The organism is Candidatus Methanomethylophilus sp. 1R26 (assembly GCF_001481295.1).
Lineage (GTDB): Archaea > Thermoplasmatota > Thermoplasmata > Methanomassiliicoccales > Methanomethylophilaceae > Methanomethylophilus.
Map to the genome: position 1 here is coordinate 1 of NZ_LOPS01000006.1, position 57,198 is coordinate 57,198.

The window sequence follows — 57,198 nt, forward strand, 5'->3', positions numbered from 1 at the left end:
AAAAAAATCTGTCGCAGTAGATTTATAATCAAAATCCATCTGCATTTTCATGGAAAAAACAGTGAGAAGAGCAGGCTATCTGGAAAGGCTGCATGAATCCCAAGGGGCCACAGGGGTGGTTAAAGTCATCACAGGGATGCGCAGGTGCGGGAAATCTACCCTTATGGAGCAGTTCATCGATGACCTGAGATCTGAGGGGGTGGATGACAGCCACATATTCCATGTGAACTTCGAGACGTTTGAAGGTTATGACCTCATATCATCCGATGTATTGCGCAGAAAACTGAGGGAACTGCCTAAGGACGGCATTGTCTACATCTTATTGGATGAGATTCAGGATGTGAAAGGCTGGGAGCTGATAGTATCATCGCTGGAAGAAGTGAAGAACTACGACGTGTACATAACCGGCTCGAATTCCGATATGCTTTCGACCGATCTCTCCACGCACCTGTCGGGGAGGTACCTGGAGATCGGGATGCTGCCCCTTTCCTTCAAAGAGTATCTGGAACTTCATCCCGGGAACATCGAGGAGAGGTTCGACCAGTACCTCAGATACGGCGGTCTTCCCGATGCCGATCCGGATAGGGGCGAGAGGCATTGCATGGGATATCTGGAAGGCGTGTTCAGCACCGTTCTGATCAAGGATGTTCTTTCCAGGCTCAAAACCGATGATGTGAACAAGATAAGGTCGATAGCGAGATTCCTGTACTCCAACATCGGGAACATCACTAATATCGCCGGCATAGCCAAGGGAACGGGGCTGAACGCCACAACAGTGAGCAGATACATTGCCGGAATGGAATCCGCAATGCTGTTCTATCACGCGGAGAAGTACGACATCGCCGGGAAGAAACTGCTGTCGACCAACGGCAAGTTCTACGCTTCAGACCTAGGCATGAGATACATGGCCCTGAAAGGTTCCGGTACCGATGATATGAGCAGAGCGCTGGAGAATGCCGTGTTTCTGGAACTGTTACGCAGAGACTATACTGTCAGGGTCGGTTCTTATCGCGACAGGGAGATAGATTTTACTGCGATCAAAGGCAGCGAGGTGGAATATTATCAGGTGGCATTGACTATGCTGTCCGACGGTACAAGGGAAAGGGAGTTCCGTTCGCTGGAATCAGTAAGGGACAACTTCCCCAAGACGGTCCTGACAGCGGATAGATTCAATCTCGGAACATACAACGGGATAAAGGTCGTGAACGTCACAGACTGGATGCTGGGAGAATCCAAGCGAAGGAGTCGGAGCAGAGGGCCGTCGGTTCTTTCCGAGCTTTTTCCTCAGCAGCTCTTCGAACTCGCATGCTTTGCAGCGGGATCCGTTGCAGGGTTCCCCGCAGGCGCAGGTCCCCATCCCGGAACGGGGGTACTTCTCCGTGAGCATCGGGCGCAGCTTGTCATATGACGAGAGGATGCTGAACTTCGCCCCCGGAGTGCGGTCTTCGAGGCCGTCGACGATGTCCCGGTACTCGTTCCGGAGCGCCGCCTGCCAATAGGGGCATTCGCCGTCCCAGTGCGGGACCCCCTTCACTACCGAGTATAGCAATGATTCTTTCTCGGTGACCATCCTGAGAGGATATATGCGCGGGACCATGCCCTCCGGCGGGTCCTTATGCGGCCCCAGGCGCGCCAGGCGTTCGATGTCCCCGCGGGCGAAGTTCATCATGATCGACTGCGCCATGTCATCTAGGTTGTGGCCGGTGGCCAGGCAGGTGCATCCGCATTTCCGCGCCTCGTCGTTCATGAGCTTCCTCCTGAACACCCCGCAGTAGGTGCAGGGGCTGGCGTTCTCCGAGATCGGGGCCACCTCGTCCATGCTCAGGCCCATCTCGGAGAAGGACCTCTGACGGTATTCTATGCCCTTCTTCGCGCAGAAATCCTTCACGATCTCCAGGCTGGGCGGGCGGTATCCCGCTATGCCCTCGTCCAGGGAGATGCACACGAGGCGGATCCCGTTCCTCTCTCCGAACAGCTCCGAGAGGATGCTGAGCGTGACCATGCTGTCCTTCCCGCCGGACACGGCGACGCCGACGGTGTCCCCGCGCTCCAGCGAGGCCTCCCGGCGCACTTCCCGGCGGATCCTCCGTTCCACGTACGCGCAGAAATGCTCGGCGCACAGATGGGCGCCGTTGTAGCGCACGAACGTGACCGCCGGCTCCCCGCAGAGGTCGCATCTCATTCGGAGCGGCCCCCCTCATCGTTCAGCTGGTCGGTCTCGATGAGGTACTCTATCTTCTTGGCGAGCTCCTTCGGGGGGATGCTGTCGATCGAGATGTACATCGCGCGGCCTCCCTCCTCCTCGCGCCTGATCTCGGTGCGGACGAGCCCTTCCTTGGCCAGGTCGGAGATGTAGGATGCGAACTGGGTATGTTTGCGGGCCGGCACCTCGTACTCCTCGCAGACGATTTTGTATGTCTTCTCGGCGGCCGTGGCGCTGACGCTCGGCAGGCCCTTCATGCACCGCGATATGGCCAGCAGGGTGATCTTGTGGTTCATATCGAGGGTCTCGAGCTTGTTCTCGGAGACCTCGCTGTGCACGCCCGCCCCCGCCGTCCTCACGCAGTCCGGGGTGACCGTGCCCTCCCCTTCCTCCTCGGCGATCACCGAGGACCTCTCGAGCAGCTCTATCGCGAACCTGGCATCCCCGTACTCGGACGCCAGCGAGGCTATCATCGCGGCGCACTCGTCCGGCAGCGCCCCCGGCACGAGGGCCTCCTCCGCCCTCGCGCGGACGATCTCCAGCAGCTCGTCCTCCGAGTAGCGGTTGAAGGAAATCACGTTGGCCCTGCCGAACGCGGACATGGTGGCCCTGTCCAGGCTCTCGGAAATCGACGACTGGGATATCAGCATGAGGGAGATCGGGACGCGCCCGCGCATCTCCTCGGAGTACCGGGAGAGCTGGTAGATCAGGTTCGACCCGCCGTTCTTCAGCAGGACGTCCGCCTCGTCCAGGACGAAGAGGGTGGGGCAGCCGTCCTTCTCGATGTGCTTCCTCACCGAGGTGAGCATCTGGTCGACCGAGAACCCCCTGTCCGGGAAGTTGCGGTCGTAGGATTTCACGATCTCCAGCACCGCCGAGTACTCGCTGTTCCTGATCCGGCAGTTCACATAGACCCAGTTCAGCCTGCCGCCCTTGGACGCCATATAAGCGGCCGTGTCCATGCAGAACCTCTTCGCGGTCGCCGTCTTGCCGGCGCCGACCGCCCCGTGCAGGAAGGCCGTCGCCGGGATGCGGCTGTTTACCATTTTGGCGAAGCAGGTTTCGAGGCCCTTCATCTGGGCCTCCCTGCGGACCAATGCCCCGGGGACGTAGTCGAAAGCGAGTTTCGACCCGTCCTTTATGACGGACGAGCGGCGCTCGAACATCTCACAGCCTGCTGGTGCGGAAGAACCCGGAGATCCCCTGCACCTCGATGCCGTGCTTCTGCCACACGTCGCAGATCAGGTTGATCCCCAGGGAATCCGAGGCCATGTGCCCCGATATGATCATGTTCATGTGGCATTTCCTGCATGCCTCGACGGCCGCCGTCGGGAAGTGCATCCCCACGATGGTGCCGACGCCCGCTTTGGCCAGTTCCTCGTAGATGCCGTTCGGCCCGGAGGTGCCGCCGGTCATCTTCGCGATTATGCCGCCGCAGCGGGAGTTTTTGTCGCCGAGGACGATCTTCGGCGGGTCGTTGAGCTTGGCGAAATGCCTGAACTCCGGCTCGGTCAGCAGGAGATCGATGATGTCGCCCAGCCTCTCGGGGCCGGCATCATGGATCTTCTTCTCCAGGTACTCCTGCACCATGTTGTCCGCCGCCGAATGGACGTTGAACAGCGGGAAGTCCAGCAGTTCCGCCGTGTCGGCGGAGCGGTTGAAGTTGTCCCCTCCGACGTTGTAGAGGACCTCGTCCATGCGGGGCTTCATCAGGCCCTCGGCGACGTTGATGGGGACGCCGCAGTCGTGGTAGATGTCGGTCTGCATCCACATGACCTTCGGGAAGGGGTTCCTGGACCTGCCCAGGGGATGGTGGGCGACGACGGCGTCGATCCTCTGCCCTTTCTCCCTCAGCCTGTCCGCCAGGAGGATCTCCGAGGGCGTGATGTCGATCCCCCAGAGGAAGCACTCGGCGTCCTTCTCCTTGGCCTCGTCCTCCAGGCAGCCGAAGCGGCAGTCGTAGTAGGGGTTCCAGAGGCTCTCGGTGTCGAAGAGCTCCTTCTTATCGCCTTCGAGGGAGTCGAACTCCTTCTTCGCATCAGACAGGACCCTGTCCACCTCCGATCTGGGGCGGGGGTCGTGCTGCATGCCGGTCTCGATGGCAAGGCGGTATGCGTCGTAGATCTTCATATGAAGGGGGCGAGAGCGGGCGCGCTTATAACTGATTCGAAGGCACGTTCAGTGCGTCCCGTTCGCAGGGTACTTCTTCCGGATGTAGTCGGCGAGGGGATCCTTGGGCTTCTCGGGATGCGTCTTGGAGAGGTTCAGCTCCAGCTCCCCGAAGTCGTAGTTCCGGCAGAGCTCCATGAACATCGGCGTGTGCTTCGGGTCCGATGATATCAGGGCATCCTTCATCAGGAAGGCCGATAGCCGGTGGTCGGAGGCTCCCCAGTAGGTGGCCATGACGCAGAACTCGGTGATCATCCCGCACAGGAGGACGGTATCGCAGCCCATCGAGCGGACGGCGTCCTCCAGGCAGGTGTTGAGGAAGGAGTTCATGTGGTATTTGTGGACGTATATGTCGTCAGGGCGGGCATCGATGCCGCTGACTATCGCATCGCCCTCGGCGGTGTTGCCGTCCATGTAGTGGGTGACCCCGTCGTAGAGGACGAAGATGACCTGCCTGCCGGCGGCATGGAACATGTCGACCGCCTTCGCGATGCCCTGAAGGTGCCTGGTGCGCTCCTCCGTGAGGGCGGCGTCCGCTCCGGCGAAGAATTTGTTCTGCATGTCAACGACCACCAGGGCGAGGTCCCGTTCATCTTTCTCTGGCACAGCCCAATCAGACATGCGGATGGATGTTTCTGCCAATTGATAAGGATTGATACGCACGGCACCGTACCGGCACGTCGCAATCGGGTCATCCTTTAATCTGAGAATCCCATAGGCCCCGGCATGAACGAGATGTGGACAGAGAAGTACCGTCCGAAGACCCTGGACGAGGTCGTCGGCCAGAAGGACGTCACGACCAGGCTGAAAGGGTACGTGCAGTCGGGGAACATGTCGCATCTCATGTTCGCGGGCACTCCGGGCACCGGGAAGACCACCTGCGCCCTGGCCCTCGCCAGGGAGCTCTTCGGCGACAACTGGAAAGGCAACTTCCTCGAGCTGACGCCTCCGACGACCGCGGCATCGAGGTCGTCCGCGGCAAGATAAAGGATTTCGCGAGGGTGGCCCCCCTCGAGGGCGCCTCGTTCAAGATCATCTTCCTCGACGAATCCGATTCTCTCACCACCGATGCCCAGGGGGCCCTCAGGCGCACCATGGAGAAGTACTCCCGCACCTGCCGCTTCATCCTCTCCTGCAACTACGCTTCCAAGATCATCGCCCCCATACAGTCGAGGTGCGCGCTCTTCGTGTTCCGCCCCCTGCAGGACGCCGACGTCAGGGAGTTCCTGGAGAAGATCGTGAAGGAGGAGGGGCTGGAGGTCGACAGCGACGCCATGGACACCCTCGTCTACATCTCGCGCGGCGATATGCGCCGGGCGGTCAACACCCTGCAGACCGCCGCCTCCATGGGCAGCAGGATCGATGCCGAGATCATCTCGAAGGTGTCCGGCTCTGCCAATGAGGCCGATATCACCGAGATCGTCACCTCCGCGCTCGACGGGAAGTTCGTCGATGCGAGGAACAAGATGGACACGGTGATGATCGAGTACGGCCTCTCCGGGCAGGAGATCATCAAGCAGATCCACGGGTCCGTCCTCAAGCTGCCGCTCGAGATGAGGGACAAGGTCCGCCTGATCGACAGGATCGGGGAGATAGAGTTCAGGCTCATTGAGGGGTCCAACGAGCGCATACAGCTCGAGGCCCTCCTGGCCTACCTAGTCATGGCCGGCGGGAAGGCATGAGGCGGCCCTGCGAGCATCCATCTACAGCATTACTCTTGCCTGGCACATATGTCTGAGTTCAATCTCGACGGATTCGGCCCCGACGGCCCCGACAGGATCCTGGTGCTCGATACCGAGACCACCGGCCTGGACGGAGGCCCCGACGGCCCCGGCGATTCCGCCCACCGCGACCTTGTGGTAGATATCGGGATCTGCGAGGCATGCCTGTCGACGGGCGAGGTTAGGGAGGTCTACTCATCGATCGTCGGTTACGACACTGACGAATGGCCTGACTCCCTGAGGAACTCATGGATCTTCCAGAACACCGACCTCACCGTGGAGGCCGTCCGCGACGCGGAGCCGTTCGGAGCGGTCAGGAAGCAGGTGGCCGCCAAAATCCGCGGGAGGTGGCTGACTACCTACACGTCCGCTTCGACCTCGACAAGTTCCTCTACCGGGACCCATGGGACTTCAGGGGGATGTTCAACGAGTGCAGGGACATCATGTTCTCGGCGGCGGACGCCTTCAAGCTCCCCCTGCCCGATGCCCGGCTCGAGACGGAGTTCCAGAAGTACGCATATCCGAAACTGGACTATGCGTATGCGAAGCTCTTCCCGGATTCCGACCCTGCCGGCATCATGGGGATCCAGGACCACCGCGCCCTGTCGGACGCCAAGGTGGCGTCGTACGTGATGCTCAAGCTGCATTCCGAGGGGCTCTACAGCCCCATGGACATGCGCGGACGCTACTGCTGATCCGGTTTTCACTCGTCCTCGACATCCTCGGAGGAGAGCTTCTCGGCCTCCTTCCTGAAGTTCCGGTCGAGGATGACCCTTATCCACCCGTCGAACGCATCGGTTATCCTGTCCAGCTTCTTCCCCCTGAGGATAAGGAACGTCACGATGAACCATACTATCGCGGCGGCGATGATTATCAGCCACTGTTCGAGCGGGAACATGAAGAGCGAGGTCACCCTGATGCAGATCATCGGCACGAAGCAGAGCGCGGCGAGCAGGAGGAGCATGAGGACGGCCAGAATCTGGGGCTTCCTGTCGGTCGTGGGCTCCCCGTCGACAGAGAGCTTCCTGCACACGGGGAAGAGGAGGAACGTCTGCATTATGCCGGCGACTATGAGGAAATAGACCATGGCGCTGGAGGACACCGCGTGCTCCCAGCTGCTGTCGTCCTGCTTTATCTCCAGCTTGTCAAGGAGGGCATCCCTGCTGAGGTCCACTGAGTCCATCATGCCGGTGACGGCGTTCTCGAACCCGGAGCTGCCGACGAACCCGCACCATCCGAAGTACCAGTAGATGAACAGCGCGAAGACCGTCGTCGTCACGGCCGTCGGCAGGACATAGCGTATGACCTTGGGCAGGACCAGGTCCCGGTTGTCGGACGGCTTGGCCCAGATGGTCATGAAGAAGGCCATGATCGAGACGGTCAGCAGGGCGTAGAGGGTGTTCTGTATCGGCAGCATCGGCGTCCTGTTGAGGCAGATCAGCAGCACCAGGACGATGAAGGCCAGCGTGAAGTTCCTCATCAGGTAGAGCCTGAGGATGTCCCTCATGCCGGTGACCACCCTCTTCCCCTCGACGATGGCCTGGGGGAGGGCCCTGAAGTTGTCGTTCATCAGCACCATGTCGGCGACGCTGCGGGCCGCCCCGCTCCCGCTCTGGACGGCGACCCCGACCTGGGCCTTCTTGATGGAGCGGACGTCGTTGATCCCGTCCCCGACCATGGCCACGTACCTGCCCTGGCGCCTCAGGGAGTCAACCACCTGCTCCTTCTGCTCAGGGCGCATGCGCCCGAAGATGTTGGTCTCGAGAGCCGTTTTATCGAAATCCTCGGGGGACATGGCGGCGAGCTTCTCGCCGGAGATTATCTTCCTCTCGCCGGGGATCTCCGCGATCTTGAAGATGGCGTCCACGGTCTCCGGGTCGTCGCCCGAGATGACCTTGATGTCGATGCCGGCCTCGGTGAACGATTGTATGATCTCCTTGCAGTCCGGGCGGACCTCGTCGGAGATGGAGACCACGGCGATGACCTCGAGGGAATCCGGCAGCGATATGTCATCGCCCTCATGCAGCTTCCCGCCGTGCCCGGAGAAGAACACCACGGACCTGAGCCCCCTGCCGGCGAGCGCGGACAGCCTCTCCTCGATGCCCTCGGGGTTGGAGGCGCGGTCCCTGAGGAACGGCCAGGCACCGACGACGACGGTGTCGTAAGAATCCCCGTTCCTCACCCTCACGGCGCTGAACTTCCTGTCCGAGGAGAACTGGACCTCATCGTCGAGCTGGCATTCCGTCTTCCCGAACTTCTCCTCCACGGCGATGACCGTTTTGTTCCTGCTCCCGGTGGAGGAGACGAACTCCCGGATGAGGCGGTCGGTGCCCTCGCGGTCGGGCGATATGTACTCTATGCCGTCGAAAACGAGGCGGTTGGTGGTTATGGTCCCGGTCTTGTCCATGCAGACGGTGTCCACATGGCTCATGCTCTCGACGGAACTGGAGTTCTGAAGCAGGACGCCGGTGTCCGCCATCCGCACGGACGCGATCATGTAGTTCAGCGTGATGAGCAGGAAAAGGGCTATGGGCACGATGTCCAGGATGATGACGGCGACCTGAGGGAGTCGACCACGTCGTTGTCCCTGAAGAAGGACAGGATGAGCTCCACGAAGAGCAGGATGAACGCCAGCGCCATGAGGAACTCGGTGACGGTATTGGTCTCGATCTGCAGCGGGGTCTTCTTCTTCTCGAACTTCTTGGCCGCGCGGGTCATCTTGGACGAGAAGGTCCCGGCGCCCACCTTGGTGACCTCGTACCAGCATTCGCCGGTGACGCAGTAGGAGCCCGAGAGCACCTCGTCGCCGACATGCTTCCTGCGGGTGCTGGACTCCCCGGTGAGCAGGGACTCGTCCATCTCCATCATGCGCTCTTCTGCGACGGTCCCGTCGACCTGCGCCTGGTCTCCGGGCCCCATGTGGACGATGTCGCCGATGACGATCTCGGAACGGTCGACGGTCTTCTCGGCGCCGTCCCTGAGGACGGTGACCGTCGGGCGCATCAGGACCGCGATCTTGTCCAGGCGGTGCTTGGCGCGCATCTCCTGGACGGTGGAGACCAGGACGTTGAAGGCGATGATGCCGACGGCCGCCACGGAATTGATGTAGTCGGGCTTCTCCGGCAGGACGATCAGGAGGGCGCCCAGGACGAACAGGATGATGTTGAAGGGGGTGATGAGGTTCTGGAGGAAGATGGAGAGGTAACTCCTGCTCCCTTTCTCCTTCTCGTTGTTGCCCTGTCCCGCCTTCCTTCTTTTGGCTGCCTCCTCAGAGGTCAGACCGCTCGGCCGCATGCGTCGATGAAGTCACGAAAGGTTCTTAATATGTTCGCATGCGGGCGCGTTTATTAGAGGAAGGGGGCAGGCCCCCTCAGCGGAGCATCTCGCGCGCCCGCTCCGCGATCGCCTCCATCGAGAGCGGGTCGAACTCCTCGGTCCGCCCCTGTGCCAGCCACTGTATGAAGCACTTCACGCGGTGGCCGGGGTACACGCTCTCGGCGACATGCGCGTAGACGCTCACCTGCATCCTGTACTCCCCGGCGCTGCCTGCGCCTGCGTCGCTCTTCCAGTCGTGGACCTCCACCGTCTGCCCGTCGAAGGCTATGAGGTCCATGGTGCCCATGAGGGTCGCCCGCATACCCTGGGAGTCCAGGGGGAGGGAGCAGTCGATCTCCGCCTGGATCTCCATGCCCCTGCTCTTTATGCCGTCGATTATCTTCCTGGCGGCCGCCGTCTCCGGGTACTTCTCGAAGACGTCCTGCCCGACCTCCAGCCCGTCGGCCATCATCTCGATGTACTTGTGGACGGCCGTCCCGTAGGCCATCCCGCCTCCGGACTTCTTCGCGCCGTCCGCTCCGTCGGATGCCGGGACGTCCGTCCCGGCGACGGTCCTGAGTATGTCGTGCACGGGGACGATGAGGCGCCTCTGCCTCATCTCCGGGACGGCCGGCATCTCCGCCGGGACGGGAGGCCCGCGCACGGGGGCCGGGACGGAACCTTCCTTCACGGACCGGGCCGCCGTGGCGGTCCCGGACCCGATCATGCCTTCCAGGAACTTCGAGTTGGAGCCTATGACCGTGACGTACTGCATCGCACGGGAGACCGCGACGAAGAACAGCCTGCGCTCCTCGCCGTAATCCTTGGTCTGGCACTTCTTCATCAGGAAGGTCTTCCACGAGTCTTCGATGAGCATCGAGCCGTTGGATTCCTCGATGCATCTGCCGCACCTGATGCCGAGCAGCGGGCTGTACGTGAACATCGAATCGTCCCCGCGGGTGCTGGGGAAGGTGCCCCTGTTCACGTACGGGATGATCACGATGGGATATTCCAGGCCCTTGGACTTGTGCATGGTCTGGATCGTCACCGCGTCCTCGCCCTGGACCCCGTCGACAGGATATGTGGTCCCGTTCTTGATGCCGTCCTCGATGAGCCCGATGACGTCGGAGATGGTCATGAGCGAGCCCTCGTGGCTTCTGGATATGACGGTTGTCAGCGCCTGGGTCATATCGTTGTTCAGGCCGTAGAAGGAGAAGACCGCTGAGATGAGGTCGGTTATGCGCCTCCTCTTCCCGAGGAGCATCCTCCTCTTGTCGCGGTATCCCGCCATGGCCTCTGCGGCCTCGGGGCTCCTCGTCTCGCCTTCCCCGAGGCGCCCGATCATGGAGGTTATGTCGCGGGCGGAGTAGCCGTCGAAGGTAAGCACCGCCCCGATCCCCCATCTGTCCTCCGGATCGTTGATGTACCTGAGCCAGGCGAGGAGGATCTTCCCCTCTTCCGTGGACATGATCTCCATCTCCCCCTGTAGGAACGCCGGGATCCCGCGCTCCCTGCACATCCTGTAGACTTCGCGGCATCCGGAGGATGTCCTGCAGAGGACGGCGATGTCCCGGTAGCTCGCGGGGCGCAGGATGCGGGTCTTCCCCTGCCTGACGCGGACCATGGTGCTCCCGTTCGTGTACCCGATGATGCGTTCGACGGTCTCCTTCCCGCTGTCGCCGCTCACGGCGTATTCCACGCGGGAATATTTCCTGGATTCATCATCATCCCAATCCGGCCTTATCTTCGTGATCCCATCCGTATCGGGCCTGTCCTCTTTGCTGGCGGCCAGGCCCAGGGTCGCGAACGCCGCGTCGATGACCGCGGCCGAGCTGCGGTAGCTGACCAGCAGGGGGCGGGTCCTGACCTCCCCTATATCGAGGCCACCCTTCCGTGCTTCCCGTCATCGAGGAACTTCCTGTATTTCCTCAGGCGCTCCCCGAACTTCCTTATGTTCTCGATGCTGACGTACCTGAACCCGTAGATCCCCTGCTTCCAGTCGCCGACGGCGCAGAGGTTGGGCTCTTTCAGGGACATCATGGAGATCATCAGCTGGTTCCCGTTGGTGTCCTGGAACTCGTCCACGATGAGGTACCTGCAGCGCATCCTCTCCCGGGTCTCGGAGTCGCTGTACAGGACGGCGAAGGCGAAGACGGAGGCGAGCCCGAAGGTCAGGCGGTCCTCCGCGCACGACCTGCGGATGAACTCGAAGTAAACGTCGTGCACGGCGCGGATGAGCTCGGACCTGTCGTCGGCGGCCGCCAGCGGGATGAGCGTGGCGATATCGAAGCCGCTCCCTCCGGGGGCAGCGGACGGCATGCGCCTGAAGCGCTCCCTGTCCTTGGATTCTATGCTGCCTGGATCCAGCTTCGATGCCTTCTCCACGTCGCCGACCAGGTCCCTGTCCCCCGTCCGCGCTGAACCACCTGCCGATGCCGTCCGGTTCGGCCCGGGCGGGGGAGAGCGGCATCGTGCCGCGCGCCATCAGCTTGCAGATGAGCCTGTACACCCCCTCGGGATCGGCGGCCATCAGCGGCGCGGTGCGCGGATAGGAGGCGCCGTTCTCGTCCAGGAACCTGTCCAGGATGCGGCCGAAGAACCTGGCGTTCAGGGCATCGTTCTCGGTTATCGAAGCGTTGGACGTCAGGCGCTCCCCGCAGCGGAAGAATTTCCCGACGGCGGAAGGGGCGGCCTTGACCACGGCCAGGCAGTAGGAGTCGAAGGTCTGTATGCGCATGCCGTTGGCCAGCGTCTTCAGCCGGGTGTGTTCCGCGGCGCCGATCTCCTTCCCGGCGAACATGGAATCGATCTCCGAGGAGAGCCTCTCGCGCATCTCGGCGGCGGCGTTGCGGGTGAAGGTGAGCATCATCACGTCCGACGGGCCGATGTCCTTCCTCCTGAGTATGTTCAGGCATCTCGCGATGACGGTGTGGGTCTTGCCCGTTCCCGGTCCCGCGTCGACGACCGTCAGGCCGTCGGTCTCGTTCGCGATCTTCTCCTGGGACTCATCGAGCTTCATGCCTGTTCCTCCGTATCGGCCTCTCCGCTCTGGTCGGCCGGGCAGACGCTGCGGTAATCGCACTTGCCGCAGTCCCTCTTCCCGGGCCCGGCGGCGACGATGGGGATGTCCATGATCTCCCCGGCGTTCCTGCTGTCGGCCTCCAGCTTGGTGCAGAATTCCTCCATGGCGTCGGCGGGGATGACGACAGTGCCGTTCCTGTCGGAATACAGGGCCGGGCCCTGGCAGAATTTGAAGAACTTCTCTATCGTGCTGGGCGCTTTCTTCGTTACTATAGCCATCTCCTTCATGGCCTGTTCCTCGTCCATGCCGGCGAAGTACCTCTTCAGGATGTCGGACACCTCCGGCCAGCTGTTGACGACCCACTTCTGGTATTCCTTGGCCGGAGAATCGTCCGCGGTCAGGATCTCGGCGCGGATGCGGCGGGAGAGCTTCACCGTCCTCACGTTCTGCTCCACATCGAACCCCGGCGAGGTGGATTCGATGTCGTTGTCGGCCATGAAGAAGAGCTTGAACGAAGCGTCTTCGAACCCCCTGCTCCTGCTCAGCACCGACAGGTAGATCTCGGGCTGGAACTCGGCATGGCCCTCTAAACCGCCGGGCGTCATGCCTTTGACGATCTCGGACGGCTTATGCGATTGCCCCGTCTTGTAATCGATTATCAGGTTGTCCATCTGGTAATCGTACTTGGCGAAGGCCGGCAGGTCTTTGCAGTCCATCTCGGTCTCGGTGCATGAGGAATACTCCTCCAGGTCCTCGGCCTCCATGAGGCTGTTGGGGTATTTCCTGTCCGGGTTCCCGTCCCTGGGGACCGAAGCGGGGCGGAAGGAGTCGATGAACTTCATCAGGTTGCCCATGCAGAACTTCATCTTGTCGCGGTCCGTGCGCTTCAGGCACTCGCTTGATATCCCCGCGTACCTCTCGGACATCCTGTCCAGAAAGTATTCCGTGCCCTTTTCTCTGACCGTCTCCGGATAGAGGAGGTAGAGCTCGGCGAACTCATGCATGCTGGTGCCGAAGAACAGCTTGTCGTTCTCCTCGGTGTCGAGGAACTGCCCCAGCAGATAGGCGGCCCGGCATTCTGCGAACCTGTTGTATGCAGTCTTCGAGAACTTCACGCGGTCTGCGGGGGCATCCTGGGACCCCAGGCTCTTCCTGCGGTCCCTGTCGGCGGGAGCATCGATGTGCCAGCTGCCCGTTTTCAGTTCCGAGCAGATGTCCCCGAAGGTGTCGGCGCTCTTCCCCTCGGCGGCCATGAGGTCGGCGATATGGCGGCAGGGGCAGGTCTCCTCCCCGCCCGTGGCCGGCCTCACGGCGATGATGCGCGCATCGCCCTGCTGGAGCAGCACGGCCATCCTCTCGGCCTGCAGGTCCGCCGCCGTCTCCTGGTCGATGTACTCCTTCCCGGATTCGTCGACGTCCCAGTTGCGGTCGGCCCCGGCGAATATGACCAGCGGGCGGTCGACGTAGAGGGCGTTCCGGCAGTCGGCCAGGAGGACGCCCTGCTTCTCCGAGTCGGGGATCTGCTCGTTATGCTTCAGGTCCTCCACGTTGTCGACAGCGTAGGAGAGGTCCTCGGCGAGCGCGCCGGTGATCTTCTCATCGTACAGCCCCAGATCGTGCAGAAGGATCTCCACGGAGCTCCTCTCCTCCTGAGCTCGGGAGTATCGAACGCTTTCGACAGGGCCTCTCCGAACGTCAGGCCGCGGATCCCCCTCATGGTCTCGATCAGGGCCTTCGTGCGGGGGTCGGAGACATCGGCCCCGGGCTGTCCCGGATCGCTAAGCGTGAGGCGCGAGAGGAGGAAGTTGTCCATGTACGGGGTCAGGTGCCTGCCGCCTGTGCCGCTTATGCCGTGGAGGGAGGTGAAGAGGTCGCGCACGTCCTTCACGCGGACCGTGCGGAAGTCGAGCGCCAGGGTGACGAACTGTATATAGTCCCTCACCTGGGCCAGGTCCTTGACGCTGAGGTCGTTCTTGAAGGGGATCCTGTTGCGGTAGAGCGCGGCGCGGACGGCATCTGCCAGCGTTCCGGAGGGGTTGAGGACGACGGCGGCGTCCGTGGGCCTGCAGCCCTTTATGATGTCGGCGATGCAGTCGGCGATCTGCCGGTCGTTGCCGATGCTGTAGATCTTATCGATCTTGTAATCCCCGTCCTTGAACAGGTCGATCTCCTCGAAATCCCCGGACAGCATGTGCTTGTCCAGGTCGTTGAAGAAGTCGAGGCCGATGACGGCGACCTTCTTCCCCTTGAAGAAGTAATTGTCGTCGCAGCTGTAGGCCTCCATGCTCTTCTCTTTGGTGGGCAGCAGCCTGTACGACTCCCACACCCTCCTCGCGCGGTCGCTGTGCAGGTACTTGGCCACGTCCGCCGTGTGACGCCTTATCTCGCGTATGGCGGTCATCTCGCTGTAGACCGTGCGGAAATCGAGATCGTCGTTGTCCTTCCTGATCTGGGCGATGATCTCGAGGTCGGACATGGCCGGCCGCCCGATGGTCTGGTGCTCGGTCATGGCAGCCACCTGCTTGGGCGTGTAGGCCAGTCTGCCTATGCGCGGCTCGGCTATCCTCCCGTTGAGGGCGGTGGCCAGGGCGGCGTCCGTCGTCAGGACGCAGTCGAACCCTTTGGCCTCCTCCCACAGTTCATCGATGCTCTTGGCGATCCTCATACCGTTCACGCCATGGCAATGCCCTCGGGGGTATTTATATTTATCAATAATTCCGTAATTTAAGAAATTCTAGGCATTTCCGGCCTGTTCTCCGGCTTTCGGACGTCCGGGGCCGCAGGCGAGAATTACGGATATACTTCAAAACCGTAATTTATTATAATCGATTAAACGTTTTACGACCCATGGATAAGATGAGGAGGGTGATGATCGCTTGCGTCACCTTCGATACCGTGAGGATCAGCCAGCCTGTGGAATTCTACGGTTCCAACGTGGTGTACCTGATCCATTATGTCCGCGATCCGGAGAAACCCGGCAATGTCTACCGCGAGTTCTATATCGAGACCGTCCGCCAGATAATGGCCTCCAACAAGAATGCCGAGATAATGGAGATCAACGCCCCCGTCACCGACTTCAAGGCCATGCTCAAGGCGGTATCCGGAGCGATCTACAAAGAGAAGCAGATCAACCCCAGGTCGGAGATCCGCGTCAACCTGTCGGCAGGGTCCCCCGAGTACATCACCGCCGCGGGGATCGCCGCGATGATGAACAAAGGCGCCGAGCCCTTCTTCGTCAGGGCCGATGCTTATACGGTCCCGGATAAAGAGGTCGAAAAGGTCTATTTCAGGGACGGGAAGCCGGTCGGGCTCATCAGCTCGGTGAAGGATGTCGTCGACATGCCGCCGTTCACCGTGGAGATGCCGGACGAGAAGCTCGTCAAGGCCCTCCGCGTGTTCGCCGAGATGATAAGCGAATCCCCGACGGTCAGCTCCTCCGAGGTCATCTCCACCCTTCAGAGCAAGGGCCTGTGGACCAAGAGGAACCACATCGACGGGAACTCCGACACGGTCTATTACCAGCGGAAGTACATCGACGTATGGATCGCCCGCGGGTGGATCGAGAGGCTCGGGGGCAAGAGATCGGGGTACAAGCTGACCGAGAACGGCGCCATCATCATCGATTCCCTCTGGAACGAGGTCGAGACGGAAGACGCCGCGGTGAACTGAGGGGCTCAGGCCCCTTTTCGGGGCCGTCCCGTCGTAGGCGCTCAGAGGCCGTGCCTGCGGGAATCGATGATGGTGTCCCTCAGGCCCTTGTTCTCGCGTTCCAGGGCCTCGATGCGCCTCTCGGCCTCCTGGAGCTCATCGGCCAGCGCCATGGCCCTCGCCTCGGTTTCGCGGGCATGGGCCTCTGCGTCCTTCACATGGACGGTGAGGTCCCCGATGGCCCGGTGCAGGCCGTCCTTCTCGTTCTTCAGCTCCCCCATCTGCTTCTTGAGCTCGTAGTTCTCCGCTCCCAGCCGGCGGGCCTCGCCGTTGATGGCCCTGAGCCTCCCGGCGGTGACGGTGATGCGGGTGCTGTCCGAGGAGCTCTCCCTCAGAGGGTCCCAGACCTGGGCCTTGGCGGCCGACAGCTGCTTCTTGAGGTCCTCGATCTGGGCGTTCTGCGCCTGGATTATGCGGATCTTCGCCTCGACCTCCTTCCTGACGGTCTCGATGTCCTCGTCGGTGACGGCGGGCGCCGTCTCGTGCGTCAGGCGGATGAGCAGCTGGTTGCGCTCCATCTGCAGGAACCTCTTGGACACCGTGAGGTTGTTGATCTCCACCGGGTCGGAGGCCAGCGAGAGCTTCGCCTCGATGTCGTCAAGCTCATCCTTGTTCCTGTCGAGCTCCGCCTTCGTCTTGGAATCCTCGGGGCTGTCGGCGGGCGCCTCGTCCTCGGCCCGCTCCAGCATCGCCTTGAGGTTCGACAGCTCCCCGCGCAGGTTCCTCAGGGTGATCTGCAGGGACCTCGAGCGGTTGGAGTCGGGACGTTCCGCGATGGCGCTCTCGGCGCTCTTTATCTTGCGCTCCGTGTCCTCGATCTGCCGTTCGATCTCCGCTCTCCCGGGATTCTGCCCTTCCATGCCGCACCCAACCGGATGGCCCGATATAGAATGTTCGACATACACGTCCGGCATGCGCATCGGTTAATAACCGCGAGGGGATGCTGTCCCGATGATGCCCGAAGATATCGCCGGCAGATGGAGGCCGGAGGGCAGGCGCCCCGCCGACGGTTCCGACTGGGATGCGCGCGCGGGGCTGTTCGACACGCCGGTCCCCGGCCCGGAGGACCCGTTCGTCGCCCTCGTTCTCGGGAAGTCTCGGCCCGATCCCTCGTTTTCCACCCTGCTGGACATCGGATGCGGCACCGGGACCTACTCCCTGGCGATGGCCTCCCGCTTCCGCAGCGTGCTCGGGCTGGACATATCGCCGGCCATGATAGGCAGGGCGCGCAGGAAGGCGGAGGAGCGCGGAGCGTCCAACGCCGAGTTCAGGGTGTCCGACTGGTCCGCCGCGGATGCCGGGAGGATCGGCAGGCACAGCGTCGTCATCGCCCACATGACGCCCGCCATCTCCTCCCCGGAGACGTTCGCCAAGATGGAGGCCGTCTCCGGAGGCTGGTGCTTCTATTCCGGGTACATCAGCCGCGGGAACCCCGTCTGGGACGAGGTCTACCGCATCACGGGCATCCCGGGCGCCCTGACCGAGTCCGACCGCCTGCTGTACGCGGTCGACATCCTCTGGAAAGCTGGGATGAGGCCCCGCATCGAGTACATCAGGGAGCACAGGTCGAGGATGCTCTCCGAGGAGGAGGCCCTCTCCGTCTACCTGGACGCGCGAGGGCGTTCGCCGACATCTCTCCCGTCCAGGAGAGGGAGATAGCCGATGCGGTGCGCTCGCGCCTGGAGGACGGGCGTCTCAGGGACGAGTCGGACCCGGTGATAGGGACAGTATACTGGAACACGGAGGAGAACGCCGATGAATGAGATCAACACGAAACTGATGGACCAGCTGATGACCGCCTGCCTCGGCTGCCGGAGATGCACGAAGGTATGCCCGTCCCATGCCCACGGGGGCTGCGACCCTTATTACGTGATGAAAGGGTGGGACGGGAACGTCACCAAGTGCATAGCTGCGGGAAATGCAGCGAGGTCTGCCCCCAGACCGACCCGAAGACCGTCATGATGCACATGAAGGCCGAGGCGCTGGAGCTTAAGGTCCCCGATTCCTTCGTGAAGGACGGGTACGTCATCGAGCCGGCCGACCCCTCATGGCGGGAAGGCCTGCCGGAGATCCCGGAGGGGAACGACATGTACCTCGTGCCGGGATGCATCGTCAAGGGGAAGCTGCCGTACCTCATCTACGCGGCGGAGAGGGCCTTCTCTGCCATTGGCATCGGGATAAAGGAGCTTCCGGAGAACAAATGCTGCACCTACCCTCTCCCCCTGCGCTCGATGACCGACGTCGAGAGGCTGGCGGTGAAGGCGAGGATGCAGAGCCACTCCCGCAGGAAGGAGATGATCACGCTCTGCGCCGGGTGCTGCAACGAGTTCGGGAGGAGCGGGATATACGCCCCGCACGTCTCGACGGTGCTCGCCAGGTACATGGACAGGATCCGGGCGCTCCCGGGGGTGAAGCTGAAGGTGGCCCTCGAGCCCGGCTGCTCGTCGGAGAGGTTCATGGGGGACTTCGAAGCGGTGGTCAGGTCGACGGGCGCGGAGCCCATTGGCAACACCTACGGATGCTGCGGCAAGAACATCGAAGGCGTGAACTCCGAGCTGATGGCCGAGCGCGAGGCCGAGTGCGCGGAGGCAGATGCCATCGTGGTCGGGTGCCCCAACTGCATGAGGTTCTACGACGCGCAGCCGGGCGGGAAACCGGTGATCCACCTGATCGAGCTCGTCGCCATGGCCGCCGGGGACTCGGAGACCCAGAGGTTCCACAAGATTAAAATCTGAAAAACTCGGATGGTGCGGGCATGTCGGACAGGATCTACGTTGTCGAGGCCATTGCGGACGGGGCGGAGGGCTTCCCGTACGATGAGATCCTGTCCCTGGGCGTCTGCTCGGTAGATCTCGACGCGGGGCAGTTCGATTCCGTCTTCGATGCCTACATCTGCGAGGAGCCCAAGAACATCGGCAAGAGGAAGCTGGACTATGCCGAGTCCAAGGGCCTCGACACCATCCAGCTCTTCGACGGCCTTTCCCTGGAAGAGGCCGCCGCCCGTTTCAAGGAGACCGTCCGCGGGCAGTACGTCACATCGTACGACATCCGCCAGGAGTTCTCGAAGTACCTGACCAACGACCCCTGGGACATCACCCTGGAGGCTCACATCATGCCGTCGATCATGATGAGGCAGCCGGTGAGTCTCAAATGCAAGCGCCCCGAGGACGAGCCCGATTACATCAGGAAGGCGTACTCCCGGATGTTCGGCAGGTCGGACCCCGCCTGCGTCGGCAGGGACCCCCGCGGGGCGCTGGCGCTTGCGCAGATGGCCTCGCAGATCATGATCGAGCTCAGGAACCGCGGGAAGTACCGACCCGAGCTCTTCACGGCCTGAGCCCGAAGATCCTCAGGTTCCCCATCCACGTCTCCGCCGCCGCTGCCAGGGCGCATCCGAGGTAGATCAGGAGCAGCAGGGCCGTCGGGATTATGAAAAGGACCATCCCCAGTATGCCGGAGGCATGCACCGTGAGGATGAGGGCCGCGACCAATATGTAGAGGACGAGCCCCGCCCCGAGGTATCTGTACCCGCGCGGATCGCGCCTGTCTTCGTAGATGAGGCCGAGACCCAGCAGGCCGAAGAACGCCGGGATCACGGACAGGATGAGCGCCAGCGTCGCGCTCTTCTTCCGTCTCCCGATCTGCTCCCGGAACTCGTCTCCGCTCCTGTCAAAGGCCCTCCGGGAATAGCCGGGCTCCGGCTCGTCGCGGGCGCTCCTCGGGACCTCCGCATAGCATTGGGGGCAGGTGAGGGAGTTCTGCGGGACGACCGCGCCGCATCTGGGACAGTACCTGGTCATCCGTGCACTTCCTGCAGGCGGAATGCGGTGAAGGTCCCCTCGGCGACGGTCTTCCCGCCGTCGAACGCCTTGACGTTCACAGTAATTATGGACCTGGTCCTGTTCATGACCGTCGATTCCGCCTCTATCACATCGCCCCTTCCGGGACGGTAGTACTGAACATAGGTCGACTGGCCCACAGCGTGGCCGTCGATGTTGGTTATGATTGCGAAGCAATGGTCCATGACCCCGCAGATCGCCCCTCCGTGCCAGAATCCGTTGCTGTTGCGGTCGCGGTCCTTCACGGGCATGCGCACCCTGACGCGCTCCTGCGAGATGAGCACAGGCTCCATGCCGTTGTCCCTGAAGTAAGGGGCGTTCAGCATCGCGGTGATGTTGGCCGCATACGCTATCGAGTCGGGCGAGATGTATTTCGCCGCGGTCTCTTCGTCCATAGGGTGCGATGCGCTAACGGCGATAAAACCTGTTGCGCTCAGAATCGGTCAGAACCGTCCACCCCTCCTGCTTCCCTTTTAATACGACCCGCGCGATTAACGGCCGATATGGCCGAGAGACTGACCGTTACGCAGCTCAACGAACGCGTGCACAGCATGCTGAGCTCCTCCAAGGACCTCAACGGAGTGTGGCTGCTCGGCGAGATCTCCGGCCTGAAGAGGTCCCCGCAGGGGCATTACTACTTCACAGTCAAGGACCAGGGCAGCAACATCCCGGCCGCCCTTTTCAGGGGATCGAGGAGCAGGATAGATTTCGAGCCTGCCGATTCCATGAAGGTGGAGGCGTTCGGCCATGTGGACCTCTACGTCCCCTACGGGAGGTACCAGTTCATCGTCGAGACGATGAAGCGCTCGGGGATCGGGGAGCTGTACCAGAAGTACGAGGAGCTGAGGAAGAAGCTGGATTCCGAGGGGCTCTTCTCCAGGCCTAAGCGCCCGCTCCCCAGATACCCCAAGGTCATAGGCGTCGTCACCTCGCCGACCGGGGCGGTCATACACGACATCATCGTCACCACCGGGAGGAGGTATCCGGCGGACATCCTGCTCGCCCCTGTCCAGGTCCAGGGCGAGGGCGCGGCCGAGGACATCGTCCGGGGGATCGAGCTGATCAACAGGGTGGGCGCGACGTCCTGATAGTCGGGAGGGGAGGAGGGTCCATCGAGGACCTCTGGGCGTTCAACGAGGAGCCCGTCGTCAGGGCGATCGCCGCCTCCCGCATCCCCGTCATCTCATCCGTCGGCCATGAGACCGACACCACGCTCGCGGATTTCGCGGCCGATGTCCGCGCCGCCACCCCGACAGCGGCAGCCGAGCTCGCTGTCCGCGACAAATCGGAGATCCTGCGCGAGCTGGAGGACGACGCCGCCCGCCTCAGCAAGGCCATCCAGATGAAGCTGGGGCACATGGAGTCGGACCTGGGCCTGCTGAACGCGAAACTGGACCCCGGGCGCATGGAGGAGCGCACGGCCATGCTTGGACTGAAGATCGAGGAGCTGGCCTCGAGATGCGCCCGCGCGCTGTCCCAGAAGGTCGCGGACATGCGCAGGAGGCTCTCCGATGCGGATGCCGCCCTCCGCCCCGCCCTGGCGGCCGAGACGGCGGCCAAGAGGAAGATGCTGACCGACCTCTGCGGAGGCATCGACAGGGATATGTCGTCCGCGCTGGCGGGCGCCAGGCTCAGGCTGGAGTCGCTGTCCGCCCGGGCGTCCCCTGCCGGGAGGAGGGCCCTGGACGCCGCTTCCGCCCTCCTGTCGGGAACATCGGCGAAACTGGACGCGCTGAACCCGTACTCGGTGCTCGACAGGGGCTACAGCATAGTGACGTCCGCTGACGGCAGGGCGGTGTCCTCCGTCAGGGACATAGAAACCGGGTCTTCCGTCACCATCCGCATGAGGGACGGCAGGGCGGAGGCCGAGATCAAAGGGAAAGAGGAATCGATATGAGCGGAGAAGAGAAAGTTCAGGAGCAGGGCGCGGAGATCGATCAGATGTCCTTCGAGGACAGCATGAAGGAGCTGGAGGACCTCGTCAAGCAGCTGGAGAGCGGGCAGCTCGACCTCGACAAGAGCCTCGAGGTCTACGAGAGGGCAACCGCGCTCAGGGACCACTGCAGGAAGATCCTCGACGAGTCGGAGCGCAAGGTCCAGAAGATCATGCAGAACGGCAGGAAAGAGGACTTCGAGGACGAGCAGCGACGGCTCGATCAATGAGGGTTCCGGGATCAGATGTGCCAGAGATCGATCTTGTGATCCTCGCACCATTTCCCGGACTCGCGGTAGAGCCTGCTCTCTTTGAAGTACGAGGGCCCGTACGCCAGGCGGATGGCCCCGCCGAGCTCCCCCTCCCTGATGTGCGACGCATTGTAGGAGCCGAAGCTCTCCCTGAGGGCCATGGCGAGGACGGCAACGGCATCATGCCCGCGCACGGCCTGCCAGAGGTCGTTCTCCATGGACTTCTGCATCGCCCTGACCTGATCGGCTATGGCGTTCTTGGGATACATCTGCCCCATGGACTGCGAGTAGACCTCCGATACCATCCTGGGTATGTCGTTCTCAAGCGTCTTGGGGTTGATGAACCTCGAATGGTCGAGGTCCTTGAAGTTCAGGTTCATGCCCTTCTTGTAGGAGATGTACATGAGGATGCAGACGGGGCCGGCGGCCTTGGCGAGGGCGTCGGATATCTTCCCGTGTCTGTTCTCGAACGCCTTGATCTTCTCCTGGTCACCGTATTCCGCCAGCACGTCCTGGAGCGCCCCGGAGCACAGGGCGGTGGATTCCATGTCGTTGCGGTCGGTAAGGAAGACCTGGGGGACGCAGCGCCTGTTGAGCAGGCGGTCCAGGTCGGCATCGGCGATACCGATGACGCGGCCGTCGCGCCTTTTAGTCTGGCACTCCACCACCGAATGGCGCACGTTGTCCTTCGAATGGGCGATGATTATCCTCACATGCACAGGGTCTGCGAACTTGGAGTACAGGCGGCTGTCGGTGACGCCCTCCACCACGAGGAACGTGCCCCCGAACACCGAGCGCATCATCGAGATCTCATTGGCGATGTCGCTCGCTGTGACATCGTCGCGCAAATCCCTCATTCCTTAGCCCTCAGCTCGACGGCCAGGTCCCAGTCGTCGTGTATGACCGAAGGGGCATGCGTGGCGACTATCATCTGGAGGTTCCTGACGCGGGTGATGTCGGCGAAGATCTTCCCCAGCTGCTGCTGCCAGGACACGTGCAGGGAGACCTCGGGCTCGTCGATGATCGCGAGGTAGCCCGGCCCTGCCCTGAAGAGCAGCAGGTAGAACATGATCAGTATCTGCTTCTCGCCCGAGGAGAACTTCGACAGGGGGACGATGGTGCCGGTGCGGTCCATCCTGGCCTCGAAGAAGCCCTTCTCGTTGATGGTCACGGTCTTGTTGACGTAGATGTTGTTGACTATGTCGCGGTAGACGATGAGGCTCTCGGCGAAGCCGTAGTACTTGTCGACGTACTGCTTCAGGGAGAGGGCGAGCTTCCTGTAGTCCGCACGGTACTGCGATATCTCGTACCTGCTCGGAGGGAACCTGTACCCTGCGGGGATCTGGGGCCCGAACCCGGCACCCTTGATGAAATCGATCTTCGCTTCCAGGTCGCGGAAGAGGCTGTCGAGCTCGGCATCGGAGATCTCCGCGCCGCTGTCCTGCGCCGGCGAGAGCGCGGAATCGGCGATCGCCTTCTGGATGTTCTCGGAGAGTTCCCTCATGTAGACCATCAGGCTGGGGATCACATGCCCCTCGCCGTCTTCGGAGTACGCGCGGTCGGGCCCGATGTAGAGGCATTTCATGATTCCGCGCAGGTCCGCGAGCCCGATCTCCTCCTCGACCTCGCTCCTCTGGGCCAGGATGTTGAGCTCCTGGTTGTTGTTCTCGACGATGATGTTGGTCCCGCCGTCGAACATGAGGTCCATCCTCTCGAAGGGGACGGTCCTCACCTCCTCGAGGTTCCCGTTCAGGACGTTACTGACCATCCTCATAACGGTGGATTTCCCTATCCCGTTCTGGGAGTGGATGTACGTCAGCCTGCCCTTGAGCTCGATCTCGTAATCGAACTCGTTGAACAACTTGTAGATGATTATCTTCGAGAGCAACTCCGTCCCTCCTCCTTCGTCTTCCCAATCGTTTCTTCCGTATTATAACTTGAGTGATTACTTCCGGGTCTGGTCAGGACCGGCATCCCCGTTCCCGTCCGCAGGTCCGCTCCCCGTATCCTTCGGGCCGTACCCCTCCTCGCTGAGGCTCCGGAAGAGGCCCATCGAGCGCATCTCATCCCTCACGGCATCGGCGCGGGCGCGGTCCCTGTCCTGGAGGTAGACGAGGTATGTGGTGCCGACCATCATGAAAATGTCCCTGGCGGCCCTCTCGCAGAAGGCATTGTCCCTGAGGATGGTGTAGGCATGCTCAAGGTCATCCGGGTCTAGCTCCCCGTCGCCTTTGCGGAGGGAATGGTAGAAGTAGGCCAGGGCTACGCGTTCGTCGGGGAGGCCGCTCTCCTCCTTCTTCGGAAGGAAATCGATGAGCTCTTCCATGCGCTTCCTGCTCTCGGGGATGAGGTCGGGGTCGGAATCGGCAGCTATCCTCGCGAACATGAGGATCCCGTCGCCGTATTGCTTCGGGTCCGTGTCCCTGAGCGATTCCGAGGTGCGCAGCAGCTTCTTGGCGTACTCCCTCCCCTTGCCCGGGTTGCCGGCGGAGTAGGCAGTCTGGGAGCAGACATGCAGGCAGTGCAGGAGATCGGCGGTGCGCTCTTCGGAAGGGGAGGCGGCCATGGCCGCTTCCGCGCATCCGGCCGCCTTCCTGGCCGCCGCGAAGGCCTGCTTCATCTTCCCTTTCATGGCATAGAACGATGTCATGGCGTCGTAGACGTTCACGGCCGCCGGGATCGATCCGCGGTAGGCCCTGCCGCCGCTCTTCTCGATCTCATCGGCCATCGCGCGGATCGCGGCGTCTCCGTCAGGCTTCCCGACCGACGTGTCGAACGCGTACTCCACCCTCAGCGCCGCCGCATCCTCGGAGTCGGACTGCTCGGCATGCTCGAGGGCCCCGCCGTAGATCTTCGCGGCGGCGTCGCTGTCCCCGTTCCAATCCATTATCCTGCCTGCAGTGAACGCGGCCGATATCCCGATGTCGCGGACCTCCGGCGTCAGCGGGTCCGTCGCGAAGGCCTCCTCCTCGATCGTCAGGCATTCCGACACCGCTTCCCTTTCGCGCTCGTCGTCCCTGAGGGCCTCGGCGACCTTTAGGCGGGCCCGCAGCCCCTCGATTCCGGTCAGGCCGCGCGCCGCTTCCCTGAGCGAGTAGACCTTCATCGAGGGCTCGTACACGGACCCGTCGGATAGGGTCAGCCGGCGGTCGCCGGTCGGGAGGGTCCCGTACACGACCGGGGTCGTGCCGCACTCGGGGCAGTGCGCAGCGGCGGAGACGACCTCTCCCGTCAGGGAGTGCACCACCATGAGCTTGCAGGCCTTCCCGCACACGGGGCATCTGGCTTCGACGGTGGTCTCGACGGAGCGTTCGGCATCGGTCATGCCCGATGATATGAGGGGTGCGTTTAACCTCTTTTCGGGCGGATTAATATAATCCCGGCTGTGTCGGGGGAGACGATGGACAACTCAGAGGCCCTGAAGGCGATAGGACAGAACATAAAGGACGAGAAGAACGATGAAGCGGCCCTGCAGATCATGGACCTGGCCTCGAGGAACCAGGACGATCCCATGCTGCTGCTCACCTGCTGCTCCATGCTCAGGACCGTCGGCGACGAGAAGGATTACCCGTCCGTCCTCTCGGTCCTCATGTCCCATCTCCCCGACGATCCTGAGAAGCGCTACCAGGTGGCCGCCGGCCTGATCTCCCTGGGCAGCCTGAGGGACGCAGAGGAGGCCCTCGCCCCGCTCGAGTCGTCCGACAAGGTCCTCAGGGCCCGCGCCGCCGTCCAGCACGGCCTCGGAAGGCACGAGGAGGCGCTCTCCACCCTGGCCGGCATGGGCAGGCTCGGGGAGGTCGACCGCGTCCTCAAGGTCCAGGCCCTGGGGTCCCTCGGCAGGCATGACGAGGCGATCGCCGAGGCGGAGGACCTCCTGAAGATGAACGATTACATGTCCGGGAGGGCCTACATCTCGGCCCTCGTCCTCGCGGACCGGAGCAAGGACGCCGCCAAATACGCCCGCAGCAGGATGAAGCAGAAGGACGCCGACGGCTACGCGCTCGTGGCGTTCTACTCCTGGCTCAACGGCAACTCCACCGCATGCGGGGCGTTCTCGTCCAAGGCCCTCCAGTTGAGCGAGCGCCACATCGGCGCGCTCGAGACGTTCGGTTACGGAGCAGTGGACAAAGGGGCCATCTGGGAGGCCAAAGTGGCTGCCGGCGCCATCAACGAGGCCGAGCCCGGGAACCCCGCCGTCTTCCGCATCCTCGCGATGTGCAGGGAGAAGGAGAAGGAGTGACCGGCCCCTCGGGCCTCATTTTCTGTCGTACCTGTCCGACAGCCCCTGTATCTTGCGGATGTACTTGCGCCCGCTGACCTGGAAGTCAGCGGACAGCCTGACATCCGACCAGAAGGACCTGGTCAGCATTATGATGGCCATGACCATCTCCATCCTTCCGAGCCACATGAGGGCGCACATCAGCGCCTTGGCGGCGGCCCCCAGCTCTTCGTAGCTGGTGAACGGGTTGAAGTGGCCGCTGCCGACGCCGGTGTTGGTGATGGCCGCCAGCACGGTCCCGAACGCGGTGTGGACATCGTAACCCGGCTCGATGAGCATGAACACCGCCAGCCCGATCAGCATGACGATCAAGAAGAGGAAGATGGTGGATATGGCCGAGGTGATGGCCGAGTTGTCCACATCGTTCCCGTCGACGCGGAGGGTGGAGACCATGCCGGGGGTGTATGATCCTGCCCATGCCGGCCAGGACGTAGGACTTCATCGCCATCAGCCTGTGGATCTTGATGCCTCCCGAGGTGGACCCGGACATCCCGCCGATGAACTCGATGATGAGGAGCAGCATCATGGCCATCGCGGGCCACTGGGTATAATCGGTGATGGCGAACCCGGAGGTGGTCCCGGCGGCGACGACCGTGTAGGCCGCATGCCAGAGGGACTCCCCGATCTTCCCGAGGGTGTCGAAGGAGTACTCGGTCTCGCTCGATACGACGATGACGGACGTGATGATCACGGCGCAGGACACGAACCAGTAGACCATCGTCCTGAACTCGTTGCTGCTCCAGATGGAGCGGCGGTTCTTCTTTACCAGCGAGCGGAACAGGAGGTAGTAGTTGGTGGCCCCGAGGAACATGAACACCATGGTCGTGAACTGCACGGGGAAATCGTAGCTGGCCATGCTGTCCGCCCTCGGGAGGAGGCCTCCGGTCGGGATGTCGGAGAGGGAGATGCAGACCGATTCGAATGGGGAGACGCCCATGATCACCAGGAGGAAGATCTCTATTATTGTCAGCCAGGAGTACACGCGGATGAAGTTCCTGGCGCTCTTCCCGATCTTGGTGGTGTACCCTCCGGTGTCGGAGCCGGCGAACTCGTTGGTGGAGAACCCCGCGCCCCCGACGCCCAGCATGGGCAGCAGGATGACGTAGATGATGACGACCGTGATGCCTCCGGCCCATTCGACGACCGCCCTCCAGAGCAGGATGGAGCCGTCGACGGACTCCGGATCGTCCAGGATCGTGGCGCCGGTGGTGGTGAACGCCGACACTGACTCGAACACTGAGTCCGCGATGCTCATGTCCGACAGCAGGAACGGCACGGAGATGATGGCGAACGACATGACCCAGATCTCCGTGATCAGCAGGATCCCCAGGGACGGGGACATCGACTTCTCGTTGGAGAAGAAGAGGTACATGAACAGCCCCCCTGCCAGGACGAACGGGCAGGGCATCAGGAACACGGTGGAGTCGTCCCCGATGAGCCAGGCGTACAGTCCGACGGTCAGGAGCGCGAACGCGAGGGCGGATGCGATCATCCCGAGGACCTTGACGGTCCCGGACTCCCACCTCTGCAGGGACTTGATCCTGCGCCTCGCATTGTTCATGCTGATGTACATTTCACGGCTCCGTGATCTTGTTGCCGAACAGGTGCGACAGCCTGAGGGCGTTGGGCTTGTTGACGAAGAGCACGGCGGTGTCGCCCTCCTTGAAGACGTCCGACAGCCTCGGGAGGATCATCTTCCCCTCGCGGATGATGGCGGCGAGCCTGACCCCCTCGGGGTAGGTCACGTCGCCCACGTACTTGCCGCGGACGGGCATGTCGCGGGCGATCTCCGTCCTGAGGAGGTAGTCGCCGGGGATCTCCATCTTGGTGTAGCCGGTGTCCTTCCCCTCGATCTCCATCAGGATGGTGCGGTAGATCTCGTTGGCGATCACGCTCCTGTACCCGACGACGGACTCGATGCCGGCGTACCTGAAGATGCCGTCGTAGTCCTCGAGGGTGTAGATGGAGATGATCTTCCTGATGCCGAACCTCAGGGCGGTCATGCTGGCCAGCAGGTTCCTCTCGTCCATGTCCGACACGGTGATGATGACATCGGCGCGGTCGACGTTCTCGGACTTCAGGAACACCGGGTCGACGGGGTTGCCGTTGACCACGATGGCCTCCCTGAGCCTCTTGGCGGCGTTCCTGCACGCCTCGAGGTCGGAATCGATGATCTTGACGAAGAACCTCTCTTGCATGGCCAGTAGCGCTTTCGCGACGCGTATCGCCAGGTTCCCGGCGCTGAGGATGACGACCTCGCGGGCCTCCTTCCTGACGCCGATCTTCTCGTTGACCTCGTCCATCGCCCCCTGCATGCCCAGGACGCATACCCTGTCGCCCGCGCGGAGGTCGGCGGTGTCGACGTCGGTGATGACCGTGCTCCCCCGGTGGATGGCCATGACGGTGCATCCCTCGGGCAGGTCGGCGGACATCACGGTCTTCCCCACGGCGTTCTGCCCGTCGGAGATGCGGAACGTCGCCAGGCAGAGCCCGCCCGAGAGGTGGTCGTAGGCGATCGCGTTCTCCATGTAGGTCAGGCGGATGATCTTGTCCGCTATTATATCGGAAGGGGAGAGGATGAGGTCCGCGACATCGTTCCCGATGACGTAGTCGGAATCGCGGACGCAGGCGATGGTCCGTATCGAGGGCTTGATCCTCTTCGCCTCCATGCAAATGAAAAGGCAGACGGCATCGTCGGAGACGGCGGCGATGATGAGGTCGGCGGACACCCTCTCGATGGCCCCCTTCAGGACGTGGGGTTGCTGCCGTCCTCCCTGAGGACGGATACCTGCAGGGAGTTCTTGGCGTTCTCAGTCCTGGCCGGGTCCTTGTCGATGATGAGGACATCGTTGTCCTTCTTGGCGGCCTGCGCCGATGCGAGCCCGACTTCGCCCGCACCGACTATGATGACTTTCACATGCATTCGATGCGGTAATCCGATATTATCTTTGCCAGGGACGGAAAGCGCCCGCGGAGCCCGCCCGAGGCCCCTTCCGATGCGCCCGCCTATATAGCCGACGGAGCCTGATATAATGTACGTATCCAGATGCTGGCACATCTGGTTCCCGGTTCCGCCGGGACAGCAGACGGGGCCTCAGGGCCCGCGTACGCGCGTACGCTCTGGGTAATTATATTAAATAGCGGGCCATAGGCGTCAGCATGGCAAACGAGGACGGGGGCTCCTGGAAGCAGCCCGAGAAATGGAAGCCGATCACCGAGGAGTACTGGATCGCCAACCGCATGTCCAAGACCGACGAGGTCAAGGACACCGTCGAGGAGATCATCAGGAACGTCCGCGAGAACGGCGACAAGGCGCTCCGCGAGTACACCCTGAAGTTCGACAAGCAGGACATCAAGGATTTCGCGGTCTCCCGCGAGGAGATCGAGGCCGCCTACGACAAGGTCGACCAGAAGACCGTCGACGAGCTCGAGAACGCCGCCTTCAACATCGAGAGGTTCCACAAGCTCCAGGTCCCTCCCGACTACTGGCAGACCGAAGTCGAGCCCGGGATCACCCTGGGCATCAAGAGCACCCCCCTGGAGAGGGTGGGATGCTACATCCCCGGAGCTCGCCAGCTATCCCAGCACCGCCCTCATGACCGTGGTCGCCGCCAAGACCGCGGGCGTCGACGAGGTCGTCTGCTGCACCCCGGCCCCGGTCAAGCCCGCCGTCCTCGTCGCTCTGGACATCGCGGGATGCGACGAGATCTACACCGTGGGCGGCGCCCAGGCCATCGCGGCCATGGCCGTCGGGACCGAGAGCATCGAGAAGGTCCAGAAGATCGTCGGCCCCGGGAACAGGTTCGTCACCGAGGCCAAGATACTCCTGCAGGCCGAGGTGGGCATCGACTTCCCGGCCGGTCCCAGCGAGGCCGCCGTCCTGGCCGACTCCTCCGCCGTGCCCGAGTACGTGGCCGCCGACCTGGTGGCCCAGGGCGAGCACGGCCCGTCCTCCGCCTTTGTCCTCGTGACCGACGACCCGGAACTGCCCGACAAGGTCTGGAAGTGCATGGTCAGGCAGCTCGAGAAGGAGCCGCGCAGGGACATCATCGCCAAGGCGATGGAGAACTCCGGCTACATCGTCTGCAAGGACATGGACCTCGCCGTCGAGACCATGAACGGCGTGGCCCCCGAGCACCTGTGCATCGAGGTCCGCGACCCCATGGACGTCCTCTCCAAGGTCAGGAACGCCGGCTCCATCTTCATCGGGCCCTACACCCCCATCGCCGCCGGCGACTACGCGTCCGGTACCAACACGTGCTCCCGACCAGCGGGTACGCCTCCGTATGCTCCGGGCTGACCGTGCAGATGTTCAGGAAGACATCCACCGTGCAGATGCTCACCAAGGAAGGCCTGGCCTCCCTGGCGCCCACTATCATGACGCTCTCCGCCGAGGAGGGCCTGCACGCCCATGGGCAGTCGGTCAGGGCCAGGAAGGTCTGAGGATGCCGAAGACGGCCGCCTCCAAGCCCGCCAAGGAGATAGACCTCTACGACAGGTCGCTCTACATCAACAGGGAGATCTCCTGCTCGAGTTCAACAGGAGATGCCTGCAGGAGGCCATGGACCCGGACGTCCCCCTGCTGGAGCGCGTCAAGTTCCTGGCGATATGCTACGGGAACATGGACGAGTTCTTCATGATCCGCATGCCGGGGCTGCTGGGGGCGGAGGTCGACCGCCTCATCAACATCGGCCCCGACGCCTACGACGACGAGGGCGCGCTCATCCGCGACATCAACTCCCGGGCGGCCGAGCTCATCGACGGATACGAGAACGCCTGGGCCAAGCTCGAGGCCCCGCTGGCGAAGGAGGGCATCAGCATCCTCTCCATCTCTGCCGTCGACGCGAAGCAGAAGATGTGGATCGACGACTACTACTCGGAGAGGGTGCATCCCCTCCTGACCCCCCTCGCCCTCGACATCTCCCATCCGTTCCCGTTCATATCCAACAACTCGCTGAACATCGCCGTCAAGCTCCGCAAGGAGGACGGCGAGGTGCTCTACGCCAGGGTCAAGGTGCCGGTGGGCATCCTCCCCAGGTTCGTCAAGGTGCCCTCCGGCGGGTCGACCAAGCAGTTCGTCCTCCTCGAGAACATCATCAAGGACAACATCGGGGCCCTCTTCCCGGGCCTCGAGGTCCTCGGGGCGTACAAGTTCCGCATCACCAGGAACGCGGACGTCAAGGTCACCGTCGACGAGGCGGTGGACCTGATGAGCGCCGTCGAGAACGCCCTCGATTCCAGGGACATCGGGTTCCCGGTGAGGATGGTCGTCGAGGAGTCCATGCCCACCGATCTCGTGTCCGTGTTCGCCAAGAACCTGAAGCTCAGGGACAGCCAGGTGACCAGGGCATCCGACAAGGGGATGCTGTTCACCGACCTCTGGGACATCGCCGGCCTGAACCTCCCGGGGCTGAAGTACAAGCCGTTCACCGGCTCGGTCCCCCAGGAGATCGCGGAATCTGCCAGCATGTTCGACGTCATCAGGCAGAAGGACTGGATCATCTTCCATCCCTACGAGACGTTCGAGACCGTCATCAGGTTCCTCAGGGAGTCCGCCGACGACCCCAACGTGCAGTCGATCAAGATCTGCCTGTACCGCCTGGGGAAGAACTCCGAGATCATCAGGCAGCTGATGCGCGCCAAGGAGAAGGGCAAGGCCGTCTCCGTCCTGATGGAGCTGCGCGCCAAGTTCGACGAGGTCAACAACATCGCCCTGGCCAGGGAGCTCGAGAAGATCGGCGTCCACGTGGTCTACGGGCCGGTCAACCTCAAGGTGCATTCCAAGCTCCTGCAGGTGGTCAGGCTCGAGAAGGACCACCTGGTCCGCTACACCCACATGAGCTCGGGGAACTACAACGCCAACACCGCGAAGCAGTACGCCGACATCTCGTTCTTCACGGCCAACCAGGAGATCGGCGAGGACGTCGGGGAGCTCTTCAACGCCCTGACCGGGTACTTCGGGCCCAGGAAGTACAGGCATCTCCTGGTCGCCCCCCTCACCCTCAAGTCGACCCTTATCGAGATGATCAGGAACGAGGCGGAGAACATGAGAGCCGGCGGGAAGGCGTACATCGCCATGAAGGCCAACGGGCTGATCGACAGCGACATCATCGCCGAGCTCTACCGGGCCTCGATGGCCGGCGTGAAGATCGACCTCAACATCCGCGGCCTGTGCTGCCTCCGTCCGGGCGTGAAGGGAGTATCCGACAACATAACGGTGACCAGCATCGTGGACAGGTTCCTGGAGCACGAGAGGATCTACTACTTCCTCAACGGCGGGGACCCCAAGATGTACATGGGCTCCTCCGACATGATGCCCAGGAACCTCATAGCCAGGGTGGAGGTCCTGTTCCCGGTACTGGACAAGGAGATGATGATCCTCATCCGCGACCGCATCCTGAAGCCGACGCTGGAGGACAACGTCAAGTCCCGCGTCCTCAGGCAGGACGGGACGTACGTCCTGCGCAGGCCGAAGCCCGGGCAGGAGAGGATGAGGTGCCAGGAATGGTTCCTCGAGAACAAGGGGGTCTGGCACGGATAAGACGGTCGGCTTCATCGACGTGGGCACCAACTCGGTGCACATGCTGGTGGTCCGCTTCTACGACGGCTCCCTGGGGACGACCGTCTACCAGGACAAGGAGACCGTGCGCATGGGCCAGAGCCTGTACGCGCAGGGCGCCATCGACGCCGAGACCCTGGAGAAGACCAGGATCGTCATCAGGAACTTCGTCGGGGTCGCCAAGGAGTACGGGGCGTCCGAGATCGTCGCCATGGCCACCTGCGCGGCCAGGGAGGCGTCCAACCGGCAGGAGCTGGTGCACGCCATCAAGAGCGAGGGCGTGGACCTGCATGTGATCCCCGGTCTGGAGGAGGCGAGGCTCATCCGCCTGGGCGTCCTCGGGCCGGACTCGGACTGCCGGACGCTCTGCATCGATGTGGGCGGCGGGAGCACGGAGATCTCTCTGGGCGACGGGAATGGGGGCGTGTACCTCGATTCCCTGAGCCTCGGAGCGGTCAGGCTGGCCTACGGCTCCGGCATAGACCAGAGCGGCAGGGTCACCTCCAGGCAGTACGACGCCCTCAGGAGGATCGTGGACACCGCGTCCTACCGCAGCGTCGGGAGGGTCAGGGACATGGGCTTCGACCGGGCCGTCGGCTCGTCCGGGACCATCATGGCCATCGGGGAGATGTGCGGCTCCCTCAGGGGTGACAGGGACGGCTCGTACTTCACCTACACCGAGCTGTCGTCCCTGATGAAGGACGTCTGTTCCCGCGACGTCGGGGAGAGGCTGAAGCTCCCCAAGATGACGGCGAACCGCGCCGACATCATCGTGGGCGGCGGGGCCGTCGTCGAGGAGCTGATGTTCCTCTTCGGCATACAGAAGATGGAGGTCTCCAAGAACGGCCTCAGGGAGGGCATGCGCACGGAGTACCTGCTCGAGCACGGGCAGTCGGACTTCGACCTGCGCGGCTCGTCGGTGAACGGCCTCGTCTCCCGCTGCGGATGCGACAGGCGCCATGCCGATGCGGTCAGGAGGTACTCTCTCGCCATCTACGACCAGATGGCGGAGAAGGGGATCATCGCGGGCGATCCCCGCTTCCGCGAGCTCCTGGGATATGCGGCGGAGCTCCATGACGTGGGGGAGTTCATCAGCTACGAGAGGCACGCGGCGCACTCCTTCACGATAATAAAGAACTCCTTCCTGCCGGGGTTCGACGAGCATGAGCTCCTGCTCATGGCGCTCATGGCCAGGTTCCACCACAGCTCCGTCCCGGGCCCCTCGTCGAAGTACTTTGCCGGCCTCGAGCCCGATGAGGCCGGGCCCCTGAGGGAATGCGCCCTGGTCCTGCGCATGGCGGACATCCTGGACAGGAGCAGGGACCGTTCCGTGGAGTCGATAGAGATCTCCCCGGTGGGAGCGAGCGTCGTGATGCGCCTGATGTGCACCCGTGACATCAGCATGCAGCTGTGGAAGCTCAAGACCATCAGGGACGAGTTCTCCAACGTCTTCGACAGGAAGCTGCGGGTCGTGGACATAAGGGAGCCTGCGCACCGACCTTCCCCGCCGGCGGACGGCCGTTCCGGCGCCCGGGCGCGCTTTCGGACAGGAGTTAAAATATCAGAAAGGCCATCTCGGAACCATAAGTTCGGGACAGCCCCCTTGCACTTGGCGAAAGCCAGGTTGTCCCGGGCTTTGCTTTTTCTCTGCTCCGTTCCGCGGCCATGCTCTCTTTCCGGCATGCGCTGCGTTCCGGATGTTCCCGGGCATGATGCCGGTCGGCCGCCGGAAGAACGATCATCAGTTCGGCTCGATGAAATCCGAACAGCCGTCGGCCCGGCGCTCTTCCCCAGCATGCAGGCACCATGATGCACGATCATCCGCTGGGATGGCATCTTTTATCATCCGCATTGCAGTATGCGAGGGCATGGGCGGTTTCTTCGACGAGATGGTGAAGGAGGAGGGCGCAGGCTCCGTGAAGTCCGGCCTCTGCGTCATATGCAAGGGCGCCCACATGCTCTGCGGCAAGGAGCGCTGCCCCCTGATGATCAAGTTTTACTCCCGCCAGAGATCGCGCCCCATCACCTCGTCCAAGGACCTGGCCGGAAGCAGCCCCCCGGGCGTCTTCATCGGCCGCTACGGCTATCCGAAGGTGGCCATCGGCCCCCTCCTCCCCGGGGAGTTCGGCGACACCAAGGTCATGGACACCCCCGAGATGTGGATGGGGAAGTCCATCGACGATGTGGTGAGCATGAGGGACGGGCTCGTCAGGGGCAAGTTCACCATCGACGCGAAGGACCAGAGCAAATGGGGGAAGGACGTCCTGACCGTCCAGGAGCTGTCGCTGACCAAGGACCCGGTCTCCGTGGAGGCCAAGTTCTCCGAGCGCCCCCACGGGAGGATCGTCCTCGATGACGAGATCCAGCCCTTCGGCCCGTCGGCGAAGATGGAGAGCTTCAGCAAATCCAACGGGAAATGGGAGCGGAACCTGGAGAAGGGCTACTACGACACCGACGAGAACGCCAAGTCGGCGGTGCTGGAGGCCTATTACAACGGCACCCTCATCTCCGAGATCCAGAAGGCGTTCTCGGCGGGGACGCTGGGGGTCCAGAAGAACCGCCGCTTCGTCCCCACCAGGTGGAGCATCACGGCCGTGGACGACATCATCGGGAAGGACTACCTGTCGCGCACGCGCTGGTACCCGACCATCGACGACTACCGGGTCTACCATTTCGAGCAGCTGGACAACAGGTGGTGCATCATCATGCTCCCGACCACCTGGCGCTTCGAGCTGATCGAGGCATGGTACCCGGACACCGCCTGGAACCCGGCCAGGTCGGGCATCCCCTCGGGCATCGGGGACAACGATATGTTCGGCAGGGGCGTCGAGATAATACACGATTCCGAGTTCTTCGACAGCAGGTGGGAGTACGCGCACATCGGCGGATGCTACTACGCTTCGAGGATGGCGGTGAACGAGCTGCTGGAGAGGGAGCACCGCTCTGCAGGCGCGGTGATCTGCAGAGAGGCCCATCCCGGTTACGTGATGCCCGTGGGCGTGTGGAATGTGAGGGAGAACGTCCGCATGGCCCTGAAGCAGGAGCCGCACCGCTTCGACAGCCTCGACGGCGCCCTGGGATACCTCTGCTCGGTCATGGACATACCCAGGAGGGTGTGGATCAGGAACTCGGATGTGCTCACGGACTTCCTGAGGCAGAGGAGGATCGAGGACTACTACGGGAAGAGCAAGACCGACCTGGGGCCCGATCGACGGGCGGTCACTTCCGGGTAAGTATGTTGCGGGGCGGTTACTTCTCCGGATATAAACCCCGAAGAGCATCATGATGCCCGACGAAGAATGGACCAGGCTCAGAGGAGAACATATCTTATCAAGAGGCTGCTCGCCGAAGCAGGAGAGAGTGCTGCCGTTATCCCGGAAGGCGAAGATGGGCAGAAGCGCCTGCTCAGGTCGCTGATGAACATCCGCCCCCCGGGGGCGGCGGACGGGGACTTCCTGGAGGTCCAGGACGTGTACCTGCGCAATGAGATAGAGGAAGCCGGCATCACGGACATCGCGGACCTCCGCCCGGTCTGCGGGGACCTTTACCTTTGGCAGGGGGACATCACCCGCCTGCGCTGCGGAGCCATAGTGAACGCAGCCAACAGCGGGATGACCGGCTGCTATGTGCCGTGCCACGCCTGCATCGACAACTGCATCCACACCTACGCCGGCGTGCAGCTGAGGCTGGAATGCGCCCGGCTGATGTCCGGGAAGCCTGCCGGCGAGCCTGTCGGGCAGGCTGAGATCACGAGGGCGTACAATCTGCCGTGCAGGTACGTCATCCACACGGTCGGGCCTATGATCCGGGGATCGGTCTCCCCCGAGGACGAGCACCTCCTGGCATCGTGCTACCGCTCATGCCTGGAGCTTGCTGACGCTCATTCGGCCGGGAGCATAGCGTTCTGCTGCATCTCGACCGGCGTGTTCCGCTTCCCCAACAGGAGGGCGGCCGAGATCGCCGTGGACACCGTCAGGGCATACAAGGAAGAGACAGGGAGCGGGACCAAGGTGATCTTCTGCGTCTTCAAGGACACGGACCTGGAGATCTACCGCAGCCTTCTGGGGGCAGGGCAATGATGATGCTGACCGAGCTCGAGGAGAAGGACAGCCCCGAGGGATACAGGAGGAAGATAGAGAGGCTCCGCAGCGCCCTGGAAAGCTCGGATGCCGTCGTCATCGGCGGAGGGGCCGGCCTCTCGGCTTCCGCCGGGTTCGACTACGGAGGGAAACGCTTCGAAGAGAACTTCTCGGATTTCAGGGCCAAGTACGGCATCCGCGACATGTACAGCGGCGGGTTCTACCCGTTCCCGACGCAGGAGGAGTACTGGGCCTGGTGGAGCCGCTTCATATGCATCAACCGTTACGACACCGCTCCCGGGAAGCCGTACACCGATCTCCTGGAACTGGTGAAGGGCAGGGACTACTTCGTCCTGACCACCAATGTGGACCACCAGTTCCAGCTGGCCGGTTTCGATAAGAAGAGGCTGTTCTACACCCAGGGCGACTATGGGCTCTTCCAGTGCAGCGTCCCCTGCACGCAGGAGACGTACGATGACGAGGCCGCCGTGCGCAGGATGGCCGCCGAGCAGAAGGACATGCGCATACCCTCGGAGCTCATCCCCTGCTGTCCCAGATGCGGGAGGCGGATGGTCCCCAATCTCCGCGTCGACGGCAGGTTCGTGCAGGACAGAGGGTGGTACGAGGCATCCGGCAGATATCGTGAATTCCTCGACAGGGCGGACGGCAAGCGCGTCCTCTTTATGGAGCTCGGCGTCGGAGGGAACACGCCCGGGATAATCAAGATCCCGTTCCTGAAGATGACTGCGGACAACAGCAATGCGGTATACTCCTGCGTGAACCTCGGGGAGGCGTACACCGGGAAGGGGATCGAGGAGAGGTCCATCGTCCTGAACGCCGATATCGGTGCGGTCCTCCGCGATGTCCTTGCATCGGAGCGACGGAAGCGACGGAAATACCATTTACCGCGCCTCCCATGGGAGAGGCGTGAAGGATTGGTTCGGGACGGAGGACGGAGGCGGCACCCGCCTGCCGGAGTTCCAGAACAGGGACAGGTGGGACGGCGTTTATGAGACGGTGACCTGCAGGCGCGCCCTCTCGCCCTCCGGGCTCCCCGGGATCGACTACGCCCTCAATCCCTACGGGGGCTGCGAGCACGGCTGCGTCTACTGCTACGCCCCCGAGGTCACCCATTCGCCCTGGGACACCTGGAGGGTGGTCAGGGTGAGGGTCAACATAGCGGACCGCCTGGCGGCCGAACTCCCCGGGCTCAGCGGGACGGTGGGGATCGGCACGGTCACCGACCCGTACCAGGGGGCGGAGGCGAGGTTCATGCTGACGAGGAAGTGCCTCGAGGTCCTGAGTTCCAGGAGGTTCCCCGTCCATGTGCACACCAAATCCGACCTCGTCCTCAGGGACGTGATCTGCTCTCCGGGATGAAGTGCATAGTCGGGGTGACGGTCACCGGGCTGGACGAGAGGGGCTCGAAGATCCTCGAACCGGGGGCCCCTATGCCGGAGGCCCGCCTAAGGGCGATAAGGGGTCTCGCCGACGCCGGCATCCGCGTCTATGCTCTCATAGGCCCCGTCCTGGACCGCCTGGAGGGCCAGGAGGAGGAGTTCTGCGATGCCGTGGCCACCGCCGGGGCGAAGGAGGCGGTGTTGGACCGCCTCAATCCCAGGACCGAACTCTCCGCCCGCCTGGCCAGGATGGGCGTGTCCGGCTCCGCCGCGGCCCTCGGGAAGATAAGGGACGGTCTGGAGGCGCGCGGCATCTCCGTCAGCGACGCCTTCCAGCGCTCCCGCCGATCCCCGTGTTATCAACCGGGGGTTACATAGATGTATTTTTATAGAAGAATAAAATAACCGATATCCAGCAAACGGAGAGTTCACATGTACGGAAACAGCAACCAGCCTATCATCGTACTGAAAGAAGGAACCCAGAGAAGGAAAGACAAGGAGGCGCAGTTCAACAACATCGACGCCGCCAAAGCAGTGGCCGATTCTGTAAGGTCCACCCTCGGACCTAAGGGAATGGACAAGATGCTCGTCAACACCATCGGGGACGTCGTCATCACCAACGACGGAGTCACCATCCTGAAAGAGCTCGATGTTCAGCACCCCGCTGCCAAGATGCTCGTCGAGGTCGCAAAGACCCAGGACACCGAGTGCGGCGACGGCACCACCACCTCCGTCGTCCTCGCCGGAGAGCTTCTCAAGCAGTCCGAGGAGCTCATCAACGCCAACGTCCACCCCACCGTCATCACCAACGGATACAACATGGCGGCCGCCGAGGCCATCAAGATCCTCAACGAGATCGCCATCGACGCCAAGAACGACAAGATGCTCAAGACCGTCGCGGACACCTCCCTCACCGGGAAGGACGTCGGAGACGACTCCGACAAGGACCACCTCGCGAACCTCGTCGTGAAAGCGTCCAAGTTCGTCGCCGATGAGAACGGCCGCGTCGACACCAAGAACATCCGCATCACCAAGAAGGTCGGAGGGGTCATCGCCGACACCTACCTCGTCCAGGGAGTCGTCATCGACAAGGAGCTCGTCCACTCCAGGATGCCCAAGATCATGAAGAACGCCAAGATTGCGCTCTTCAACTGCGGCCTCGAGGTCAAGAAGACCGAGATCGATGCGCAGATTCAGATCACCGACCCCAACAAGATGAACGACTTCCTCGCCGAGGAAGAGGCCGGCATGAAGGCCATGGCTGACCACCTCAAAGAGGTCGGAGCCAACGTCGTCTACACCTCCAAGGCCATGGACGAGCTCGTGCAGCACTACCTCGCGAAATACGGGATCATGGGCTACAGGAGGCTCAAGGAGTCCGACATCGAGGCCATCGCCAAGGCCACCGGCGCCAACATCTGCGGCGCTGTCGACGAGCTGACCGCCAAGGACCTCGGTACCGCCGAGCAGGTCGAGGAGAAGAAGATCGGCGAGGACGGCATGTCGTTCATCACCGGATGCAAGGACCCCAAGGCCGTCACCATCATGGTGAAGGGCGGGACCGAGCATGTGATCGAAGAGGTCGAGCGCGCCCTGCAGGACGCCATCAGGACCGTCGGCATCACCCTTGAGGACGGAAAGGTCGTCGCCGGAGCCGGCGCGCCCGAGATCGAGCTCGGCATCAGGCTGCAGAAGTACGCCGCCTCCGTCGGCGGAAGGGAGCAGCTCGCCATCGAGAAGTTCGCCAAGGCCATGGAGATCATCCCCTGGACCCTTGCCGAGAACGCCGGTCTCGACCCCATCGACGTCATCATCAAGATGAAGTCGGCCCACGAGAACAACAAGAACGGTGCCTACTACGGCATCGACCTCGACACCGGCGAGCCCACCGACATGAAGAAGAAGAACGTCATCGAGCCCCTCAGGGTCAAGACCCAGGCCGTCAACTCTGCGACCGAGGCCGCCAACATGATCCTCAGGATCGACGATGTCATCGCCGCCAGGAAGGCGCCTCCCGCGCTCCCCAGGCGCCGGAGCCGGAATGCCGGGAGCGGGCGGAATGCCCCCCGGCATGATGTGAACCTCCAAACCCTTTGAAGGGGCCCCCTGCGGGGCCCCTGCATACTCTCACTCCAGCCCGGGAATGCCGTTCGCGGCGGGGCTTCCTGCCCCGTGTCTCGCTTCTATTCCAGCAGATCTGTGAACGGCAATTCCTGCCATTTCTCAATAAAATAATTAAAGAGCGTGCGCGTTGTTCAATCAAATGACAGCAGGCAAAGGTATATGGGCGCCCCTTGACGGGATGGCTGTCGCATACGGCCGCGTTCAAGCAGGCAGTCCAGGAACCGCATCTGCCGATCATCACCGTCATACGTTCTCATTCCCAATTCCGAAGCGCAGGAGGCTGAATGCTTTCATCGTCGCGGCGGTCCTGCTGTCTGCGGTCCTGGTGGGTGTATCCTTCGCATGCTGCAAAGAGGCCGCCATCGACTGGAGCATCATCAACGACAGCGGCTCCGATCTGGATGTAAAGATCTACATCGACGGCGATCTGGTCAGCAGCGGAGACTCCCTGAACGACCAGTACGAGATGCACAACATCTCCACTTACACCGACCATTTCAACATGTTCAGCGGCAGCGACACCATACGTTTCACCGTGATCGGGACGGACTCAGACGGCAACAGCCACATCGCTGAAGAGACCTTGGTGCTGCACGACGGGGATAAGGTCCTTATACATATCACCCTGTACTGAGCATCGCGAGGTTCCGATAGCATGTATTGTCCCAGATGCGGAAAGGAAAACCCCGACGGATCGGCATTCTGCAACGCGTGCGGGTCCCCGATCGTAGGAGGGGCCGCGAAAGCGGCGGATAAATCTGCGGACGGTTCCGATAAAAGCTCCGGGAACATCATCGGTTCGGTCGCATCGCTGATCTCTGCCGTCGCCGCCTTGGCCGTCGTGGCCATAATCGTTTTCACGTGGATATCCGTCCTCTCCGAATGGTGAGGCCGCCCCTTCTTCCGTGCCCCAGTCGTCTTCGGGGACCGTCAGACGGTCCTTCTTCTTGGACGGGTCCCTCTCCCTCGACGCCGCCAGCCTCTGGAGCTCGTTGAAATCGGCGGGACTGACTGCTGTTCCGGCGTAATGCCTGTAGAGCACCCCGTTCCATCTCATGTAGCCGGCGTAGATCGGATTGTGGACCATCGACCCGATGCTGTACGCCGTCCATCTGCTGCCCCTGCGCGTGCGCACCCCGTCGCGGTTGAGGGCTTCGGCTGCGGCCGCCTGGGACATGCCTCCCGAGCAATAGGCGAAGACCTCCCTGACGTGCGCCAGCTCCTCGGGGACGCTCCTGAGGAGCCCGTCCTCCAGCACATAGCCGTACGGAGGGTTCATGCCCATGGTCCTGGACGCCTCCCTGGTGTTGGACATGGTCTCGGCCTTCTGCCTCATGCCCATGTATGTCCTCTCCCCGATCTGCTCCGATTCCAGCTGGGCGATGTTCTGGATCATCGCCATCACGAACCTCCCCATGGCGTTGGTGGTGTCCAGGGACTCGGTGGCGGAGACGAACTCCTTGTGCTTCCTGCCGAGGGTGTCCATCATGTTCATGAAGTTCCGGGAGTTCCTGTGAATCCTGTCCATCTTCAGGACGAGCATGATGTCCCAGCGGTCGATCTCCTCCATCATCCTGCGGTATGCTGGACGGTTGGTGCTCCTCCCCGAGAAACCGTCGTCCACATAAACTGCCCAGATCTCGTAATCCTGCGCGACGCAGTAGTTCTCCAGGATCTCCTTCTGAGCATCGATGGAATAGCCTTCGAGGGCCTGTTCCTCGGTCGATACGCGGCAGTATACCGCGGTCTTCGGCGGCATAGCGTCCCGCGGCCGTTGGCGGATTCGAAGGCCTCTTCCGAGACTATGGCCGCCTGGGTCCCCGGGCGGACCATCCCGTCCCAGCGCAGATAGCCGGCATACAGGGGGTTGCGGAGTATGCAACGGACGGTCTGCCTGCACCATGCCCCTCCCTTCTTGGTGGGTATGTGCTCCGCGGAGAGCTCGCAGGCGATGGCCTCCATGCTCATCCCGCTCCCGTACATATCGAAGATCCGGCGCACGACCTCCGCCTCGGACTCGATCACGACCAGCTTCCCGCTGCAGTACTCGTATCCGTAGGGGTCGGGGGAGCCCATGGGCTCCCCGGTGGACTTGGCCTTCTTGGCCATGCCGATCTTCACCCTCTCCCCGATCTGCTCCGATTCCAGCTGGGCCATCCTCTGGACGATGTCCATGACGAAGCGCCCCATGGCCGTCGTGGAATCGAACTTCTCGTTCAGCGAGATGAAGCCTTTCCCGTTCTTGTTCAGGACCTCCATCATGCGCGCGAAGTTGACGCTGTTCCTGTGGATCCTGTCCATCTTCAGGACCAAGAGAGCATCCCATCTGTCGATCTCCGAGAACATGCGGCGGTACTCCGGACGGTCCGTATTGCGCCCGGAGCATCCCTCGTCGCGGTAGACATCGGCTATCGTCCACCCGCGGACCTTGCACATGGCCGTCAGGCGCTTCGTCTGCGCATCGAGGGAGTATCCTTCTCTCGCCTGGTCCTCTGTCGAGACTCTCACGTACAGCGCTACGCGGAGCTGTTCCGACTGCATCCTATCCCGTTCTTCATAACGCTCCCCCCAGTATTAAACGGTTTCAGATTGCCCGCATCGGCCTCCGTACGGAGGGGCAGGCTCTATAGAGGATTCCATGGGCATCTTTTGTTATCTATAGAGGGACGGATCCCGCCTATGCGCTCCGTATCCGCGATCGGGCGGCGGGCCTGTTCCGCGCCTGCGGAAGCCAGTATCGGGCCCGGACTGCTGTCTGGAGGAAATTTTATAACGGATTCGGACGTTATAGGCTTGTTACGGATTGCAGAGCAAAGTTACGAATTCCACATGAGAAATTCGGCAAAGTTTCTGTATTCGTAGCGATATGTATTTTTATGATAATATCTATTAATTACATATAATTATATATCTATATATTATAATATATAATACATCGAAATAATATATATTCAAATCGTTTAATCATCGAATCCGAGGTGCAAAAACCTTGGACGAAAAGACAATGAAAATCGTAGCCGTAGCTGCTATCGCGATCATCGTGGTCGCGGCAGTGGCCGTCTACGCTGTTACCAAAGACGATAGCAAAGATGATCCCTTCTATCTTGCGGACATCGAGGATGTCGAGGCCACCGAAGACAATGTTGTCAACGGCACATACGTCCTCCAGAGGAACCTCATCCTCGCAGTGCCCACCAGCCAGAGCGGTGACACCTCTGTTGCCGTCCAGGACCTCATCAACTATGTTCTCAGTGCCGAGGGACAGGCGATCGTCGTCGAGAACGACTACATCGCCATCAACTCCGACGCTTCCGCTTACACCAGCAGCATCGATGACAGCAAGAGTTACACCATCACCATCCAGGGATCGACCACCGTCAACCCCATCATGATGGAGGTCGAGACCGCCTACGAGGCGCTCCACAGCAACGTCAACATCAACATCACCGCCAACGGATCCGGTACCGGGGCCGCGGCCGCCATGTCCGGCAACGCCGACATCGCCATGCTCTCCAGGGACCTGAAGTCCTCCGAGGCCGAAAAGCTCACCGCCACCTCCATCGGGAAGGACGGTATCGCCATCATCATCAACTCCTCTGTCAGCGGAGTCTCCTCCCTCACCCTTGCCCAGGTCGCGTCCATCTACAACGGGACCATCACCAACTGGAGCCAGCTCGGCGGAGACGACAAGGACATCGACCTGTGCGGACGCGAGTCCTCTTCCGGAACCCGCGGCGCCTTCGAAGAGATCCTCGCCGGCAAGGTCAGCGGATTCAGCAGCTCCTCGGTTTCCTCGAGCATGAACGAGTTCTCGAGCAACAACGCTCTCCTGAGCCACATCGAGAACACCGACTACTCTATCGGATACGTCAGCCTCGGCATCGCGCTGAAGGCCCTCGAGTGATCAGAGGCTAAACAATGACTGAGTACGCTGATGTGCTTCAGAGGAAGCGCATCATCGATTCGGACAACGTCTGCCGGACGATACTGACAGTGGTCGCCCTGATCGCCGTCGTGACGGTCATCGCGATCATAGTCTTCATCGCCAGGGAAGGTGCCGACGCCTTCGGGGACATCGGCGTGCTCGATTTCCTTACCGGCGATGTGTGGAGGCCGTATGCCGACAGCTACGGCTCGGCCACCCTCATCGTCGGGTCCCTCCTCGTCACCGCCGGCGCGATGGCCATAGCCTGCCCCCTGGGCATCGGCGCGGCCGTCTACCTCTCCGAGGTCGCTTCCAGCAACGAGAGGAGGTTCCTCAAACCCATCATCGAGGTCATGTCCGGCATCCCCTCCGTCGTGTACGGTATGCTCGGAATGCTGATCCTCGTTCCTTTCATCCACAGCATGTTCCCCGACCAGACCACCTCGGGCCTCACCTGGCTCGCCGGGTCCATAGTCCTGGGGATAATGGCGCTTCCTACAGTCACTTCCGTTTCGGACGACGCCCTCAGGGCCGTCCCCAACTCTTACCGCGAGGCATCGCAGGCGGTCGGGGCCACCAAATGGGAGACCATCAGGCATGTCATCATACCTGCGGCCTCCTCAGGCATATCCGCGGCCGTCATCCTGGGCGTCGGCAGGGCCATCGGAGAGACCATGGCCGTCATGATGGTCACCGGGAACACTGCGGTCTTCCCCGACCCCGCCTGGGACGTCTTCTCCGGGATCAGGACGCTCACCGCCACTCTGGCCATCGAGATGCCGGAGGTCGTCGTCGGCAGCACCTGGTATTCGGCGCTGTTCTTCCTCGCGCTCATACTCATGGTGATCGTGCTGGTCATCAACATCGCAGTCAAAGGCATACTCAGCTACTCCAGGCGCAAGTTCTCCGGGGATTACGTCCCCGGTCGCTTCGGGTCCTTCATGGAGAGCCTCGACGAGGCCAAGAAGGACCGCGCGAAGGAGTTCTTCATCCTCGTCGTGGCCGCCGCCGTCGTGTACTGCGCCGTCTCCCTGTTCGCAAGCAACGGGATCTCCATCGCCGCCGCGGCCTGCGCCGCCGCGGTCATCTACCTTTACAACAACTACTCTTACCGCGTCATCAACAGGAACATGAAGCAGAAGCTCTCGCTGGGGAGCCTCTCGGTCGTCACCTACGGCCTCGCCCTGCTCCTGGTAGTGATAATCGTCTATATCGCCGTCCAGGCCCTGCCCGCGCTGAGCCTCGACTTCATCACCGAAGACCCGGTCAGGGCAGGAAGGAGCGGAGGGATATACCCCGCGATCATCGGTACCCTCGAGCTGCTCGCCGGGACCGCCCTCGTGGCCATCCCCGTCGGAGTCCTCGCCGGGGTCTACCTGGCGGAGTACGCCGGGCGCGGGAAGATCACATCCGCGATCACCACCGCGGTCGACGTCCTCAACGGGACCCCGTCCGTCGTCTTCGGCCTGTTCGGCATGGTCGTTTTCGTCACGACCCTCGGGCCCGTCATCGGAGCGACCGGGTACAACCTCGTCGCCGGATGCCTGACACTCGGCATCATGACCCTGCCCGTGGTCATCAGGACCACCCAGGAAGCGGTCTTGGCGGTCCCCGCCGACCTCCGCGAGGCCTCCAGGGCGCTCGGCGCCACCAAGGCGCAGACGACCTTCAAGGTCGTGCTGCCCGCGGCCATCTGCGGGATCGTCACCGGGTCCATCCTCGGCCTCGCCCGTGCCTCGGGAGAGACCGCGCCCATCATGTTCACGGCGGTCGTCGTGCAGTCCTCCGTGTCCGATTACTCGCTCACCAATCCCGTGATGGCGCTGCCCTATCACCTGTACTTCCTCGCGACCGAGGGCCGCGCGGACCCATCGATGACCTACGCCACTGCCTTCGTGCTCATGGCCGTAGTCCTGTCTATGTTCCTCATCGCATCCTGGGTCAGGGTGTACGGCGAGCACAAGATGAACCCCCCCGTCCGAAGGCGGGAGGTCCGGCAGGAAGGGCTTCGGCAAGAAGAAGGACCGCGCCGCGGCAGCGCCTGCGGAGATCGAGAGAACAGAGGACACCGCGCCCGTCCTGAGGACGGCCGGGCCCTCCGCGGCCGAGGCCGGTGCCGGGCAGCCTGCGGGAGCGATATCCCAGGCCGCCCCCAATGCAGATCAGCGAGGGAAGGTGAACATATGAAGACGATAATGGACATCGAGAACCTTGACGTCTACTACGGCAGCAAGCAGGCCGTGTTCGGCGTCAATATGCCTGTCGAGGAGCATGGGATCACCGCGCTCATCGGGGCATCCGGATGCGGCAAATCCACGCTGCTCCGCAGCATGAACCGCATGAACGACCTCATAGACGGATGCCGGATAGAGGGATCAATCTCCTACCACGACAAGAACATCTACGACCCGGACGTGGACGTCAACGACATCCGCACCAAGATCGGCATGATCTTCCAGAGGCCCAACCCCTATCCGATGAGCATCTGGGACAACATCACTTACGGCCCCAAGATCCACGGCATCAGGAAGAAGGGCGACCTGGACGAGATCGTCGAGCGCACCCTCCGCCAGGCGGCCCTGTGGAACGAGGTATCCGACCGCCTCAAGAGGTCGGCCCTCGGGCTCTCCGGAGGCCAGCAGCAGAGGCTGTGCATCGCCCGCGCCCTCGCCGTCGACCCGGACGTGGTCCTCATGGACGAGCCCACCTCGGCCCTCGACCCCATAGCCACGGCCAAGATCGAGGAGCTCGTGAAGGAGATCAAGAAGGATTACACCGTCGTCATCGTCACCCATAACATGCAACAGGCCAGGAGGGTCAGCGACCACACCGGCTTCATGCAGCTGGGACATATGATGGAGTTCGGGGAGACCAAGCAGATATTCGAGAACCCTGCCAATGAGGTGACCGAGCGCTACATCGCCGGCATCTTCGGATGAAGGCGCGAGATGTCTACCGGCGTGGAGAAGATGCTCAATCAGTATCCTTTCGACAAGAACGTCGACATAAGGAGGGTGCAGGTGACCGGAGGGTCGTCCTTCATGATCACCCTCCCCAAGACCTGGGCGGAGTCCGTCGGCCTGAAGAAGAACGATCCCGTCGCCATCATCCCCCAGAGCGGGGGCGGCCTCATGCTCTCGCTCGGGAACGTCCTCGAGAAGGAGGATTCGAGCGCCATCGAGATCGACGCGGACAGCGTCCCGGACCAGCTGGCTCTCTACCGCCAGCTGATAGGTGCCTACATCGCCGGCTTCCGCAACATCTCCGTGCGCTCGGCCAACCCCCTGAGGGGGACGATGCTCGAATCGATATCGAAGTTCACCCAGACCTCGATCGGCATGGAGATCGTGGAGGAGGACGAGTGCCGCATATCCATGCGCGACCTCATGGACATCGGGGAGATCGTGCCCCAGAAGAACATCCGCCGCGAGTACCTGCTCGTCAAGAGGATGCTCTCCGACTTCTTCCAGACGGCCTTCGACATGGACATCCGCCGCCTGGACGGGATGGCGGACCGCGACACCGAGGTCGACCGCATCCACTGGCTCATTCAGCGCCAGTCCCGGATGCTCCTGAGGGACGCCAACATCAGCGCCTCCCTGGGCATGGACCTCCGGCTGGTCACCGGCTGCGTCACCCTCAGCAAGACCATAGAGAGGATGGGGGACCACGCCGTCCTCATGTCCTCGCATCTTTCGATGCTCTCCGGAGAGGACGACAGGAAGGTCCTGTCGGCGGTGGCCGAGCGGAGCGAGGGTCTCATCGCCCTCCTGGATTCCTGCATCGACGCCTGGGAGAAATGCGACCCGGCCGCCGCCGAGAAATGCATCAGGGAAGCGGGCGCGGAGGCCAAGGAGATATCGGCGGCCTTCGTGCAGGCCGGCATCGACAATACCCACGTCGACATGATCGCCGGGAGCTCCCGCCGCCTGGCGGAGTACTGCGCCGACATCGCCGAGCTTTCGCTCGATACGGCGATGGAGCAGGCCGGCGCCGATCGTAAAGCGGGCCGCTCAATCTAAATCGCCCTTCGAACATGGCCCGGCCATGAGCGGGAGCAGAACGGGCCGCGGGCCATGGGCGGAAATCATCGGCATGATCTCGGAAGGCCTGTTCCCGGACGCCTGCGGGCCCTTGGACGATTATCTGGATTCTCGGCCCGGGGACGCGGAGGACATCTACCGCGATTTGGTTTCCGCCGCGGCCGGGGCGCTGTCGCGTCCTTCCCGGGCATTCGACGACGGCCAGGTCCGCGGGCTCGTCGGCATGGACTATTCTTTCGAGAACGCCCTCGGCCCCGAGGCCGACGGATTCGCCCCCTCGGACGATGTCTGCGATATCATCCTGGGAAGGGCCAGGCGCTCGGACGATCCCGCCCTCTCGGCGGCGCTCATCGCCTATGCGGAGAGGATCTGCGCCGAGCAGCTGATCGCCGGCGACTGCACCGCCGAGTCGAACGCCCTGAGGATGGGGGCCCGCGCCGAAGCGGTGAGGAACATCATCAGGCTGCGGGGGGCCGGTTTCTGGACGGCAGGGGAGATGCACGTCGCGGATTCCGCCGCCTGGCTCATGGAACAGCTGTCCTCGGCCATACTGAAAGGCCTCGGGGGGGCTGTCGCCCGAGCAGGTCTATGAAGCGGACGTATGGGAAGGCGACCGCAACGCGTTCGCGGATGCGTCTACGACGCGGAGGAGGATGCCTATTCAGAGGCGGGGCGGGACAGGGCCGCCGGGGACATTGCGCGGTTCTCCGATGAGTTCTTCCGCCCGTCGAGGGAGATGGCGCCCGGGAGGAAGGCCGAGATCTCGCGCATAATATCCGGCGACGGCGGTTCCTGAGCCGCAGCCGTTCGTGTTCCGGAACATATTAACATACTGGCAAGGGAATCACAGTTCGAAAGGGGAAAACCATGGCGAACGTTCAGAAGCTCGCGGCCAAAGCAGCCTCCGCTGTTTCGGAGGGGGATTTCGAGAAAGCAGTGGAGAGGATCATAGAGCTGACCGAAGTGTCAGACCTCGAGGAGGCCGAGGAGGCGTACAGGGAGTTCCGCGGCGCCCTGGCCTCCGCCCTGCTGGCCCACCGCGCCCTCGACAGGGAGGCCGCCACCTGGATATGCGTCGCCGACTCGGTGTTCTCCGGGTACTTCTCGGACAGCAGGCACTTCCTGTCCATGGAGGCCGTCAACGATGCCTTCGAGGGGCTGAAGACCTGCGACGACACCGAGGTCTGGTACAATGTGTTCTACTATGCCGTGTGCGTCACCGACAGCCAGATGGGCCTGGGGCTCCTGAGCGTCCAGGGATGCGCCGAAGCGTGCAGGAACCGCTCAGACATGATCTTCGAGTTCGCCGCCAGGTTCAGGGAGAGGTTCGCATCGGAGTACGACGAGGAGGGCATGGACGACATGTACGACATCCTGGTCACCGGGGCGTCCTACCTGAAGATCGCCGCGGAGTACATCGAGGCCCAGTGGAAGTCCCACACGCGCCGCGAGAGGTTCATGGCGGACCGCCTGGAGCAGGACGAGATCGAGGGCAGGGCCCGCAGGATCTACCGCGCGGAGAACTCCCTGTTCGCCCTCCTGGAAGCCGATTCGGACGAGGCGAGGGCGAGGATCGCCGGCAAGATGGACAGCAGGCTCGCGAAGTTCGCTGCCGAATGCTACGCACCCCTCGAGACGCTGTCCCCCAAGAGGCGCAAGCACCTCAAGAAGCAGTACGACGCCTGGATGGAACGCTGCGAGGATTGATCCCTGCTCCGTCACCCTGCCTGCCGCCCGCCGAAGGCCCGGACAGAGGTCATCTTCAATAACCCGTCCGCCTTACCGTCCGGCGATAACATGGCTGACAGGAGGAAGATGGCAGAGGATTTCCTCGCATGCATCGAAGAAGGGCGTCTCGCCGATTCGCTGGCACATCTGTCGGGGTTCTGCGCCGAAGCGCGCGTCGATGAGGCGGTCTCCCTTTACGGCAGGGCCAAGTCCGCGGAGGCCGACCTGCTGCTCTCCGGCCGCGACTTCGACCCCGAGGACCTGGAACCGCTCACCGATATCGACGCTCTGTTCTGGACCAAGGTCGACAGGGAGCATCATTTCCTGTCGTTCGAGGCCGTGAACGATGCGCTGTCGAGGCTCAAAGGTATCAGCGACCCTATGGTCTGGGCGGGAGCATCCCTCTATTCGGCATGGATCGCCGCCATGACCGTGGCCTCCCGCAGGCTCGGCCTGCGCCCCATCACATTCCTCCTCAAGGGGCGCTCCTATGACCTGAAGCAATGCCTGGAAGGGTTCGACCGGAAGTTCCCCGAGGGGGACCCGGAGATACGCGACGTCATCGGATACTCCATATCCCTGGTCACCGACCTGTGGTATGTGTTCGACAGGGAGGTCTCCGGGATGCCGGACAGGGACATTTACATCTTCGATGAATGCCGGGAGGGTTTCCGGCCGCCCGAGGGCGGGGCCCGCCCCCTCACCGATTCCCTGTCGGTGCTGATCTCCGCGCCGTCCGAGGGCAAGAAGGAGGCCGCGGATGCCATGGACGGCGCCGTCAAGGCGTTCGTCGCCTCGTACCTTGCCTGCGGTATCTCCGCGGAGCAGAGGGAGAGGTACGGTAAGAAGTTCGATTCTGTCAAGGCCGCCGCGGAAGCGCAGAGAGGCATCCGAGAGGAGGCTGGGTATCATATCAGAGAAGCAGATGACCGAGGTGGAGAAGATGAACGCAGGGCTGGAATACGATTTCTCCGACCCTGCCGTGTTCGAGATAAAGAAGAACGCCGTGTGCAAATGTGCCAGGCTGAACAGGGCGGACCCCGGCACCGCCGAGTGGGAGGCCGCCATCCGCGACCTCTTCGGCTCCGTGGGGAAGAACCCATCGGTGTTCCCGGAGTTCCACTGCGACAGCGGATTCAACATCCATGCAGGCGACGATTTCCTCGCCAACTACAACGTCACCATCCTGGACGTCGGACCCGTGCATTTCGGCAATAATGTGATGATCGGCCCCGGGACGCTGATAGCCACCGTCAACCACCCCATCAGCCCCGAGGGCGTCGCCTGCACCGTGGCATCATGAAGCCGGTCGCCATAGGGAACGATGTCTGGATCGGAGGGAACGTCACCATCGTCCCGGGCGTCACCATAGGGAACAACGTCGTCATCGGGGCAGGCTCCGTGGTCACCAAGGACATCCCCGACAACTCCCTCGCCGTCGGGGACCCGGCCAAGGTCATCCGCAGCATACCTGACGATACGGCCTGACCGGGGCCCTGCGGCCCCGGACGTCATTTGCCGTCAAAATAAATGATTCATAATGATATTTTATTGATTTGTAATAATATTGTATTTATTATTTGAAAGACCATTCCGTGTATAGAAATTCAGGAGGATTGTCTGTCCATGAAGATTTTCTATTTCACGGGAACCGGCAACAGTCTCGCCATCGCGAGGAAGATGCAGAGGAAGGGGGACGAGCTCATCTCCATCCCCCACTCTCTCAGGTCGGGGGCCACCCATTACAAGGATGATGTCATCGGCATCGTCTCGCCCGTCTACGCGGGGTCCGCGCCCAAGATGGTGCAGGATTTCCTCAAGAGGACCGAGCTCGAGGCCGGCTACCGCTGGATCGTCTTCACTTACGGGATGGTCCCCGGGAACCCCCTCTGGTACCTCGACCCGGTGACGGAGGCGCAGGGCTGGAAATTCGATTTCGAGGGATGCATCGAGATGCCCAACAGCTATCTCCCGCTCGCGAAGATCCCGAAGGAGACTTCGAAGGAATGCCTCAGGTGGCAGGATGACAGCGCATGGTACCTCAGGAACTGCGTGGACCACCGCATGAAGCTCCGCTGGTCCGGGTACCCGGAGAACACGGCCTACACCAGCGCCATGCGCGGGATGTGGGCCAAGATCGTCAACTCGCACCTCAACGAATCGTTCACCGTCACCGATGCCTGCGTAGGGTGCGGGATCTGCGCCAAGGCCTGCCCCGGGCATGCCATCGAGATAGTCGACGGAAAGCCTGTATGGCAGCCTCGCTGCGAGGGATGCTACGGCTGCATCAACCACTGCCCCCATCAGGCCATCGTCTCCAAGAAGGTCAAGAGGCCCGACAGGTACATCAACAAGGATGTCACCGCAGCGGACATCGTGGCCGCCAACGAGTGAACGGCGGCCCTGCCGCGGTCTCCGGGCCGCGGTTCCTTCGGGCTATCAAGACAGCGTGCGGGACCTGTTCGGGAGGCCTGGGTCACCGACGCAATCGTATAATAGGGGACAATTCTACACAGGTTGAAATGGATACGGAATACGCCGTCGGGCTGATAATCTTCATCGTCACCTATGCACTGATAGCGCTCCGCAGTCCCAAGATAAAATCGTGGATGGCCGCCCTGGCGGGAGGATGCCTCATGATCCTCCTGGGGGTCGTCGCCTTCACGGACGCTCTCGAGTACATACATTGGAGTGTCCTCTACCTCCTCGTGGGCATGATGATGCTCGCATCCGCCCTCGGGGCATCGGGCTTCTTCGACATCGTCACTGACTATCTGCTCGAGAAGCTCCCCGACAGGAGGAAGTTCCAGGCGGCCGTGATGCTGATCACCGCCTGCCTCTCAGCGGTCCTGCTCAACGACGCCGTCTGCCTGATCTTCGCCCCGATCGTGCTCCGCTGCTGCCAGAGGCTCAAGGCCAACCCCGTGCCCTACATGATCGGCATCTTCGTCGCGGCCAACATCGGATGCATGGCCACCACCGTCGGGGCGCCCCACAACGTGGTCGTCGCTTCGATAGCCGGCCTCGATTTCATCAAGTACGCCGTCATCGGCATCCCCATCTCGGCCGCCTGCCTGATCGCGGCCATCCTCATCGTCACGCGCCTGACCGCGAAGGACCTGTCCAGCGACGACCTCTCCCTCGCCGGGCATGATTTCAGCGCCGGAAACGTCGACCGCCCGCGCATGAAGGTCCTGCTTGTCATCCTGGCCGCGGCGGCGGTCCTGTTCGCCCTCTCCGACACGATAGGCGTGGGGATCGGGACCGTAGCCATCGCCGCCGGGGCGGCCGCCCTCCTCGTCACCGTCCCGCGCGGGAAGGCCGAGGTGGAGAAGGTCATCAAAGGGGTCGACTGGTACATCCTCCTGTATTTCATCGGGCTGTTCTTCCTCATCGCCGGCGTCGACAGCTGCGGCATCATCAGCGGGATAGCCGATGCCTTCGGCATGGACGACCCCAGCATCGGGTCGCTGTCCGCCTTCACCGTTGTTCTCTCCAATCTCGTCAGCAACGTCCCCTCGGTCATGCTCGAGGGCGAGATGTTCTCCGGGAACACCATCCTGTGGGCGACGCTCGCCATATCCGCTTCGCTCGCCGGCAACCTCACGATGATCGGCGCCGCCTCTAACACCATCGTCCAGGACCGTGCCGAGATACACGGGGTCAGGATAGACTTCGTGCAGTACCTCAGGATCGGGATCCCCGTCACCGCCGTCACCGTGGCCATATCAGTGGCGATGCTTTACGCGTTCGACCTGATAATCTGAGCACAAGTGTTACAGAAGCATCTTTTATCTACTGTGCCACACTAAGGGGTCTTATGAGGAAAGACACTCAGAAGAAGCTCATGGCGCTCTTCATGGTGGGCATCATGGTGCTGGTCGTCTTCGTCGTGGCCGCGTCCTTCTTAGCCGGCCTCTGACCGCATCCTGCAGGGCCGCCCGGCCCCCGCAGACCGCGGACAGCGTATGCAATGAACCGGAACACATTAGAGCCAGCATCCTTATGCTGTATGATTTGGTACTAGGAACATAAAATAAGTGCATTCTACTACATGTAATTGAAACATATTATATACCCAACGGTTGTTCCAGACGCTGTATGGCACATGTAGAAATCATCCGCAGAGCGTACCTGCAGAAGCTCCGCGAAATGATGGAGCAGCGCGACACCATCAAGATCATCACGGGAAGCAGGTACAGCGGAAAGTCATATCTATTGTGCCAGTTCAGGGAACGCCTGGTCTCCATGGGGATTCCCGAGGGGGACATAATCTTCGTTCCGCTCGAGGACCGCCAGGCCGAGATAAGCAACGCCGTCCAGCTGGAATCCTATGTGAAGGCGTCCGCCCCTCAATCGGGAGGGTTCCTGCTCATAGACGATATCCAGATGATCCCCGACGTGGGCGCCGCCCTGTGCCGCCTGCGCGACCGCGGCCTCAGCATCTACGCCGTCCTCCCTTATGCCGCCACCGACCAGGGGGCGGAGACGGTCGCATCGCTCGGCAAGACCGAGATCCTCAACATTCTCCCGTTCTCCTTCAAGGAGTTCCTCGATGCCTATCCTATATCGGACGAGCACGGCTACGGGGAGCGTTTCGAGCAGTACATCATGCTGGGCGGGACCCCTTTCATCGATATCGATGCCAATCCCAAGGATTCGTTCATCCTGTTCGAGGGGGTCTTCAACCTGATCCTCAACTGGGATATCGGGATGCAGACGAAGATCGATACAGCGGCCATATCAAGGCTGGCCATCTACATCTTCAACAATGTCAGCACGATCACCACGCTGTCGGCCCTGAGGCAGAACTCCAACGTCACCGACCAGAGGACCGTCGTGAAGTACATCAAGTACATGATAGACTACGGGATGATCATGCGCGCAGATGCCATCGAACTCAGCGACATGCGCAAGCTGGGAGTGAAGGCGAAGTACTTCGTGGTCAACATGCGCAACAGCCGCGGGTTCACTCCGCGCGGGCCGATCGGGACGCAGAGGGAGAACATCATCGAGAACCTCGTCTTCATCGAGCTCATCCGCAGGGGCTACGAGGTGTACGCCGGGTACTACCGCGGCAGCGATGTCGGCCTCTACTGCGTGAAGGACAAGGAGAAGATGATCGTCAAGACCGTCTTCTCGGTCGCCGATGACCGCGCCAAGGGCAAGGATTACAAGGCGTTCGTAGCGGCGCCCGGGAAGAAGGTCCTCCTGACCTCCGACCGCGGGATGAACGGCTTCTACAACGGCATAGAGTACAAGAATATCATCTCGTTCCTTCTTCAGTGACGCAATGTCAGTTATCGCGTGGTATATGTATGCCATCACTGATGGCCGTTCATGGGAAGCCGGGAAAAGACCTGTATGGAACCGCTGTTCACACGCAATTTCGTCCTCTGCACGCTCGTGAGCTTCTGCTTCACGACCGTGTTCTTCATGCTGTACACCGCGATGGCAGGGTACTCATCGGACGTGCTAGGCGTCGGCAGCACTGTATCGGGCCTGGTCGCGAGCATCTTCATCGCCGGCGACCTGATAGCGCGCCTCGCGGTGGGGAACAGGATCCGCAGCTTCGGCCCGAGGAGGATGTCCCTCATCTGCATGTCCGTCGGGACCGGCATCACCCTTCTCTACTTCGTATCGGATTCCGTCGCCGCCATGTGCATCGTGAGGTTCGTCCACGGCATGACCTACGGCGCTGCGGCCTCGGCCATCAACACGATGGTGGCCGAGAGCCTTCCTGTCACCAGGAGAGGCGAGGGGCTCGGCTATTTCATGCTCAGCTACAGCTTCGCCTCCGCCATCGGCTCCCTGATCTGCATGTACCTGCAGAACAGCGGCTCATATGACGAGATCTTCGCCGTGTCCGCCGCCGCAAGCGCCGCGGCCGCCGTGCTCTCCGCCGCCCTGACGGAGTCCCGGAGGGCCGGCGCTCAGAATGTCAGGAGGACGGGAGGCCCCCGGATATCGGATTACATAGAGCGCTCCTCGCTGGTGATGTCCCTCGTGGCCTTCGTGATGTTCTTCTCGTATTCCGGGGTGCTCACGTTCATCGCGCCCTATTCCCGCGAGACAGGGCTCACCGATTACTCCACGGTGTTCTTCCTCGTCCTGTCCATCGGCACGATCATCTGCAGGCTCTTCCTCGGGCGCATATACGACAGGCACGGCGAGAACTCCGCTCTGATTCCCTTCCTGGCACTGTACGTCGTCGCGATGGTCATGCTGGGCACGGTGTCCTCCGGCGCCGAGCTCCTGGTCTCCGCGTTCCTCATAGGGATAATGATCGCCATGCTCTCCTCGGTGGCGCAGGCCGTGATAATCAGGAAGGCGCCCTGCGAGAGGTACGGGGTGGCGGTTTCCACGTACAATGTCTTCGTTGACCTTTCGTATGCTGTCGGGCCGGTGGTCAACGGATTCTCCATCGGCATCCTCGGCTACGGAGATAACTACGTCCTGATGGCGGCCGTCGGCCTCCTGGGACTCCTGATATATCTGGGACTCCACGGGATACCGGTCAGCATGGCCCGCAGGCGGGGGGAAGGTGCGGATGCCTGAACTTGCAGGGCCGGAATTCTACCTGCCGGGAGCGGCGGAGCTGGCCCCCCGCATCCTGGGCATGCTCCTCTGCAGGAGGATGCCGGACGGCAGCGTCCTGAAGCTCAGGGTGACGGAGACCGAGGCGTACTGCGGGGAATCCGATACGGCCGCCCATGCCCATCACGGCAGAACGCCCCGCACCGAAGTGCTCTATCACCGCGGCGGGAAGGCGTACGTGTACCGCTGCTACATGTTCTGGCTCCTCAACCTCACCTGCGGCGCGAAGGCGATCCGCAGTGCGTGCTCATCCGCGGAGTCGACGGGTTCTCCGGCCCCGGCCGCATGTCGAAGGCGATGTGC

48 protein-coding genes and 13 pseudogenes (1 of these 61 only partly in view) are annotated in these 57,198 nt (G+C 62.2%); 37 read left to right on the plus strand and 24 right to left on the minus strand.

The window, feature by feature from the left end:
* Positions 1–49: 49 nt before the first annotated feature.
* A pseudogene (locus tag AUQ37_RS13330) lies at positions 50–1,051 on the plus strand (ATP-binding protein); the annotation flags it as partial.
* A gap of 72 nt (positions 1,052–1,123) precedes the next feature.
* On the opposite strand, the gene AUQ37_RS01210 reads toward AUQ37_RS13330, so the two are convergent.
* Genes AUQ37_RS01210 through AUQ37_RS01225 form a run of 4 tightly spaced genes read right to left on the minus strand, consistent with a single transcriptional unit; the run spans position 1,124 to position 4,978 of the window.
* The gene (locus AUQ37_RS01210) at positions 1,124–2,182 is read right to left on the minus strand and encodes a TIGR00269 family protein (RefSeq protein ID WP_082662329.1); all 1,059 of its coding nucleotides are present in this window, start codon (positions 2,180–2,182) and stop codon (positions 1,124–1,126) included.
* Positions 2,179–3,369 carry a Cdc6/Cdc18 family protein gene (locus AUQ37_RS01215; protein ID WP_058747074.1) on the minus strand — a complete coding sequence of 397 codons (1,191 nt, stop codon included), beginning with the start codon at positions 3,367–3,369 and terminating at the stop codon, positions 2,179–2,181. Before AUQ37_RS01215 ends, AUQ37_RS01210 begins: the two co-directional genes overlap by 4 nt.
* Position 3,370: 1 nt before the next feature.
* The gene (locus AUQ37_RS01220; RefSeq protein ID WP_058747075.1) at positions 3,371–4,333 is read right to left on the minus strand and encodes a hypothetical protein; all 963 of its coding nucleotides are present in this window, start codon (positions 4,331–4,333) and stop codon (positions 3,371–3,373) included.
* 48 nt (positions 4,334–4,381) lie between these two features.
* Positions 4,382–4,978: a cysteine hydrolase family protein gene (locus tag AUQ37_RS01225; protein WP_058747076.1), complete on the minus strand. Its 597-nt coding sequence runs from the start codon at positions 4,976–4,978 to the stop codon at positions 4,382–4,384.
* Positions 4,979–5,098: 120 nt separating this feature from the next.
* Between AUQ37_RS01225 and AUQ37_RS01230 the strand changes: the two are divergent.
* Both AUQ37_RS01230 and AUQ37_RS10480 read left to right on the plus strand, forming a co-directional pair.
* Positions 5,099–6,054: pseudogene (locus AUQ37_RS01230) on the plus strand (replication factor C small subunit).
* Positions 6,055–6,440: 386 nt separating this feature from the next.
* The gene (locus AUQ37_RS10480) at positions 6,441–6,788 is read left to right on the plus strand and encodes a hypothetical protein (protein WP_201013614.1); all 348 of its coding nucleotides are present in this window, start codon (positions 6,441–6,443) and stop codon (positions 6,786–6,788) included.
* A gap of 8 nt (positions 6,789–6,796) precedes the next feature.
* On the opposite strand, the gene AUQ37_RS01240 is transcribed toward AUQ37_RS10480, so the two are convergent.
* The 7 genes and pseudogenes from AUQ37_RS01240 to AUQ37_RS01265 all read right to left on the minus strand — a co-directional run bounded on the left by AUQ37_RS01240 (position 6,797) and on the right by AUQ37_RS01265 (position 15,104).
* Entirely contained in the window at positions 6,797–8,629 is a 1,833-nt protein-coding gene (locus AUQ37_RS01240) for an HAD-IC family P-type ATPase (RefSeq protein WP_058747077.1), read from the minus strand.
* Entirely contained in the window at positions 8,620–9,387 is a 768-nt protein-coding gene (locus tag AUQ37_RS10485) for a cation-transporting P-type ATPase (RefSeq protein WP_058747078.1), read from the minus strand. Before AUQ37_RS10485 ends, AUQ37_RS01240 begins: the two co-directional genes overlap by 10 nt.
* A 76-nt stretch (positions 9,388–9,463) precedes the next feature.
* Positions 9,464–11,107 carry a 3'-5' exonuclease gene (locus AUQ37_RS01250; RefSeq protein WP_058747079.1) on the minus strand — a complete coding sequence of 548 codons (1,644 nt, stop codon included), beginning with the start codon at positions 11,105–11,107 and terminating at the stop codon, positions 9,464–9,466.
* Between the two features lie 173 nt (positions 11,108–11,280).
* Positions 11,281–11,793, minus strand: coding sequence for a UvrD-helicase domain-containing protein (locus AUQ37_RS10230; protein ID WP_058747080.1), 513 nt, complete (start codon positions 11,791–11,793; stop codon positions 11,281–11,283).
* 238 nt (positions 11,794–12,031) lie between these two features.
* Positions 12,032–12,427: pseudogene (locus AUQ37_RS13335) on the minus strand (UvrD-helicase domain-containing protein); the annotation flags it as partial.
* Complete coding sequence (locus tag AUQ37_RS01260; protein ID WP_058747081.1) at positions 12,424–14,064, minus strand: PD-(D/E)XK nuclease family protein; 1,641 nt, start codon at positions 14,062–14,064, stop codon at positions 12,424–12,426. The gene AUQ37_RS01260 and the pseudogene AUQ37_RS13335, both read right to left, overlap by 4 nt.
* Complete coding sequence (locus AUQ37_RS01265) at positions 13,965–15,104, minus strand: hypothetical protein (protein ID WP_157844237.1); 1,140 nt, start codon at positions 15,102–15,104, stop codon at positions 13,965–13,967. The genes AUQ37_RS01260 and AUQ37_RS01265 overlap by 100 nt, the downstream gene beginning before the upstream one ends.
* A 173-nt stretch (positions 15,105–15,277) precedes the next feature.
* On the opposite strand from AUQ37_RS01265, the gene AUQ37_RS01270 reads away from it, so the two are divergent.
* The gene (locus tag AUQ37_RS01270) at positions 15,278–16,099 is read left to right on the plus strand and encodes a DUF6293 family protein (RefSeq protein ID WP_058747083.1); all 822 of its coding nucleotides are present in this window, start codon (positions 15,278–15,280) and stop codon (positions 16,097–16,099) included.
* Between the two features lie 41 nt (positions 16,100–16,140).
* Here AUQ37_RS01270 and AUQ37_RS01275 read toward each other — a convergent pair whose 3' ends face one another.
* A complete protein-coding gene (locus AUQ37_RS01275; protein ID WP_058747084.1) occupies positions 16,141–16,998 on the minus strand; it encodes a hypothetical protein in 858 nt (285 codons plus the stop codon).
* A 91-nt stretch (positions 16,999–17,089) separates the two neighbouring features.
* Between AUQ37_RS01275 and AUQ37_RS01280 the strand changes: the two genes are divergently transcribed.
* The 4 genes from AUQ37_RS01280 to AUQ37_RS01290 all read left to right on the plus strand — a co-directional run bounded on the left by AUQ37_RS01280 (position 17,090) and on the right by AUQ37_RS01290 (position 19,475).
* Positions 17,090–17,797 carry a class I SAM-dependent methyltransferase gene (locus AUQ37_RS01280; RefSeq protein WP_058747085.1) on the plus strand — a complete coding sequence of 236 codons (708 nt, stop codon included), beginning with the start codon at positions 17,090–17,092 and terminating at the stop codon, positions 17,795–17,797.
* Positions 17,798–17,893: 96 nt separating this feature from the next.
* The gene (locus AUQ37_RS10490) at positions 17,894–18,100 is read left to right on the plus strand and encodes a 4Fe-4S dicluster domain-containing protein (protein WP_201013615.1); all 207 of its coding nucleotides are present in this window, start codon (positions 17,894–17,896) and stop codon (positions 18,098–18,100) included.
* Positions 18,040–18,873: a heterodisulfide reductase-related iron-sulfur binding cluster gene (locus AUQ37_RS01285; protein ID WP_201013616.1), complete on the plus strand. Its 834-nt coding sequence runs from the start codon at positions 18,040–18,042 to the stop codon at positions 18,871–18,873. Before AUQ37_RS10490 ends, AUQ37_RS01285 begins: the two co-directional genes overlap by 61 nt.
* A 20-nt stretch (positions 18,874–18,893) precedes the next feature.
* Positions 18,894–19,475 carry a hypothetical protein gene (locus AUQ37_RS01290; protein ID WP_058747086.1) on the plus strand — a complete coding sequence of 194 codons (582 nt, stop codon included), beginning with the start codon at positions 18,894–18,896 and terminating at the stop codon, positions 19,473–19,475.
* Here AUQ37_RS01290 and AUQ37_RS01295 read toward each other — a convergent pair.
* Both AUQ37_RS01295 and AUQ37_RS01300 read right to left on the minus strand, forming a co-directional pair.
* Entirely contained in the window at positions 19,465–19,938 is a 474-nt protein-coding gene (locus AUQ37_RS01295; RefSeq protein WP_058747087.1) for a zinc ribbon domain-containing protein, read from the minus strand. The two genes, AUQ37_RS01290 and AUQ37_RS01295, sit on opposite strands and share 11 nt — an antisense overlap.
* Entirely contained in the window at positions 19,935–20,372 is a 438-nt protein-coding gene (locus AUQ37_RS01300) for a PaaI family thioesterase (RefSeq protein ID WP_058747088.1), read from the minus strand. Before AUQ37_RS01300 ends, AUQ37_RS01295 begins: the two co-directional genes overlap by 4 nt.
* Positions 20,373–20,528: 156 nt before the next feature.
* Between AUQ37_RS01300 and xseA the strand changes: the two are divergent.
* Together xseA and AUQ37_RS01310 are read left to right on the plus strand one after the other, a co-directional pair.
* Positions 20,529–21,874 (plus strand): annotated as a pseudogene (xseA, locus tag AUQ37_RS11805) (exodeoxyribonuclease VII large subunit).
* Positions 21,871–22,140, plus strand: coding sequence for an exodeoxyribonuclease VII small subunit (locus AUQ37_RS01310; protein WP_058747089.1), 270 nt, complete (start codon positions 21,871–21,873; stop codon positions 22,138–22,140). The pseudogene xseA and the gene AUQ37_RS01310 overlap by 4 nt, the downstream one beginning before the upstream one ends.
* An 11-nt stretch (positions 22,141–22,151) precedes the next feature.
* Here the strand turns inward: AUQ37_RS01310 and AUQ37_RS01315 are convergent, their stop codons facing one another.
* Genes AUQ37_RS01315 through AUQ37_RS01325 form a run of 3 tightly spaced genes read right to left on the minus strand, consistent with a single transcriptional unit; the run spans position 22,152 to position 25,486 of the window.
* On the minus strand, positions 22,152–23,018 hold the full coding sequence (locus AUQ37_RS01315) for a DUF4435 domain-containing protein (RefSeq protein ID WP_235584785.1): 867 nt from the start codon (positions 23,016–23,018) through the stop codon (positions 22,152–22,154).
* A complete protein-coding gene (locus tag AUQ37_RS01320; protein ID WP_058747090.1) occupies positions 23,015–24,049 on the minus strand; it encodes an AAA family ATPase in 1,035 nt (344 codons plus the stop codon). The genes AUQ37_RS01315 and AUQ37_RS01320 overlap by 4 nt, the downstream gene beginning before the upstream one ends.
* 57 nt (positions 24,050–24,106) lie before the next feature.
* Positions 24,107–25,486: a hypothetical protein gene (locus AUQ37_RS01325; protein WP_058747091.1), complete on the minus strand. Its 1,380-nt coding sequence runs from the start codon at positions 25,484–25,486 to the stop codon at positions 24,107–24,109.
* A gap of 75 nt (positions 25,487–25,561) precedes the next feature.
* Here AUQ37_RS01325 and AUQ37_RS01330 point away from each other — a divergent pair, with 75 nt between their 5' ends.
* A complete protein-coding gene (locus AUQ37_RS01330; RefSeq protein WP_058747092.1) occupies positions 25,562–26,401 on the plus strand; it encodes a hypothetical protein in 840 nt (279 codons plus the stop codon).
* 186 nt (positions 26,402–26,587) lie between these two features.
* On the opposite strand, the pseudogene AUQ37_RS11810 reads toward AUQ37_RS01330, so the two are convergent.
* The 4 genes and pseudogenes from AUQ37_RS11810 to AUQ37_RS09835 form a co-directional block, all read right to left on the minus strand.
* Positions 26,588–26,833 (minus strand): annotated as a pseudogene (locus AUQ37_RS11810) (potassium transporter TrkG); the annotation flags it as partial.
* 61 nt (positions 26,834–26,894) lie between these two features.
* A pseudogene (locus tag AUQ37_RS11815) lies at positions 26,895–28,013 on the minus strand (TrkH family potassium uptake protein); the annotation flags it as partial.
* A gap of 1 nt (position 28,014) precedes the next feature.
* Positions 28,015–29,169: an NAD-binding protein gene (locus AUQ37_RS01340; RefSeq protein ID WP_058747094.1), complete on the minus strand. Its 1,155-nt coding sequence runs from the start codon at positions 29,167–29,169 to the stop codon at positions 28,015–28,017.
* 17 nt (positions 29,170–29,186) lie between these two features.
* Positions 29,187–29,357: an NAD-binding protein gene (locus AUQ37_RS09835; RefSeq protein WP_157844238.1), complete on the minus strand. Its 171-nt coding sequence runs from the start codon at positions 29,355–29,357 to the stop codon at positions 29,187–29,189.
* Positions 29,358–29,680: 323 nt separating this feature from the next.
* Between AUQ37_RS09835 and hisD the strand changes: the two are divergent.
* The 12 genes and pseudogenes from hisD to AUQ37_RS13340 all read left to right on the plus strand — a co-directional run bounded on the left by hisD (position 29,681) and on the right by AUQ37_RS13340 (position 41,491).
* A pseudogene (gene hisD / locus AUQ37_RS01345) lies at positions 29,681–30,883 on the plus strand (histidinol dehydrogenase).
* A 2-nt stretch (positions 30,884–30,885) separates the two neighbouring features.
* On the plus strand, positions 30,886–31,080 hold the full coding sequence (locus AUQ37_RS10505; RefSeq protein ID WP_201013618.1) for a hypothetical protein: 195 nt from the start codon (positions 30,886–30,888) through the stop codon (positions 31,078–31,080).
* Entirely contained in the window at positions 31,002–32,981 is a 1,980-nt protein-coding gene (gene ppk1, locus AUQ37_RS01350) for a polyphosphate kinase 1 (RefSeq protein ID WP_201013619.1), read from the plus strand. Before AUQ37_RS10505 ends, ppk1 begins: the two co-directional genes overlap by 79 nt.
* A 19-nt stretch (positions 32,982–33,000) precedes the next feature.
* Complete coding sequence (locus AUQ37_RS01355) at positions 33,001–34,809, plus strand: Ppx/GppA phosphatase family protein (protein ID WP_235584786.1); 1,809 nt, start codon at positions 33,001–33,003, stop codon at positions 34,807–34,809.
* Positions 34,810–34,867: 58 nt separating this feature from the next.
* Positions 34,868–36,232 carry an Nre family DNA repair protein gene (locus AUQ37_RS01360; RefSeq protein WP_058747095.1) on the plus strand — a complete coding sequence of 455 codons (1,365 nt, stop codon included), beginning with the start codon at positions 34,868–34,870 and terminating at the stop codon, positions 36,230–36,232.
* A 66-nt stretch (positions 36,233–36,298) separates the two neighbouring features.
* Positions 36,299–37,078: a protein-ADP-ribose hydrolase gene (locus AUQ37_RS01365; RefSeq protein ID WP_058747096.1), complete on the plus strand. Its 780-nt coding sequence runs from the start codon at positions 36,299–36,301 to the stop codon at positions 37,076–37,078.
* Between the two features lie 2 nt (positions 37,079–37,080).
* A complete protein-coding gene (locus AUQ37_RS01370; RefSeq protein ID WP_394325615.1) occupies positions 37,081–38,091 on the plus strand; it encodes an NAD-dependent deacetylase in 1,011 nt (336 codons plus the stop codon).
* A complete protein-coding gene (locus AUQ37_RS10510; protein ID WP_058747097.1) occupies positions 38,006–38,458 on the plus strand; it encodes a radical SAM protein in 453 nt (150 codons plus the stop codon). Before AUQ37_RS01370 ends, AUQ37_RS10510 begins: the two co-directional genes overlap by 86 nt.
* Complete coding sequence (locus AUQ37_RS10515; protein ID WP_058747098.1) at positions 38,455–38,856, plus strand: hypothetical protein; 402 nt, start codon at positions 38,455–38,457, stop codon at positions 38,854–38,856. Before AUQ37_RS10510 ends, AUQ37_RS10515 begins: the two co-directional genes overlap by 4 nt.
* A gap of 54 nt (positions 38,857–38,910) precedes the next feature.
* Positions 38,911–40,558 (plus strand): annotated as a pseudogene (gene thsA / locus AUQ37_RS01385) (thermosome subunit alpha).
* Between the two features lie 183 nt (positions 40,559–40,741).
* Complete coding sequence (locus AUQ37_RS09840) at positions 40,742–41,236, plus strand: hypothetical protein (RefSeq protein ID WP_157844239.1); 495 nt, start codon at positions 40,742–40,744, stop codon at positions 41,234–41,236.
* 21 nt (positions 41,237–41,257) lie between these two features.
* On the plus strand, positions 41,258–41,491 hold the full coding sequence (locus AUQ37_RS13340) for a zinc ribbon domain-containing protein (RefSeq protein ID WP_082662334.1): 234 nt from the start codon (positions 41,258–41,260) through the stop codon (positions 41,489–41,491).
* 102 nt (positions 41,492–41,593) lie between these two features.
* On the opposite strand, the pseudogene AUQ37_RS13345 reads toward AUQ37_RS13340, so the two are convergent.
* Together AUQ37_RS13345 and AUQ37_RS01400 are read right to left on the minus strand one after the other, a co-directional pair.
* A pseudogene (locus tag AUQ37_RS13345) lies at positions 41,594–42,286 on the minus strand (recombinase family protein); the annotation flags it as partial.
* Positions 42,172–43,143: a recombinase family protein gene (locus AUQ37_RS01400; RefSeq protein WP_235584787.1), complete on the minus strand. Its 972-nt coding sequence runs from the start codon at positions 43,141–43,143 to the stop codon at positions 42,172–42,174. The gene AUQ37_RS01400 and the pseudogene AUQ37_RS13345, both read right to left, overlap by 115 nt.
* Before the next feature lie 448 nt (positions 43,144–43,591).
* Between AUQ37_RS01400 and AUQ37_RS01405 the strand changes: the two genes are divergently transcribed.
* The 7 genes and pseudogenes from AUQ37_RS01405 (at position 43,592) to AUQ37_RS01430 (ending at position 50,277) form a co-directional block, all read left to right on the plus strand.
* Positions 43,592–44,506 carry a substrate-binding domain-containing protein gene (locus AUQ37_RS01405; protein ID WP_058747100.1) on the plus strand — a complete coding sequence of 305 codons (915 nt, stop codon included), beginning with the start codon at positions 43,592–43,594 and terminating at the stop codon, positions 44,504–44,506.
* Positions 44,507–44,520: 14 nt separating this feature from the next.
* Positions 44,521–46,461 (plus strand): annotated as a pseudogene (gene pstC / locus AUQ37_RS09325) (phosphate ABC transporter permease subunit PstC); the annotation flags it as partial.
* Between the two features lie 249 nt (positions 46,462–46,710).
* A complete protein-coding gene (gene pstB / locus AUQ37_RS13350; protein ID WP_082662335.1) occupies positions 46,711–47,466 on the plus strand; it encodes a phosphate ABC transporter ATP-binding protein PstB in 756 nt (251 codons plus the stop codon).
* Positions 47,467–47,475: 9 nt separating this feature from the next.
* Entirely contained in the window at positions 47,476–48,549 is a 1,074-nt protein-coding gene (locus AUQ37_RS01415; protein ID WP_058747101.1) for a phosphate uptake regulator PhoU, read from the plus strand.
* Positions 48,550–48,574: 25 nt separating this feature from the next.
* Positions 48,575–49,162 (plus strand): hypothetical protein, encoded by a 588-nt coding sequence (locus AUQ37_RS01420; protein WP_058747102.1) that lies wholly within the window; start codon positions 48,575–48,577, stop codon positions 49,160–49,162.
* A gap of 9 nt (positions 49,163–49,171) precedes the next feature.
* Positions 49,172–49,366 carry a hypothetical protein gene (locus AUQ37_RS01425; protein WP_058747103.1) on the plus strand — a complete coding sequence of 65 codons (195 nt, stop codon included), beginning with the start codon at positions 49,172–49,174 and terminating at the stop codon, positions 49,364–49,366.
* A 71-nt stretch (positions 49,367–49,437) separates the two neighbouring features.
* Positions 49,438–50,277 (plus strand): hypothetical protein, encoded by an 840-nt coding sequence (locus AUQ37_RS01430; protein WP_058747104.1) that lies wholly within the window; start codon positions 49,438–49,440, stop codon positions 50,275–50,277.
* 72 nt (positions 50,278–50,349) lie between these two features.
* Here AUQ37_RS01430 and AUQ37_RS01435 read toward each other — a convergent pair whose 3' ends face one another.
* The gene (locus AUQ37_RS01435; protein WP_058747105.1) at positions 50,350–51,210 is read right to left on the minus strand and encodes a hypothetical protein; all 861 of its coding nucleotides are present in this window, start codon (positions 51,208–51,210) and stop codon (positions 50,350–50,352) included.
* 13 nt (positions 51,211–51,223) lie between these two features.
* Between AUQ37_RS01435 and AUQ37_RS01440 the strand changes: the two are divergent.
* From AUQ37_RS01440 to AUQ37_RS13360, 7 genes and pseudogenes are all read left to right on the plus strand, one after another.
* Positions 51,224–51,786, plus strand: a pseudogene (locus AUQ37_RS01440) (sugar O-acetyltransferase).
* Between the two features lie 138 nt (positions 51,787–51,924).
* On the plus strand, positions 51,925–52,692 hold the full coding sequence (locus AUQ37_RS01445; protein ID WP_058747106.1) for an EFR1 family ferrodoxin: 768 nt from the start codon (positions 51,925–51,927) through the stop codon (positions 52,690–52,692).
* A 128-nt stretch (positions 52,693–52,820) separates the two neighbouring features.
* The gene (locus AUQ37_RS01450; RefSeq protein ID WP_058747107.1) at positions 52,821–54,065 is read left to right on the plus strand and encodes an SLC13 family permease; all 1,245 of its coding nucleotides are present in this window, start codon (positions 52,821–52,823) and stop codon (positions 54,063–54,065) included.
* A 334-nt stretch (positions 54,066–54,399) separates the two neighbouring features.
* Complete coding sequence (locus AUQ37_RS01455) at positions 54,400–55,587, plus strand: ATP-binding protein (RefSeq protein WP_058747108.1); 1,188 nt, start codon at positions 54,400–54,402, stop codon at positions 55,585–55,587.
* A gap of 75 nt (positions 55,588–55,662) precedes the next feature.
* Positions 55,663–56,856 (plus strand): MFS transporter, encoded by a 1,194-nt coding sequence (locus AUQ37_RS01460; RefSeq protein ID WP_235584788.1) that lies wholly within the window; start codon positions 55,663–55,665, stop codon positions 56,854–56,856.
* A pseudogene (locus tag AUQ37_RS13355) lies at positions 56,849–57,127 on the plus strand (DNA-3-methyladenine glycosylase); the annotation flags it as partial. The gene AUQ37_RS01460 and the pseudogene AUQ37_RS13355, both read left to right, overlap by 8 nt.
* Positions 57,128–57,192: 65 nt before the next feature.
* Positions 57,193–57,198, plus strand: a pseudogene (locus AUQ37_RS13360) (hypothetical protein); its annotated part runs 93 nt beyond the window's last position; the annotation flags it as partial.

Coding starts and splice junctions, on each gene's coding strand:
- AUQ37_RS01210 (WP_082662329.1), bottom strand. CDS start 2,182: ATGAGATGCGACCTCTGCGGGGAGCCGGCGGTCACGTTCGTGCGCTAC.
- AUQ37_RS01215 (WP_058747074.1), bottom strand. CDS start 3,369: ATGTTCGAGCGCCGCTCGTCCGTCATAAAGGACGGGTCGAAACTCGCT.
- AUQ37_RS01220 (WP_058747075.1), bottom strand. CDS start 4,333: ATGAAGATCTACGACGCATACCGCCTTGCCATCGAGACCGGCATGCAG.
- AUQ37_RS10485 (WP_058747078.1), bottom strand. CDS start 9,387: ATGCGGCCGAGCGGTCTGACCTCTGAGGAGGCAGCCAAAAGAAGGAAG.
- AUQ37_RS01270 (WP_058747083.1), top strand. CDS start 15,278: ATGGATAAGATGAGGAGGGTGATGATCGCTTGCGTCACCTTCGATACC.
- AUQ37_RS01275 (WP_058747084.1), bottom strand. CDS start 16,998: ATGGAAGGGCAGAATCCCGGGAGAGCGGAGATCGAACGGCAGATCGAG.
- AUQ37_RS01280 (WP_058747085.1), top strand. CDS start 17,090: ATGATGCCCGAAGATATCGCCGGCAGATGGAGGCCGGAGGGCAGGCGC.
- AUQ37_RS10490 (WP_201013615.1), top strand. CDS start 17,894: ATGAATGAGATCAACACGAAACTGATGGACCAGCTGATGACCGCCTGC.
- AUQ37_RS01290 (WP_058747086.1), top strand. CDS start 18,894: ATGTCGGACAGGATCTACGTTGTCGAGGCCATTGCGGACGGGGCGGAG.
- AUQ37_RS01295 (WP_058747087.1), bottom strand. CDS start 19,938: ATGACCAGGTACTGTCCCAGATGCGGCGCGGTCGTCCCGCAGAACTCC.
- AUQ37_RS01300 (WP_058747088.1), bottom strand. CDS start 20,372: ATGGACGAAGAGACCGCGGCGAAATACATCTCGCCCGACTCGATAGCG.
- AUQ37_RS01310 (WP_058747089.1), top strand. CDS start 21,871: ATGAGCGGAGAAGAGAAAGTTCAGGAGCAGGGCGCGGAGATCGATCAG.
- AUQ37_RS01315 (WP_235584785.1), bottom strand. CDS start 23,018: ATGAGGGATTTGCGCGACGATGTCACAGCGAGCGACATCGCCAATGAG.
- AUQ37_RS01325 (WP_058747091.1), bottom strand. CDS start 25,486: ATGACCGATGCCGAACGCTCCGTCGAGACCACCGTCGAAGCCAGATGC.
- AUQ37_RS01330 (WP_058747092.1), top strand. CDS start 25,562: ATGGACAACTCAGAGGCCCTGAAGGCGATAGGACAGAACATAAAGGAC.
- AUQ37_RS10505 (WP_201013618.1), top strand. CDS start 30,886: ATGCCGAAGACGGCCGCCTCCAAGCCCGCCAAGGAGATAGACCTCTAC.
- ppk1 (WP_201013619.1), top strand. CDS start 31,002: ATGGACCCGGACGTCCCCCTGCTGGAGCGCGTCAAGTTCCTGGCGATA.
- AUQ37_RS01360 (WP_058747095.1), top strand. CDS start 34,868: ATGGGCGGTTTCTTCGACGAGATGGTGAAGGAGGAGGGCGCAGGCTCC.
- AUQ37_RS01365 (WP_058747096.1), top strand. CDS start 36,299: ATGGACCAGGCTCAGAGGAGAACATATCTTATCAAGAGGCTGCTCGCC.
- AUQ37_RS01370 (WP_394325615.1), top strand. CDS start 37,081: ATGCTGACCGAGCTCGAGGAGAAGGACAGCCCCGAGGGATACAGGAGG.
- AUQ37_RS10515 (WP_058747098.1), top strand. CDS start 38,455: ATGAAGTGCATAGTCGGGGTGACGGTCACCGGGCTGGACGAGAGGGGC.
- AUQ37_RS09840 (WP_157844239.1), top strand. CDS start 40,742: ATGACAGCAGGCAAAGGTATATGGGCGCCCCTTGACGGGATGGCTGTC.
- AUQ37_RS13340 (WP_082662334.1), top strand. CDS start 41,258: ATGTATTGTCCCAGATGCGGAAAGGAAAACCCCGACGGATCGGCATTC.
- AUQ37_RS01400 (WP_235584787.1), bottom strand. CDS start 43,143: ATGCAGTCGGAACAGCTCCGCGTAGCGCTGTACGTGAGAGTCTCGACA.
- pstB (WP_082662335.1), top strand. CDS start 46,711: ATGAAGACGATAATGGACATCGAGAACCTTGACGTCTACTACGGCAGC.
- AUQ37_RS01415 (WP_058747101.1), top strand. CDS start 47,476: ATGTCTACCGGCGTGGAGAAGATGCTCAATCAGTATCCTTTCGACAAG.
- AUQ37_RS01420 (WP_058747102.1), top strand. CDS start 48,575: ATGAGCGGGAGCAGAACGGGCCGCGGGCCATGGGCGGAAATCATCGGC.
- AUQ37_RS01425 (WP_058747103.1), top strand. CDS start 49,172: ATGGGAAGGCGACCGCAACGCGTTCGCGGATGCGTCTACGACGCGGAG.
- AUQ37_RS01430 (WP_058747104.1), top strand. CDS start 49,438: ATGGCGAACGTTCAGAAGCTCGCGGCCAAAGCAGCCTCCGCTGTTTCG.
- AUQ37_RS01435 (WP_058747105.1), bottom strand. CDS start 51,210: ATGATACCCAGCCTCCTCTCGGATGCCTCTCTGCGCTTCCGCGGCGGC.
- AUQ37_RS01445 (WP_058747106.1), top strand. CDS start 51,925: ATGAAGATTTTCTATTTCACGGGAACCGGCAACAGTCTCGCCATCGCG.
- AUQ37_RS01450 (WP_058747107.1), top strand. CDS start 52,821: ATGGATACGGAATACGCCGTCGGGCTGATAATCTTCATCGTCACCTAT.
- AUQ37_RS01455 (WP_058747108.1), top strand. CDS start 54,400: ATGGCACATGTAGAAATCATCCGCAGAGCGTACCTGCAGAAGCTCCGC.
- AUQ37_RS01460 (WP_235584788.1), top strand. CDS start 55,663: ATGGAACCGCTGTTCACACGCAATTTCGTCCTCTGCACGCTCGTGAGC.